The following is a 55,587-nucleotide window of genomic DNA, read 5'->3' as shown; positions in this document are numbered from 1 at the left end:
GCTGTTCATATGGATACTAAGCAGCAGCGAAGCATGCTTATCTTTGACGAACTTGGCGCGATTAAGCAGATCCTGCGTCTTCCGTTTGCTGATCTTCGACGTGCCTTCCTCCGCGAGATCGTAATCGCCCTCCCGCGTCATCACGACGATTGCCCCGGCCTGCTGAAGAAAATCCCGCAGCTGCAAGGCGATCGCCAAATTAAGATCTTTCTCTACCAAACCCTGCTTGCTGACCGCGCCGCCGTCCACGCCGCCATGCCCGGCATCAATGGCAATCACTTTGCCGGATAGCGGCAGCGTCCAGTAGGTCCATGTCCGCGTCGCGGGCACCTCCTGCGTCAACAATACGACCGTGAGCATGACCGCCGCGATGCCTAACCCGATTCGCGCCGCGCCGCGGTACGAAATCCAAACCACCAACCGTTTCCGAACTCCGCGCATGCAAAAAGCCACCCCTATCTCCATCCGATGATCGTGCAGGAGGCTGTCCTGCGTTCTTTATCATCTTATGGGACGAGGCGGCCACTTATGCGGACATCCTGTTTAAATTAAACCGGTTGGCTGGACATGCCTTCGATCAGAATTTGAGCCACTTCCGGACGCGAGAACTCCGGCGGCGGGCAAATGCCGTCACGCAGCAAGGCGCGAACCTTCGTGCCGGAAAGCGTCAGATGATCCTCTTTGCCGTGCGGGCAAGTTTTGCTGGAAGCCATGTTGCCGCATTTGGTGCAAAAGAAACTATGTTCGAAGAACAACGGCGTAATGCCGAGATCTTCGGCCGGGAAGGAACGAAGCAGATCCTGCGCCTCGTATGTTCCGTAGTAATCGCCTACGCCCGCATGGTCGCGGCCGACGATGAAATGCGTACAGCCGTAATTTTTGCGAACCATCGCATGGAAAATCGCTTCCCGCGGTCCTGCGTAGCGCATTGCTGCCGGGAACACGCCAAGGAACGTGCGGTCCGCCGGATAGTAATTCTCGAGCAGCGCGATATAGCTCTTCATCCGGACATTCGCAGGTACGTCGTCGGATTTCGTTTCGCCGACGAGCGGGTTCAGGAATAGCGCATCAACGACCTCCATGGCGCATTTCTGAATATATTCATGCGCGCGATGAACGGGATTCCGGGTTTGGAACCCTACGATGGTCTTCCACCCCTTCTCCGTGAATATCCGTCTCGTTTCCGCCGGGTCAAAGTAAAATTCAGTGAATTTCTCGGGCACCGGACGATTAAGCACGGTGATGGAACCGCCGATATAAGTCGCGGGACGGCTGAGCAATTTCGCAACGCCTGGATGCTCTACATCATCGGTCTTGAATACGTTGAGCGCTTCATGCTTCTGGTCGACGGCATAGATACTCTCGATCTCGATCACGGCATAGATAACGCCGTCTTCGCCGATAAGCGCAGCACGTTTACCCGCGGACAATTCGGAGGCTTTCGTTTCTTCCACAGCCAATGTAATCGGAATGCTCCATACCGTTCCATCCGCAAGACGCATGCGTTCGACGACCGAGCGATAGTCCGCTTCGTTCAAAAATCCGGTAAGCGGCGAAAATGCTCCCACGGCGATCAAGTCCAAATCCGAAATGGTCCATGTATTGACGATGATGGACGAAAGCTTTGCCGCTTCGGAGAGCAGCGCGTCGCGCTCGGCTCCAGTCGCGACTCGGTTGATGAGTACGCCGCCATGCGGCTCAATGCTGCTCATTGTATGCAAGTGCCTCCTAAGGTTTTATCGCGTTGCTACCAGGTTATGCTTATTTATGCAATCCGCACTCCGTCTTCTCTTGACCCGCCCAACGTCCTGCACGCGGGTCCTCGCCCGGCATGACTTGACGCGTGCAGTATTCGCAACCGATGCTTGGATAGTTGTTGTCATGCAATGGGTTGTAATAGACATTGTTCGCGCGAATATAGTTCCAGACATCTTCGGTCGTCCAATCCGCGATCGGGTTGAACTTTACCAAGCCGAATTTCGTGTCGTATTCAATCTTCTTCGAGTTCGCGCGCGTTGGCGCCTGATCGCGGCGAATTCCCGTAATCCATGCTTCGTACTTGGATAGGATTTGCGTCAACGGCTGCACTTTCCGAATATTGCAGCATTCGTTCGCGTTGGACTTCCACAACTCTTCGCCAAATTGTGCCGCTTGCTCCTCCGGCGTAATGGCTGGTTTCACTTCTACGAATTCAAGACCGTAGATTTCGGCCATTTTATCGCGTGTCTCGTACGTTTCTTTAAAGTGAAAATCCGTATCCAGGTAGAAAATGTCGGTCTTCGGACTGATTTTTTGCAGCATATCGACAAGCACGACATCTTCCGCGCCAAAGCTGCATGCGAACGTGATATTCGGGAATGTTTCAACCGCGTATTTCAAAATCTCTTGCGGCGTCGCACTCTCCAGTTCTTCCGCTTGCTTGGTAATAAGCGCTTCTTTCTCAAAAAGGTTCATGGATGAGTCCCTCCGTTTGCAAATTCCAAGTAAATTGATCTACATTAAATTATACGTCCATTGGTCATAATGTTCAATGACTGAAATACGCAAAAATGATGAAAAAAATGCCTCCACTGCTAAGCAGCGAGGCATTTTGTCGGTATAGATTAACGTTTCGAGAATTGTGGCGCACGACGTGCAGCTTTGAGGCCGTATTTTTTACGTTCTTTCATACGTGGGTCACGCGTCAGGAACCCGGCGCGTTTCAAAGCTGGACGGAATTCCGGGTCTGCTTTCAGCAGCGCACGGGAAATACCGTGACGAATTGCACCTGCTTGGCCGGAGATACCGCCGCCATGTGCAATTACCAGGATGTCGTATTTGCTTGCCGTTTCAGTCAGCGCAAGCGGTTGTTTCACGATCAGCTTCAACGTTTCCAAGCCGAAGTATTCATTCAGGTCGCGCTTGTTAATAATGATTCGTCCTTCACCCGGCACGAGACGTACACGTGCTACAGAGTGTTTACGACGACCCGTTCCATAGTATTGAACTTGTGCCATGAAACTGTCCTCCCTCTATTTACCCGCGAAGTTCGTAAACTTCTGGATTTTGTGCTTGATGTGGATGTTCTGCGCCGGCATAAACCTTCAGCTTCATCTTCATTTTGTCGCCCAGACGATTCTTAGGCAACATGCCGTAGATCGCTTGCTCCAAAACTTGGTCCGGTTTGTTCTTGATCATGTCTTGAGCAGGGGTTACTTTCAAACCGCCCGAGTACATGGAGTGACGGTAGTACATTTTGTTTTGCAGCTTTTTGCCCGTCAGGTGAATTTTCTCTGCGTTGATGATCACGACGAAGTCGCCAGTGTCAACGTGCGGAGTAAATTGTGGTTTGTGTTTGCCGCGGATAATGCTTGCCGCTTCGCTCGCAAGACGGCCGAGCGTTTTGCCTTCTGCGTCAATGACGTACCATTTGCGTTCAACTTCATTTGGCTTAGCCATATAGGTAGTGCGCATGGATGATCCTCCTTCTTCATTCAAACGATCGATTCATTTATACCATTAGTTGCCGTTTCATCGGCTTCAATTACATTCGTAAGCGTTGCTGTAAGTGGCCATTCTTAGCCGGGGCTGTGGGAGAGCCACTAAGAAAGCACAAGTTATATTCTACTACATTGGCCTAGCAAGTGCAAGCTCTTTCTTAAATGGTCAAGCCTCGCCGGAATGGGTGAATCCGGGCTACTCCTCGTACTCTACGTCCCAAAGCATCAAGCCATGCGCCATTGCCGTAGGACCTGCCGCCGACCTGTCCCGAGCCTCGAGGATTCGTTTGAAATCGGCTGCGCTAAGCTTGCCTTCCCCTACCCACAGCAATGTCCCCACGATGATCCTTACCATGTTGTACAAGAACCCGTCCCCGGTGAGAAAAATATCCAGTTTGCCTTCGCTTTCCTCTATTCGTGCATCCAGAACGGTCCGCACATGCGTCGTTTTCGTGGAACGCTTCGAAGCAAAGGACGTAAAGTCGTGTTTCCCTTTCACGCAGGCGATTGCTTCCTTCATTTCCTCGAGAAGCAGCGGAATCGGATAATGTAAACGATACTTTCGTTCGAACACGTTACCGAACTTGCTCGTATCGATTCCATAACGATAGGTTTTGCGTTTGGCAAAGTAAGAGGCATGAAAATGCGGGGGCACCTCGTCCGCCTGCAGAATGACGATATCATCCGGCAGCCTGGAGTTGAGCGCAAGCACCCAACGATCAACCGGTATAGGGGAAGAGGTTTTGAAATTAATCACCTGGCGTCTGGCATGGACACCGGCATCGGTTCGACCGGAAGCCGTCATGTCTACGTGTTCGCCCGTTAGTACGCGAATGGCTTGCAGGAGCACATCCTGAACGGTATTGCCGATCGGCTGCGTCTGAAAGCCATAATACGTTGTTCCGTCATAACTGATCGCCATGCGAATATTGCGCACGCCGCTCCCCTCCACAGAAGCCGTCTCGGGCAACAAAAAAAGGTGGCCGCAAGGTCCACCCTTCGTTTGCTACGCGCGATCCACCAGTTCCAAATAAACCATAGGCGCCGCGTCACCGCGACGAGGACCCAGCTTCAAAATACGCGTATAGCCGCCCGGACGCTCCGAATAACGGGTAGCAAGCTCGGAGAACAATTTTTGAATTGCATCCTGTTCACCTGCTGCAATGGACTCACGGCGAACAAAAGCTGCCACTTGACGACGTGCATGCAGATCACCGCGTTTCGCAAGCGTGATCAGCTTTTCGGCGATAGGACGAAGTTCTTTCGCTTTCGCTTCCGTCGTTTGAATACGCTCATACAAGAACAAGTCTGTGACCAGATCGCGGAACAATGCTTTCCGGGAGCTAGCGTCACGGCTCAGTTTTGAATATGCCATCGAAATTCCCCTCCTTAAACCAGTCTTACGACCATAGTCTGTGCTGCTCTCTATTCCTCCATGCGAAGGCCAAGACCGAGTTCTTCCAGCTTCTCTTGAACTTCTTCCAAAGACTTGCGTCCGAGGTTGCGGACCTTCATCATGTCTTCTTCGGTTTTCGTGATCAGCTCTTGAACGGTATTGATTCCCGCACGTTTCAGACAGTTGTAAGAACGTACCGACAGATCGAGTTCTTCGATCGTCATCTCCAGTACTTTCTCTTTCTTGTCTTCTTCTTTTTCAACCATGATCTCAGCATCTTTCGCTTCGTCCGTCAGACCGACGAACAGATCCAGATGCTCAGTCAAAATTTTGGCGCCGAGGCTGACAGCCTCTTCCGGACGAATGCTTCCATCGGTCCAAACTTCAAGTGTGAGTTTATCGTAGTTCGTCACTTGACCAACACGAGTGTTCTCAACCGTGTAGTTAACACGGGTAATCGGTGTGTAGATCGAATCCACGGGAATTACGCCGATCGGCTGATCTTCCCGTTTGTTGCGATCCGCTTGCACATAACCGCGTCCGCGATTAGCAAATACCCGCATGTGGAGCCGTGCACCGGAGGCCAGCGTCGCGATATGAAGATCTGGGCTTAAAATCTCGACATCGCTGTCTGCGCGAATATCGCCAGCCGTAACGTTGCCATCACCTTCCGCGTCAATCTCCAATACCTTCTCTTCGTCGGAATGGATTTTCAGCGAAAGGCCTTTGAGGTTCAGGATGATTTCAGTTACGTCTTCCATCACACCTGGAACCGTAGAGAACTCGTGAAGTACACCGTCGATTTGAACTGAAGTTACAGCTGCGCCGGGCAGCGACGACAACAGGATCCTCCGAAGGGAGTTCCCGAGCGTCGCTCCATACCCGCGTTCAAGCGGTTCAACAACGAAACGTCCGTATGTGCCATCCTCGTTCAATTCTACGGATTCGATTTTCGGCTTTTCGATCTCAATCACTAATAGTACCCTCCCTCAAAACGTCGCTCCGTTACCATTATCGCGTATGCAGTCAAATCATGTAGTATGGCAAACCTTCACAACCATTATTCACAAGTTGCAGTAATTTGATACCACAAATTTTGGAACTATACGCGACGACGTTTTGGCGGACGGCATCCGTTATGCGGAACCGGCGTTACGTCTTTAATGAGGTTAACTTCAAGGCCTGCTGCTTGCAGCGAGCGGATTGCCGCTTCGCGGCCAGCGCCTGGACCTTTAACCATGACTTCGACTGTTTTCATGCCGTGTTCCATAGCCGCTTTCGCTGCGGATTCAGCAGCCATTTGAGCAGCGTAAGGCGTGCTCTTACGGGAACCTTTAAATCCGAGGTTACCCGAGCTTGCCCAAGAAATCGCATTGCCGTGCGGATCGGTAATCGTAACGATCGTATTATTAAACGTCGAGCGGATATGAGCCACGCCAGAGTCAATATTTTTACGGTCACGACGTTTCGTACGAACCACTTTCTTTGGTTTTGCCATTTCGGTTATCCCCCCTTATTATTTCTTCTTGTTCGCTACAGTCCGACGAGGACCTTTACGCGTACGAGCATTTGTTTTGGTCCGTTGACCACGAACCGGAAGACCGCGACGGTGACGAACACCGCGATAGCAGCCGATCTCGATCAGACGCTTGATGTTAAGCGAAATTTCGCGGCGCAGGTCGCCTTCCACTTTAACCGTTTTGTCGATCGTTTCGCGCAATTGGCTAACTTCGTCTTCCGTCAAATCGCGAACACGGGTATTTTCGCTAATACCGGTCGTGCTCAAGATTTTGTTAGCAGTCGTTCTGCCAATACCGAAGATGTACGTCAGCGCGATGACAACGCGTTTATCACGCGGTAAGTCTACACCAGCAATACGTGCCATGTACCATTATCCCTCCTTTATCCTTGTTTTTGTTTGTGTTTCGGATTTTCACAAATAACCATGACATTGCCTTTGCGGCGAATGACTTTACATTTTTCGCAAATCGGCTTGACCGAAGGTCTAACCTTCATTGTGATTACCTCCCGAATTCTTTCGTCGGCAGACCGCTGACGGCCTACTTCCGATAGGTAATGCGTCCTCTGGACAAATCGTAAGGCGACAACTGAATGACTACTTTATCTCCCGTCAGAATGCGGATGAAATGCATTCTAAGCTTACCCGAAACATGGGCGAGAATCTGATGTCCGTTCTCCAGTTCCACCTTGAACATAGCGTTAGGTAGTGGTTCGATGACCGTACCTTCGACTTCAATGACGTCTTCTTTGGCCATAGTCATTCTCCTTTCCCTTGCACTGCCTTCTGAATGGCATAACGCAGTTTCGCGTTGGTTACACGGCCGGTTTCCCGCATGCTGTCAATCACTTCATGACTGACTACCGGCTGCATCTCGAGATGCAGAATGTTTTTCTTCTTCGATTGATCGAAGCGACGTTTGTCTCCGTCGGCCACAAGTACGAAACGTTCGTCCAGCAGCTGAACGATCACGGCGTATGAGCCTTCGTCTTTTCCCCGCAGCACTTTTACGACTCGGCCAATCTCCGGTTTATTCTCCAAGCGTTCTCAACCTGCCTGCTCCCTGGTTCGGGTTAAAATTTCACAGCCATCCGCCGTTACAGCCACCGTATGCTCGAAGTGAGCGCACCATGATTGATCTTCGGTGACGACTGTCCAATTGTCCGCCAGTGTGCGTACGTACCGCTCTCCGATGTTAACCATCGGTTCGATCGCCAGCACCATCCCCGGTTTCAGGCGAGGTCCGCGGTCAGGCATGCCGTAGTTCGGAATTTGCGGTTCCTCATGGAGCTCGGATCCGATCCCATGACCGCAATAATCGCGAACGACGGAAAACCCGGCAGCTTCGATTGCTTGTTGGATCGCATGCGAGATAGTAAACAAGCGAACATCCGGCTTCACGAGTGCGAGTCCCGCATAAAGCGACTGTTCTGTAATGTCGAGCAGCCGTTGCGCCTCTTCACTAATACGGCCGACGCCGTAGGTCCACGCCGAATCGCCGTGATACCCTTTATACTGCGCGCCGATATCAATACTGATGATGTCGCCATCATTCAGTTTGCGCGAGCCCGGAATGCCATGTACCAGCTCATTGTTCACAGAAGCGCAAATGCTGGCAGGAAATTGATTGTACCCTTTAAAAGAAGGTGTTGCGTCCTGGCTGCGAATGTACGTTTCAGCGATTTCGTCCAATTCCTTGGTGGTCACGCCCGGCCGAACCGCTTCTTTAAGCAAGCGATGCGTATCCGCTACAATTCGTCCAGCTTCTCTCATATACTGCAATTCCGCTTCGGACTTGCATACGATCATTCCGCAGTTCCCCGCAAGCAGTTCACGATGTTCGCCGTTACTTCGTCGATCTCTTTCTCGCCGTCCACTTCGCGCAAAACCGCTTTGCTTGCGTAGTAATCAAGCAATGGAGCCGTTTTGGAGATGTATTCGTCAAGACGCGTGCCTACTTTCGCTTCCGTATCGTCTGACCGCTGGTACAGCTCGCCGCCGCATTTATCACAAACGCCTTCCTGCTTCGGCGGGTTGAACATGACGTGGTACGTGGAGCCGCACGTTTTACAAATGCGACGACCGGTCAGACGCGCAAGCAGCAAACCGCGGTCAACCTTCAAGTTAACGACGTGATCGATACTGCGTCCCATTTCTGCCAACATTACGTCCAGTGCTTCTGCCTGCTGCAGCGTGCGCGGAAATCCATCCAACAAGAAGCCTTCGTTGCAATCTTCGAGCTGCAGGCGTTCGCGAACGATGCCGTTCGTGATTTCATCCGGTACCAAGAGACCTTGATCCACGAATTCTTTCGCCTTTTGCCCGAGCGGAGTGCCTTGCTTCATTGCTAGACGGAAAGCATCGCCGGTCGAGATGTGCGGAATGTTGAATGTCTCCACGATCCGTTCTGCCTGCGTGCCTTTTCCGGCTCCTGGAGGGCCCATGAATAAGATGTTCATTAGCGTGTTCCTCGCTTTAAACATAATAGGCTCGGCCGGGTTCCGCCACCTTGCAAGATGCCCGGAATCCCGCTTGCGAACCTAGTGTTATTTATTGATAAACCCTTTGTAGTGGCGTTTGATCAGTTGCGTCTCGATTTGCTTCATCGTATCCAGCGCAACGCCGATTACGATCAAGAGCGAGGTGCCGCCCAGCTTCACGTCACGAGGCAAATCCGCGAGCGTTCCGAAGAACACCGGCAGAATCGAGATGACCGACAAGAAGATCGCCCCGCTCAATGTGATCCGTGACATGACGCGCGTAATGTAAGAAGAAGTCGGTTTGCCTGGACGTACGCCCGGGATATATCCGCCGTTTTTCTTCATTTGATCGGCCATCTGCACCGGATTGATTTGCACGAACGTGTAGAAGAACGTAAACGCAATAATCAAGATTACGTACAACACCATGCCAAGCGGCTTGTCGTAGTACATATGCGTTTGAACCCATTGGGCCCACGGACGGGTCGACCAGAAATTCGCGATCGTAACCGGGAACATCAGAAGCGATACCGCGAAGATGACCGGAATAACGCCTGCGCCGTTTACTTTCAACGGAATATGAGTCGATTGACCACCGTACATTTTCCGGCCAACCACGCGTTTCGCGTATTGCACCGGGATTTTGCGAATCCCTTGTTGGACGAAGATAACGCCCACGATGATCGCCATGATTGCAATAATGATTGCAACCACTTTAACGATTCCCAAGAAAAGCGCGTCGCCCGCATCCACGAACTCTTGCGAGTAGATGGAACGAGCATGTGCCGGAAGTCGTGCTACGATACCGGCAAAGATCAGGACAGAGATCCCGTTACCGATGCCTCTCTCCGTAATTTGCTCACCGAGCCACATGAGGAAGGCTGTTCCTGCCGTCAGGATAATCGCGATCACAATGTAATCCGTAACGGTTGCGCCAGGAATCATATCGTACTGATACTGCCGGTTAAATCCGATTGCGGTACCAAAGCCTTGGACAAGTCCAAGAATGATTGTTCCGTAACGGGTGATTTGTGCAAGTTTACGTTTTCCGTTCTCGCCTTCCTTCGCCCATTCGGCGAATTTGGGGATAACGTCCATCGACAGCAGCTGCACGATGATGGATGCGGTGATGTAAGGCATGATCCCGATCGCGAAGATCGAGAACTGGAACAACGCCCCACCCGAAAACGTATTTAACAAACCAAACAATTCAGAACCGGCCTGGTCCGTCTGTGTGAATACATCCTTATTGACGCCCGGTACCGGAATAAAGGAACCGATACGGTAAACCAACAAGATGAACAGTGTGAACAGGATCCGTTTGCGAAGGTCTTCCACTTTCCAAATGTTAGACACGGTCTTGAACAATTAGATCACCTCGGTTTTACCGCCGGCAGCCTGGATTTTCTCTACCGCAGATTGAGAGAACTTGCTTGCTTTTACCGTAAGTTGAACCGTGATTTCGCCGTTACCCAAGACTTTGATGCCGCTTTGCGGGTTTTTAACGATACCTTGCTCCATCAGCAGTTCAGGCGTTACTTCAGTGCCGGCTGCGAAGCTGTTCAACTCATCGATGTTCACAATCGCATACTCTTTACGGAACGGGTTGTTGAAGCCGCGTTTAGGCAAGCGACGGTACAAAGGGTTTTGACCGCCCTCGAATCCTGGGCGAACACCGCCGCCGGAACGAGCATTTTGACCTTTGTGACCGCGACCCGATGTTTTACCGTTGCCGCTACCGATACCACGGCCAACGCGGAAACCCTCTTTACGAGAGCCCGGTGCTGGTTTGAGATCATGCAATTTCATCGTCGTTGCACCTCCTTAAAGTTTTGCATTGCTTTCTGCCCGAGCCTGCTAGATCAGCAAAACTCTTCAGGAAAGCATTCTTATTCCTGTCTCGCCCTGATTGGCGATTATGCTTGTACTTCTTCAACTTTTACCAAGTGGCTGACACTATTGACCATGCCGCGGATAGCCGGGCTGTCGTTGTGGACAACCGATTGACGAATTTTGCGAAGACCAAGCGTAGCAACTGTCGCACGCTGCGACTCGTTGCGACCGATCAGGCTGCGAACGAGGGTGATTTGCAATTTTGCCATCGTATTCTCCTCCTTAGCCCAAAAGCTCTTTCACGGTTTTTCCACGAAGTTTAGCAACGTCCTCGGCACGTTTCAGACGGGAAAGTCCTTCAAGTGTCGCGTTAACCATATTCATGGAGTTCGAAGAACCAAGCGATTTGGTCAGAATGTCGCCTACGCCCGCAAGTTCGAGTACTGCACGAACCGGGCCGCCTGCGATAACTCCAGTACCTTCGGATGCTGGTTTCAACAATACACGGCCAGCGCCGAAATGTCCAAGTACTTGGTGTGGAATGGTCGTTTTTACGAGTGGAACATGAATCAGGTTTTTCTTGGCGTCTTCGATACCTTTGCGAATCGCATCAGGTACTTCGCCAGCTTTACCGATTCCTGCGCCAACGTATCCTTTACCGTCGCCTACAACTACCAGCGCGCTGAAGCTAAAACGGCGTCCGCCTTTTACTACTTTCGCTACGCGGTTGATTTGAACTACCTTCTCGGTGAGTTCCAACGAGTTTGGATCAATACGCAAGTCGATTTACCTCCTTCATAAGTATTATCGATTAAAACTCAAGGCCTGCTTCGCGAGCTGCATCAGCCAGTGCTTGAATTCTTCCGTGGTACAAATATCCGCCGCGATCAAATACGATTTGGTCTACGCCTTTCGCTTTCGCGCGAGCTGCGATGACTTCGCCGATTTTACGAGCTGCTTCAATGTTGCCGCCATTGCTGATTTGTTCTGCGAATTCTTTGTCGACCGTGGATGCCGATACGACCGTCACGCCTTGAACATCATCGATCAGTTGAGCGTAGATGTGTTTGGAGGAACGGAATACAGAGAGACGCGGACGCTGCGTAGTTCCGTTGATTCTCTTGCGAACACGCAGGTGACGTTTGTGACGTGCTTTGTTTTTATCGCCTTTTGTAATCATTCGTAGTACACTCCTTTCTGCTGTCTTAATGATGCTATACGATTAAGCTGCCCTAGACGGCTGCTTATTTTTTCTTACCGGCTTTACCTTCTTTACGAAGGATGCGCTCGCCTTCATACTTAATCCCTTTGCCTTTGTACGGCTCAGGCTCGCGTACGGAACGAATCTTCGCAGCAGTTTCACCGACGAGTTCTTTGTCGATGCCTCTTACGATGATTTTCGTATTCGAAGGAACTTCGAATTCGATGCCGCCCGCAGGCGTGATTTCAACTGGATGCGAGTAACCAACGTTAAGCACGATTTTCTCGCCAGTTTTATTTGCACGGTAACCAACGCCTACAAGCTCCAGGTTTTTTACAAAACCTTCGGTTACACCGCTAACCATGTTAGCGATGACGCTGCGAGTTGTACCGTGAAGAGAACGATGCAGTTTATTGTCAGAAGGACGTTCGATCGTGATGACACTGTCCGCTACTACCACTTTCATGTCTTTGTGGATTGGGCGGCTCAGGGTACCTTTCGGTCCTTTAACTGTGATGACGCTGTTGTCCAAGTCGATGTTTACACCACCGGGAACTTGGATCGGTTTACGGCCAATACGAGACATTGTTACACCTCCAATCTGTGACGGTTAATTACCAAACGTAGCAGACAACTTCGCCGCCGGATTTCTGTTGGCGAGCTTCTTTATCAGTCATAATGCCTTGGGACGTGGAGATGATCGCCATTCCCAGGCCGCCAAGCACGCGAGGCACTTCAGTGCTTTTCGTGTATACGCGCAGACCCGGTTTGCTGATGCGTTTCAGCCCCGTGATGACACGCTCTTGGTTCGGGCCGTATTTCAAGAAAATACGGATAATCCCTTGTTTGTTATCTTCGATATACTCAGCATCACGAATGAAGCCCTCGCGTTTCAAAATTTCAGCGATTTGCTTCTTCACTTTCGAAGCAGGCATTTCTACCGTCTCGTGACGCACAACGTTTGCGTTGCGAATGCGTGTAAGCATATCTGCGATCGGATCAGACATAACCATTGTGTAAACCTCCTTCCCGAACTAGGCTGATTACCAGCTTGCTTTTTTAACGCCAGGAATCTGGCCTTTGTATGCTAATTCACGGAAACAAATCCGGCAAATTTTAAACTTTTGCAAAACCGAATGCGGACGGCCGCAACGTTCACAGCGTGTGTAAGCCTGCACTTTGAATTTAGGAGCACGTTGCTGCTTAACCTTCATCGAAGTTTTTGCCACTTGGTATTACACCTCCTGTGGATTACTTCGTAAACGGCATGCCCAATTGGGTCAGCAGTTCACGAGCTTCTTCGTCCGATTTTGCCGTCGTGACGATGACGACGTCCATACCGCGAACTTTATCTACTTTATCGTATTCGATCTCTGGGAAGATCAATTGCTCTTTCAAGCCGAGTGTGTAGTTGCCGCGGCCGTCGAACGCTTTGTTCGAGACACCGCGGAAGTCGCGTACGCGAGGGAGAGTGACATTGAACAGTTTATCCAGGAAGTAGTACATGCGCTCGCCGCGCAGCGTTACTTTAACCCCGATTGGCATATTCTCGCGAAGCTTGAAACCGGCAATCGATTTCTTCGAGCGAGTTACAACAGGTTTTTGACCCGAAATCAGACGCATGTCTTCAACGGCGGCATCCAGTACTTTGGAGTTCGAAACCGCTTCGCCGACACCCATGTTGATGACGACTTTCTCGATCTTAGGCACTTGCATAACCGTTGTATAGTTGAATTTCTGCATCAAACCAGGTGTGATTTCATTCAGAAAACGATCTTTCATTCTTGCTGCCATGTAACGTGAACCTCCTTTCCTTCTCGGTCAATTAATCGATAACTTCGCCGGATTTTTTAGCGACCCGGACTTTTTTGCCGTTATCCAGTACTTTGTATCCGATACGAGTTACTTTACCGCTCTTCGGATCGATGTGCATAACGTTGGATACGTGAATCGCCGCTTCTTGCTCGATAATACCGCCTTGCGGATTAGCTTGCGAAGGACGCGTATGTTTCTTCACCATATTGACGCCTTCGATAAGAACGCGGTTTTGACGCGGATACGCAGCAATGACGCGGCCTTTTTTGCCTTTGTCTTTGCCCGTGATGACCATAACCGTGTCGTCTTTCTTCACGTGCAATTTATTGTTGTGGGACTCCAACACTTTTTTCAACCGTGGCATGAGTTACACCTCCTGCGTGCTTGCGCCGAACGCGCAAAGTCTTTATTAGATAACTTCCGGAGCAAGCGATACGATTTTCATGAAGTCGCGGTCGCGAAGTTCGCGAGCTACTGGTCCGAAAATACGTGTGCCGCGCGGGCTCTTGTCTTCCTTAACGATAACAGCAGCGTTTTCGTCAAATGCAATGTAAGATCCGTCTTTACGGCGAACAGCGCGTTTCGTACGAACGATTACCGCTTTGACTACATCACCTTTTTTGACAACGCCACCGGGTGTTGCTTGTTTGACGGAACAAACGATCAAATCACCGATATGGCCAACACGACGTCCAGTACCACCGAGCACACGGATGCACATCAGTTCTTTCGCGCCGGAGTTGTCAGCGACAGCCAAACGTGTAAATGGTTGAATCATTTCAACGTCCTCCTTTCGGGAAAATGCTTACCGGGAAGCATTCTTACAGAATAACAGCAGCTTCAACGATTTCGACCAGGCGGAACCGTTTGTCTTTCGATAACGGGCGAGTTTCCATGACTTTGACGATATCGCCGATCTTAGCTTGGTTATTCTCGTCATGCGCCTTGAATTTTTTCGTGTATTTAATCCGTTTATGGTACAAATCGTGTTTTTTGTACGTTTCAATCGAAACTACGATTGTTTTGTCCATCTTGTCGCTCACGACTTTACCGATTTGAACTTTGCGGGCATTACGTTCGCTCATGTTCATCCTCCTTCCACACATTCGTTATTCGTCACGGACAATCACAGACTAGCTGCTGATTCCGAGTTCTCTTTCACGAAGAACGGTTTTGGCACGAGCTATGTCCTTGCGCACATCGCGGATACGAGTTGGGTTTTCCAATTGGCCGGTAGCCAATTGAAAACGAAGGTTGAATAGCTCTTCTTTGAAGCCAGCGACTCTTTGTTCGAGTTCAACAGAGGTAAGGTTGCGGAATTCATTAGCTTTCATTTGCTTCACCACCCACTTCTTCGCGTTTCACGAACTTCGTTTTAACTGGCAGTTTGTGTGCTGCAAGACGCATTGCTTCACGTGCGATCTCTTCGGATACGCCAGCAAGCTCGAACATGATTTTGCCCGGTTTTACGACTGCAACCCATTTCTCAACGTTACCTTTACCGCTACCCATCCGAACTTCAAGAGGCTTTTGCGTGATTGGCTTCGCCGGGAAGATCTTGATCCATACTTTACCGCCACGTTTGATGTAACGAGTCATCGCGATACGCGCTGCTTCGATCTGACGGTTGGTGACCCATGCAGGTTCAAGCGCTTGAAGACCGAATTCGCCGAAGGCTACATCCGTGCCGCCTTTAGCGCGACCTTTCATATGACCACGTTGTTGTTTACGGTGTTTGACGCGTTTTGGGACCAACATGATTAGTTGCCTCCTTCCTGTGGAGCTTTCTTCTTAGTCGGAAGGATTTCGCCGCGATAGATCCATACTTTTACGCCGATACGGCCATAAGTCGTATGTGCTTCCGCCGTTCCATAATCAATGTCTGCACGCAGCGTATGAAGTGGAACCGTACCTTCGCTATAACCTTCCTGACGAGCAATCTCAGCGCCGCCCAAACGACCGCTAACGGCAGTTTTGATACCTTTTGCGCCAGCACGGATTGTACGTTGGATCGATTGTTTCATTGCACGACGGAACGAAATCCGACGCTCAAGTTGTTGTGCGATACTTTCAGCAACGAGAATGGCATCAAGTTCCGGATTTTTGATCTCGGAGATGTTGATGTGCACTTTTTTGCCTTTTGCGATTTTGGAAAGTTCGGAACGCAGGTTCTCAACCTCGGATCCGCCTTTACCAATAACCATACCAGGCTTTGCTGTATGGATTGTAACGTTGACGCGGTTGGCCGCACGTTCGATTTCGAACTTGGAAACAGCCGCATCTTTCAATTTGTTTTTGAGGTGCTCACGGATTTTGACGTCTTCCATAAGCAAGTCGCCGAAGTCTTTGCCAGCGTACCATTTGGATTCCCAATCACGGATAACGCCGATACGAAGACCGACCGGGTTTACTTTTTGTCCCACACGTTGTCCCTCCTTATTTTTCGGATACCACCAATGTGATGTGGCTGGTTCTTTTGTTAATCCGACTAGCACGACCCATTGCTCGCGGACGGAAACGTTTCATGGTTGGACCTTGGTTAACGAACACTTGCGAAATGACAAGCTTGTTCACGTCCAATTGGAAGTTGTGCTCCGCGTTTGCGATAGCAGAGTTCAGCAGCTTCTCAACGATTGGGGAAGCCGACTTTGGCGTATGACGCAGGATTGCGATCGCCTCGCCAACTTGCTTACCGCGAATCAAATCCACAACCAATTGCGCTTTGCGAGGAGCAATGCGGATATGGTTAGCGAATGCTTTTGCTTCTGGCATGGATGAACCTCCTTTCGATCATTAATCCTTGCTATTCGAACGATTAACGACGACCCGTTTTCTTGTCATCGTTTCCGTGACCTTTGTAAGAACGCGTTGGCGCGAACTCTCCGAGTTTGTGTCCAACCATATCTTCCGTCACATAAACCGGTACATGCTTGCGACCGTCATAAACAGCGAAAGTGTGTCCGATGAATTGCGGGAAAATTGTCGAACGACGCGACCAAGTCTTAACAACGGTTTTCTTGTTGGACTCGTTCAATACCTCAACTTTTTTCAGCAGGTAACCGTCGATAAACGGACCTTTCTTCAAACTGCGACCCATGGATGATCCTCCCTTCACGCTAGCGTTACGCGACGCTGCGCGTCACGCAGATGACGCCAAGGCGCCTATTATTTCGTACGACGACGCACGATGTACTGGCTCGATGCTTTTTTCTTTTTGCGTGTTTTGAAGCCCAGTGTCGGCTTGCCCCATGGAGACATCGGGGATTTACGTCCGATTGGCGCACGTCCTTCACCACCACCGTGTGGGTGATCGTTCGGGTTCATGACGACACCGCGCACTTCAGGGCGCTTGCCCATCCAACGGGAACGGCCGGCTTTACCGATTTTCACGAGCTCGTGATCTTCGTTGCCAACGGAACCGATTGTTGCACGGCAAGTTTTCAGAATACGACGAACTTCGCCAGAGGTCAAGCGAATCGTAACGTAATGTTCTTCTTTACCAAGAAGTTGAGCGTCTGTTCCAGCAGCGCGAACCAATTGTCCGCCTTTGCCAGGCTTCAGCTCGATGTTGTGGATAACCGTACCGACTGGAATGTTCTCAAGCGGCAAAGCATTGCCGATCTTGATGTCCGATCCTGGTCCGGATACGATCTTATCCCCAACCTTAAGACCTTTAGGAGCGATGATGTAGGCTTTCTCGCCGTCCACATAGTGGATAAGCGCGATATTGGACGTACGGTTCGGATCGTATTCGATCGTTGCGACGTTGCCAACAATACCGTCCTTGTTACGTTTGAAGTCGATAATCCGGTATTTACGTTTATGGCCGCCACCATGATGACGAACCGTAATTTTACCTTGATTGTTACGACCGGCTTTTTTGAAAAGCGGCGCAAGAAGCGATTTCTCCGGTGTGCTTGCTGTGATCTCTTCGAATGTCGAGACGGACATCGCACGACGTGCAGGAGAAGTCGGTTTATACTTCTTAATTGGCACTTCGATTCCCTCCTTACCGATATCTTGTTAATCACGTAAGCCGTATGGCCACTACGTTAATTAAACCGATTCAAAAAATTCAAGCTCGTTGCTGTCAGCGCTCAGTTGAACGATCGCTTTTTTCCATTCGGACGTATATCCGCTATGTTTACCGTAACGCTTCGGTTTCGCCGGCATGCGCAGCGTGTTCACGCTCGTTACTTTAACTTTAAAAATTTGTTGAATCGCGAGTTTGATCTCGGTTTTGTTCGCACGAAGATCAACTTCGAAAACATAGCGTTTGTTCGCCATGAAATCGCTCGTTTGTTCCGTGATGATCGGGCGCTTGATAATATCGCGTGGATTTTTCATTACGCAAGCACCTCCTGTACTTTTTCGACCGCTTCTTTAGTAATGATCAGCTGGTCGTATTTCATAACGTCGAGAACATTGATGCCATCAGCTGCAACAAACTTCACGTTCGGAAGGTTGCGCGCGGACAGTGCAACGTTATCTTCGTAATTCGCCGTAACGATCAGTGCTTTACGAGCCACTTTCAGGTTGCTGAGGATCGCCGCGAACTCTTTCGTCTTCGGTTGCGCAAGCGCCAATTGATCAAGAACGATGATGTCGTTGTCGATCACCTTCGAAGACAATGCGGATTTAATTGCCAAGCGACGAACTTTTCTAGGAAGTTTGAAGCTGTAGCTGCGAGGGGTCGGTCCAAAAACCGTACCGCCGCCAACCCATTGCGGGGCGCGAATGGAGCCTTGACGCGCGCGTCCTGTACCTTTTTGTTTCCAAGGTTTACGACCGCCGCCGCGTACTTCGGAGCGTCCTTTTGTCTTGTGCGTGCCTCTGCGTTCAGAAGCTTGCTGAAGCAATACTGCGCTATGCAGGACGTGAACGTTCGGTTCAATTCCGAAAACCGCTTCGGACAATTCAACCTCGCCGACTTGCGAGCCGTTCACGCTATAAAGTGCTACTTTCGGCATTTCATGTTCCTCCTTTCTTGAACGATTATTTCTTCACCGTGGATTTAACTTTTACAAAGCTGTTCTTAGGACCCGGAATAGAACCTTTAACCAGCAATACGTTACGTTCAACGTCAACGCGTACGATTTCAAGGTTCTGAATCGTAACGGTTTCGCTTCCCATGTGACCCGGAAGGTGTTTGCCTTTCGGTACGCGGTTCGCTTGGATGGAACCCATCGAACCTGGTCCGCGGTGGTAACGCGAGCCGTGCGCCATTGGGCCGCGGCTTTGGTTCCAACGTTGAATCGTACCCGTGAAACCTTTACCTTTGGATGTAGCAGTTACGTCAACGAATTCGCCAGCAGTGAATAGGTCGGCCTTGATTTCTTGGCCAACTTCATATTCCCCGTCATTAATGCCGCGGAATTCACGAATGTAGCGCTTAGGAGCCGTTTCGGCTTTTTTCGCGTGGCCGACTTCCGGCCTGTTTGCTCTGTTTGCTTTCTTATCAGAGAAACCTACTTGAATGGATACGTATCCATCGTTCTCTTGGTCTTTCTTTTGCAAAACAACACAAGGACCTGCTTCGATAACCGTTACTGGCACTACGTTACCATCGGCAGTGAACACTTGCGTCATTCCAAGTTTTTTACCTAAGATACCTTTCATGTTGACACCTCATTTCCTTTCCATGTTGAGAATATTACAGTTTAATTTCGATATCTACACCGGATGGCAGGTCAAGACGCATCAATGCATCAACCGTTTGCGGCGTTGGGTTAACAATGTCGATCAAGCGTTTGTGTGTACGCATTTCGAATTGTTCCCTAGAATCCTTGTACTTGTGTACCGCACGCAGAATGGTGATGATTTGCTTCTCGGTCGGAAGCGGAATCGGCCCAGACACGCCTGCACCGGAACGTTTCGCAGTTTCAACAATCTTCTCTGCGGATTGATCCAGAATTCTATGATCGTATGCTTTCAAGCGAATACGAATCTTTTGCTTAGCCATATAAGTCCCTCCTTCTATCGCCCAATTTAGTATCGGACATACTCCGCAAGAAAACCCGACACGCCCCTCATGGCAAAGGAGCCGTGTGTGTCGGCAACCTCTCGCATCATCGCAACGTCACAGACCAACTTCACTATTATATCTAAACCGCTGGGCGAATGCAACAAAAACCTTGTCATTACAGACATTTTCTGAATGCCCCTATTTTCGACAATCGGTATCCATGCAAACATGCATATTTGCTCCACTATCTGTGTTGCCCAATTCGCCGATCTAGACACTCTTTTCTCATTATTAATGAAGAAACGCTTTCACGGCAAACCTCAAATTATAGAAAAAACCCTCACCGAGGTGAGGGTTTTTTACCGCAGCTTATGCTGCAGGGTGATTATTTTTGGATGGATGCTACCGCGCCTGCACCAACCGTACGGCCACCTTCGCGGATAGCGAAGCGAGTACCGTCTTCCAGTGCGATTGGAGCGATCAGCTCAACCGTTACTGTGATGTTATCGCCAGGCATAACCATTTCCGTACCTTCTGGCAGGGAGATGATACCCGTTACGTCAGTTGTGCGGAAGTAGAACTGTGGACGGTAACCCGTGAAAAAAGGTTTGTGACGTCCGCCCTCTTCTTTAGTCAGGACGTAAATTTGAGCCGTGAAGTTCGTGTGTGGTTTAACGGAACCTGGCTTTGCCAGAACTTGACCACGCTCGATGTCTTTACGGTCAACACCGCGAAGCAATGCGCCGATGTTGTCGCCAGCTTGTGCGGAGTCGAGCAATTTACGGAACATCTCAACGCCCGTTACAACGCATTTGCGAGTTTCTTCAGCGATACCAATGATTTCGATCTCGTCAGATACTTTAACTACGCCACGTTCAACGCGTCCTGTAGCAACCGTACCACGACCTGTGATTGTGAACACGTCCTCGACTGGCATAAGGAACGGCTTGTCAGTATCACGTTGTGGAGTTGGGATGTAAGTGTCGACTTGTTCGAACAGCTCGACGATTTTGTCGGCCCAAGGACCGTCTGGATTTTGCAGCGCTTCACGAGCTGCGCCACGGATGATTGGCGTGTCGTCGCCTGGGAATTCGTATTCGCTGAGCAGGTCGCGAACTTCCATCTCAACGAGTTCAAGCAACTCTTCGTCTTCAACCATGTCGCATTTGTTCAGGAATACGACGATGTAAGGTACGCCTACTTGGCGGGAAAGCAGGATGTGCTCACGCGTTTGCGGCATTGGGCCGTCAGCTGCGGATACAACCAGGATTGCGCCGTCCATTTGAGCTGCACCCGTGATCATGTTTTTAACATAGTCGGCATGGCCTGGGCAGTCAACGTGTGCGTAGTGACGGTTAGGCGTTTCATACTCAACGTGAGCCGTGGAGATCGTGATACCGCGCTCGCGCTCTTCCGGCGCTTTGTCGATTTGGTCGAACGCTACTGCAGCTCCACCATATCTTTTGGAAAGTACAGTTGTGATAGCAGCAGTCAGCGTCGTTTTACCATGGTCGACGTGACCGATTGTGCCGATATTTACGTGCGGTTTATTACGTTCAAATTTAGCCTTAGCCATTGAACTCTTCCTCCTTCATATTGAGAAGATTATGTGATCGGCCGAATGGGAGCCGTTAGGTCTTCCATCATCCGGCCAACGTGCAACTTATGAGCAACAAGTTGTTCAAAGGGCTGTTATTGTGCAGCGCCTTTGGATTTGGAGACGATCTCTTCCGAAATCGAACGCGGTACTTCTTCATAGTGCGAAAGCTCCATGGAGAACACGCCGCGTCCTTGCGTACCGGAACGAAGTGTCGTGGAGTAACCGAACATTTCAGCCAGAGGCACCTTAGCACGAACGATCAACGCGCCGTGACGCGTATCCGAACCTTCGATGCGACCGCGGCGGGAGCTCAGCATGCCCATAACGTCGCCCATGTACTCTTCAGGAACGGTTACTTCTACTTTCATGATAGGCTCAAGCAGAATCGGACTACATTTCTCTTTCGCTGCTTTAAGCGCCATCGATCCGGCAATTTTAAACGCCATCTCCGAGGAGTCAACGTCATGATAGGAACCGTCTACTACAACTGCTTTGATATCAACAACCGGGAAGCCGGCAATGACGCCGTTCTTCATCGATTCTTCGATACCTGCTTGAATTGGAGCAATGAACTCACGCGGAATGGAGCCGCCCACGGTTTTGTTTTCAAAAATAAAACCGGATCCTGGCTCAAGCGGGGAGAATTCAACCCAACAATGTCCGAATTGGCCGCGTCCGCCGGATTGACGAACGAACTTGCCTTCGACCTTCGCAGCCGTTTTGAACGTTTCGCGATAAGCGACTTGCGGCTTACCAACGTTTGTTTCGACTTTGAATTCGCGAAGCATACGGTCAACAAGGATTTCAAGGTGAAGCTCGCCCATACCTGCGATGATCGTTTGGCCGGTCTCTTCGTCCGTGTGAGCACGGAACGTAGGATCTTCCTCGGACAGCTTTTGAAGAGCGATACCCATTTTATCTTGGTCAGCTTTCGTCTTAGGTTCAACCGCGAGCTGGATAACCGGCTCTGGGAAGTTCATCGACTCAAGGATAACCGGGTTCTTCTCGTCGCAAAGCGTATCGCCGGTCGTTGTATCTTTCAAGCCTACTGCAGCCGCGATGTCACCGGAGTAAACTTCGCTGATTTCTTGACGGCTGTTTGCATGCATTTGAAGGATACGGCCGACCCGTTCGCGTTTGCCTTTCGTTGCATTCACTACGTACGAACCGGAGCTAAGAACGCCGGAGTATACGCGGAAGAACGTCAGTTTACCTACGTACGGATCAGTCATGATTTTGAACGCCAGTGCTGCGAAAGGCTGGTCATCGGCAGACTTACGAATCGTTTCCGTACCATCTTCAAGGTGACCCTTGATGTCTGGAACGTCAATCGGTGAAGGCAAGTAGTCGACAACTGCATCAAGCATCAGCTGAACGCCTTTGTTACGATACGAAGAACCCACGATAACCGGGAAGATCTTAACATCGCAAACACCTTTGCGAAGCACAGATTTCAACTCGTCAACGCTGATTTCTTCGCCTTCGAGATATTTCATTGTAAGCTCTTCATCAAGCTCAGCAACTTTCTCGATCAGCTCCAAGCGAAGTTCTTCCACTTGTTCTTTGTATTCTGCAGGGATTTCAATTTGCTCCGGATCTTTTCCCAGATCGTCTTTGTACTTATAACCAACGCGTTCAATCAAGTCGATTACGCCTACAAAGTCATTCTCTGCGCCGATCGGCAATTGAATTGCAACCGCATTTGCATTGAGACGCAAGCGCATATCTCTAACTACGTTAAGGAAGTCCGCGCCGATAATATCCATTTTGTTGACGTATGCGATCCGCGGTACGCCGTAACGGTCAGCTTGACGCCAAACCGTCTCGGATTGCGGCTCAACGCCCTCTTTCGCACTGAAAACACCAACGGCCCCGTCCAATACGCGCAGGGAACGTTCAACTTCTACCGTGAAGTCAACGTGACCCGGGGTGTCGATGATATTGATGCGGTGACCATTCCATTGAGCAGTCGTTGCGGCGGACGTAATCGTGATTCCGCGCTCCTGTTCCTGCTCCATCCAGTCCATCGTCGCTGCACCTTCGTGCACCTCGCCGATTTTGTGGGTACGGCCTGTGTAGAACAGGATCCGCTCCGTCGTGGTAGTTTTACCTGCGTCAATATGCGCCATGATCCCGATATTACGCGTATTTTTCAAGGAGAACTCTCTTGCCATGATCCAGTCTCCTTTCGATTATGCGGATACTACCAACGATAGTGAGCGAACGCTTTATTCGCTTCAGCCATTTTGTGTGTATCTTCGCGTTTTTTAACGGATGAACCTGTGTTGTTCGAAGCATCGATGATTTCGGCAGCCAGACGCTCCTCCATCGTTTTCTCTCCGCGGTTGCGCGAATAGTTCACGAGCCAACGGAGACCAAGCGCTGTACGGCGCTCAGGCTTAACTTCGATCGGCACTTGATAGTTCGAGCCGCCGACACGGCGTGCTTTTACTTCAAGTACTGGCATGATGTTCTTAATTGCTACTTCAAAAACTTCCATCGGATCTTTGCCTGTACGTTCGTTGATAAGCTTGAACGCATCATACAAAATCGTAGCTGCTACACCGCGTTTGCCGTCGACCATGATTCGGTTGATCAAACGAGTAACGAGTTTGCTGCTGTACATCGGATCCGGCAAAACGTCGCGTTTTGTTACAGGACCTTTACGTGGCATGTGGAAGTCCCCCTTTCTTCTAGTTTTTCATTTTTGAACGAGAATAACCGTCACCGGCTAAGCTTAACTTATTTTTTAACTTTAGGACGTTTTGTTCCGTATTTGGAACGAGCTTGTTTACGGTTGTTGACGCCTGCAGTATCAAGCGCGCCGCGAACGATATGGTAACGAACACCCGGAAGATCTTTTACCCGGCCGCCGCGCACCAATACTACGCTGTGCTCTTGCAGGTTGTGGCCAATACCGCCGATGTATGCCGTAACCTCTACGCGGTTCGTCAAACGTACACGTGCGTATTTCCGCAATGCGGAGTTCGGTTTTTTCGGTGTCATCGTGCCTACACGTGTGCAGACCCCGCGTTTTTGTGGCGAGCTCAGGTTTGTTTCTTCACGTTTCAGTGCGTTGAATCCTCTTTGCAAGGCTGGCGATTTCGATTTAACGACTTTCGCTTCACGGCCTTTGCGGACCAGCTGATTAATTGTTGGCATGTTGCATCCCCCTTCCTCACTTAGTAAAGCATTCAAGACATATTGGCTTATTAAGCCCACAGATCCAGGCGGTTCATAAAGAAACAAACGAAAGTTTCTACTTCCCCTTTCGGTTCGGTAAAAACGGTATGTTCTTATTCGATTTCCGGTATAACCGCTGCCATCGCCGCTCCAACTTCAATGCCGCAGGTTTCCCCGAGGCTCTTCATTGTCTCCGACCACGTAATCGGCACTCCTGCCATCTCGCATAGCCGAACAATATTGTTCTTCAGCCGCGGATCTGCATCTTGCGCAACATAGACGAGATTGGTTTTGCGTAGCTCCACCATTTTCATCGTCTGTTTACTACCTATAACGAATCGCATAATAACCTTCCTTCCAAGTCAATCAAAACTGACAAGTGCAGAGGTTGCGCGATTAGGCACACTACGACATATTAGCATCTCGGCTTGGGCCATGTCAAGCTCTGACGAATCATAGTTACATGAAAATTAAGTAAACGATCCGCCGCATAACGGAACGAAGAGCGAAGAGACACTCCATCGGAGATGCCTTTTTCGCTCTTCCCCCTTATGCTAAGCCGTTAGCTATTAAGACTCGACCGTTACCGTTTCCGCTTCGTGCTGTTGTTCTTCGATCGGATCATCGTCCATTCCCGCTACATGAACGCTTCTATAACGCTGCATGCCGGTTCCGGCTGGAATGAGCTTGCCAATGATGACATTCTCTTTCAAGCCAAGCAATTGGTCGACTTTTCCTTTGATTGCGGCGTCAGTCAAGACACGCGTCGTTTCTTGGAACGATGCAGCGGACAAGAAGGAATCCGTCTCCAGCGAAGCCTTCGTAATACCAAGCAGGACCGGCTTCGCGACTGCCGGCTCTTTGCCGGACAGGATCGCATCGCGGTTTGCTGCTTCGTACTCGTGGATATCCACGAACGCGCCAGGAAGCAGCATCGTATCGCCAGCTTCAATGATGCGGATCTTCCGAAGCATCTGCTTCACCATAACCTCGATGTGCTTATCGTTGATTTCTACCCCTTGGTTACGGTAAACGCGCTGAACTTCTTGCAGAATATAGTTCTGCACGCCGCGGATGCCTTTAATGCGGAGCATATCTTTAGGGTCGATGGAGCCGTCCGTCAGCTCATCGCCGGCTTCGATTTGCTTGCCTTTGGCTACACGGATACGTGAACCGAAAGTGACGGCATATGTCTTAGATTCGGCTTCGCCCTGCACCTCGATCTCGCGGCGATCCTTCGTCTCGCGGATGTCTTTGATAACCCCGTCGATTTCGGAAATGATCGCTTGACCTTTCGGATTACGCGCCTCGAAAAGCTCTTGAATACGCGGCAAACCTTGCGTGATATCGTCTCCAGCTACACCGCCGGTATGGAATGTGCGCATTGTGAGCTGCGTTCCCGGTTCACCGATGGATTGTGCCGCAATGATACCGACCGCTTCGCCGATCTCCACGAATTTACCCGTTGCCAGGTTGCGTCCGTAACAGATTTTACATACGCCATGTCGAGCGCGGCAGCTCAGTACGGAGCGGATTTGAAGACTCTCGACGCCGGCAGCGATTACTTCCTCTGCTTTGTTCGAGTCGATCAATTGGTTACGGTGAAGGATGACTTCCCCGTTTTTCGGATTGCGAACCGTCTCAAAGGAGTAGCGGCCTTCAATACGATCGTAAAGGTCTTCGATAACCTCTTTACCGTCTTGAATTCTGCTGACTCTGAAGCCTTTGTCCGTTCCGCAGTCGTCTTCGCGCACGATAACGTCCTGTGCGACATCGACGAGACGACGGGTCAGGTAACCCGAGTCAGCGGTACGTAGAGCCGTATCGGCAAGACCTTTACGCGCACCGTGCGTCGAGATAAAGTACTCGAGGACGGTCAGGCCTTCACGGAAGTTCGATTTAATCGGCAACTCGATAATACGACCCGACGGGTTGGCCATCAGACCCCGCATGCCGCCAAGCTGCGTGATTTGCGATTTGTTACCCCGCGCTTTGGAATCCACCATGAGCATGATGGAATTGTAGCGATCCATCGATTTCATGAGGATATCCGTGATCTGATCTTTCGTTTTGCTCCAGATCTCGATAACGCGGTCATAACGTTCTTCATTCGTAATCAAACCGCGACGGTATTGATTCGAAACGACTTTGACTTTGTCTTCGGATTCTCTCAGGATGTCCTGTTTCTCCGTCGGCACGATAACGTCGGAAACGGCTACCGTGATACCCGCGCGCGTGGAATACGTGAATCCAAGTTGTTTAATATGGTCAAGCATGATGGAAGTACGCGTCGTGTGATATTGACGGAAACATTCCGCAATGATTAGACCAAGGTACTCTTTGCCCACGCCGCCGATTTGAGCAATGCCATTCATGAACTCGATCAGGTCTGCACCCTTCTCATGAACGAAATACTTATCCGGCGTCCCTTGAAGCAGATTCACTTTGGTCGGTTCGTTAATGAACGGGAAGTCGGCCGGGAAGATCTCATTGAAGATCACTTTACCGACAGTCGTGGAAATCAACGCTTTTTGCTGCGCGTCCGTGAAGGACGTCTTCTTCAGCACTTTAACCGGGATAAAGATCCGCGCATGCAGCGATACGATACCGCGTTGATACGCCGAGATCGCTTCGTTGACCGTCGCGAAAACAGAACCGTTGCCTTTGCCTTCTTTGTTATCCATCGTCAAGTAGAAGCTTCCTAGGACCATATCCTGCGAAGGCGTAACGACCGGCTTGCCGTCTTTCGGGTTCAAGATGTTACCCGATGCAAGCATCAGCAAACGCGCTTCTGCTTGTGCTTCGGCGGAAAGCGGTACGTGAACGGCCATTTGGTCACCGTCGAAATCCGCGTTATAAGCGGTACATACGAGCGGATGAAGCTTGATGGCGCGGCCTTCGACCAAGATCGGTTCGAATGCTTGAATACCGAGTCTGTGGAGCGTAGGGGCACGGTTCAGAAGAACCGGGTGCTCCTTGATGACTTCTTCAAGAACGTCCCAAACCTCAGGGCTTACGCGCTCGACTTTGCGTTTAGCGCTCTTGATGTTATGAGCCAGGTTTTTGTTGACCAGCTCTTTCATGACGAACGGCTTGAAGAGCTCAAGCGCCATTTCTTTCGGCAACCCGCATTGGAACATTTTCAAGCTAGGACCGACAACGATAACCGAACGACCGGAATAGTCGACCCGTTTACCGAGCAAGTTCTGACGGAAACGTCCTTGTTTCCCTTTCAGCATATGGCTGAGCGATTTAAGCGGACGATTGCCCGGGCCCGTTACAGGGCGGCCGCGGCGACCGTTATCGATCAGCGCGTCAACCGCTTCTTGCAGCATCCGCTTCTCGTTCTGCACGATGATATCCGGCGCGCCGAGATCGAGCAGACGCTTCAGGCGGTTGTTACGGTTGATTACGCGACGATACAAGTCGTTCAAGTCGGATGTCGCGAAACGGCCGCCATCCAGCTGAACCATCGGGCGAAGCTCCGGCGGGATAACCGGAAGCACGTCGAGAATCATCCATTCCGGCATGTTGCCGGAGTTGCGGAACGCTTCAATGACTTCAAGGCGTTTGATCGCGCGGTTGCGGCGTTGGCCTTGCGCCGTGCGAAGATCTTCCTTCAGCGTCTCGAGCTCGCGTTCGACGTCGATGTCTTGAAGCAGCTTCTTTACGGCTTCCGCGCCCATGCCCGCTTGGAATCCGTAGCCGTATTTCTCGCGGTAACTGCGGTATTCCTTCTCGGACAATAGCTGTTTCTTCTCAAGCGGCGTATCACCGGGATCGGTTACGACATAAGATGCGAAATAAATGATCTCTTCCAGCGAACGAGGCGACATGTCGAGCGCCAGACCCATACGGCTCGGAATCCCTTTAAAGTACCAAATATGCGATACAGGAGCTGCAAGCTCGATGTGTCCCATCCGTTCGCGGCGAACCTTCGCGCGCGTGACTTCAACGCCGCAGCGGTCGCAAACGACGCCTTTATAGCGCACGCGTTTGTATTTGCCGCAATGGCATTCCCAGTCCTTCGTCGGTCCGAAGATCTTCTCGCAGAAGAGACCTTCTTTCTCCGGCTTGAGCGTTCTGTAGTTAATCGTTTCCGGTTTCTTTACTTCTCCGCGGGACCACGATCGGATTTTATCCGGAGATGCCAATCCAATCTTCATATACTCGAAGTTGTTCACGTCCAACAAGGAGCAACCCTCCTTCGTCATGGTTCACTTTGTTCTTGCTGCTCGAATGCCGTACGGCCGGATCATGCCCGCGAAGGCATTCCCCGGCTTGATTCGCCCGTGAAGACGAATCGGCATCGTTTATCCAAAGGCAGTGGAAGCTGTTACTCCACGCCGACTTCCGCACCCTCAAGGTTGAGGTTGAGCTTATCGTTCGCCCCATCTTCATCGTCGTCGATTTCTTTCATCTCGATCTCTTCTTCGTTCTCGCTCAGGATTTTGACATCCATGCCCAAGCTTTGAAGTTCTTTGATCAAGACTTTAAACGACTCCGGAACGCCCGGTTCCGGAACGTTCTCGCCCTTCACGATGGACTCATACGTCTTGACGCGGCCGACGACATCATCGGATTTGACGGTCAAGATCTCTTGCAGCGTATAAGCGGCACCGTAGGCTTCGAGCGCCCAAACTTCCATCTCCCCGAAGCGTTGACCGCCGAACTGAGCTTTACCGCCCAGAGGCTGTTGCGTAACGAGCGAGTAAGGACCCGTGGAACGGGCATGGATTTTATCGTCGACCATGTGCGCCAGTTTGATCATGTACATGACGCCTACGGTAACTTCGCGCTCGAACGGCTCGCCGGAGCGACCGTCGTAGAGGATCGTTTTACCGTTGCGCTGCATGCCGGCTTCTTCCATGGAATCAAATACGTCATACTCGCGCGCTCCGTCGAATACCGGCGTAGCGGCGTGAATGCCAAGGCGTTTGCAAGCCATGCCCAGATGGACTTCCAGCACTTGGCCGATGTTCATCCGGGAAGGTACGCCCAGCGGGTTGAGCACGACCTCGACCGGCGTGCCGTCCGGCAGGAACGGCATATCTTCCTCAGGAAGGATACGCGCGATAACCCCTTTGTTACCATGACGGCCAGCCATTTTGTCGCCTTCGGAAATCTTACGTTTCTGAGCGATATAGGCACGAACCAACTGATTTACGCCAGGAGGCAGCTCGTCGCCGTTCTCGCGGGTAAATACCTTCACGTCTACCACGATGCCGTCGGTTCCGTGAGGAACGCGCAAGCTCGTATCGCGAACCTCGCGCGCCTTCTCGCCGAAGATCGCGTGAAGCAAACGTTCTTCCGCCGTCAGTTCCGTAACCCCTTTAGGCGTTACTTTACCGACGAGAATGTCGCCCGCGCTGATCTCGGCGCCGACGCGGATAATACCGCGTTCGTCTAGATTGCGAAGCGCTTCTTCGCCGACGTTCGGAATGTCGCGCGTGATTTCTTCCGGTCCGAGCTTCGTATCGCGCGCTTCGGACTCGTATTCCTCGATATGAATCGACGTATAGACGTCTTCTTTAACGAGTTTCTCGCTGAGCAGGATAGCATCCTCGTAGTTGTAGCCTTCCCACGTCATGAACGCGACGACGACGTTACGCCCAAGCGCCAATTCGCCCATTTCGGTGGAAGGACCGTCCGCAAGGATGTCGCCTTTTTTCACGATATCGCCTTTATGGCAAATCGGACGCTGGTTGATGCACGTTCCTTGGTTGGAGCGCATAAACTTATGCAGCTTGTGCTTGATCAAGTCGCCGGTAACCTGCTTGCCGTCGACCATCTCCACGCGGCGGACCCAAATTTCATTGGCGGATACGCGTTCGACGATACCGTCGTGTTTGGACACGATACACACGCCGGAATCTTTGGCGGACTTGTGCTCCATGCCGGTACCGACTAGAGGCGACTTCGGAATGAGAAGCGGAACGGCTTGCCGCTGCATGTTGGAACCCATGAGCGCGCGGTTGGAGTCATCGTTCTCAAGGAACGGAATGAGCGCCGTAGCCACGGACACGACCTGTTTCGGCGAGACATCCATGTAGTCCACACGTTCGGTCGGCATGGTCAAAATATTGTCCGCTTGCTTGTTGTAACGAACGATTACGGCATCTTCGACGAATTTGCCCTCTTCGTCCAACTTCGCATTCGCTTGCGCGATTACGTAGTTATCTTCTTCATCGGCGGTCAAATACGCGATTTGTTCCGTAACGACGCCGACTTTCGGGTCAACCCAGCGGTAAGGCGCTTCGATGAATCCATACTCGTTAATCCGAGCGAAGGTCGACAAGGAGTTGATCAACCCGATGTTCGGACCTTCCGGCGTCTCGATCGGACACATCCGGCCATAGTGGGAGTTATGAACGTCACGAACCTCGAAGCCCGCGCGTTCACGCGTCAAACCGCCAGGTCCCAATGCGGACAAGCGTCGTTTGTGCGTCAACTCGGCAAGCGGGTTCGTCTGATCCATGAATTGCGACAATTGGGAAGAACCGAAGAACTCTTTGATCGACGCGATAACCGGGCGAATGTTGATAAGCGCCTGCGGCGTGATCGCGTTGGCATCCTGGATGGACATCCGCTCGCGAACGACGCGCTCCATACGGGACAAACCGATACGGAATTGGTTCTGCAGCAGTTCGCCAACCGAACGCAAACGACGGTTGCCCAGATGGTCGATATCGTCCGTGCTTCCAACGCCGTGAAGCAAGTCGATGAAGTAATTGATGGAAGCAATGATGTCCGCAGGCGTGATATGCTTGACGGCTTTGTCGATGATTCCATTCGCAATGACCTTAATGACTTTGCTCTCGTCGAGCGGCGAGAATACGCTGACCGTTTGAAGAGGTATACTATCCGCATCAAGTACCCCATTGGCAACATGGTACGTTTTAAAGCCCACGTTGTTCTCCAAATAAGGAATCAGATCATCCAGCAGGCGACGGTCGATCATTTGACCTGCTTCCGCCAAGATTTCCCCCGTGCTCGGGTCGATCAAGGTTTCGGCCAACCGCTGATTGAACAACCGGTTCTTGATGTGCAGCTTCTTGTTGATTTTATAGCGGCCAACGTTGGCCAGGTCGTAACGCTTCGGATCGAAGAATCGCGCGACAAGAAGGCTCTTGGCATTATCCAACGTCGGCGGTTCGCCCGGACGAAGTCTTTCGTAAATTTCGATAAGCGCCTTTTCGGTAGAATCGGTGTTATCTTTATCGAGCGTGTTCCGGATATACTCGTCATGTCCCAGCAAATCCAAAATTTCGGCATCCGTGCCAAAGCCAAGCGCACGAAGCAGGACCGTAACCGGTATCTTACGCGTGCGGTCGATACGGACATAAATAATGTCCTTCGCATCGGTTTCGAGCTCCAGCCATGCGCCGCGGTTCGGAATCACCGTCGCCGTATAATTTCTTTTGCCGTTTTTGTCCACTTTCGTGCTAAAGTAAACGCTAGGCGAACGAACCAATTGGCTGACGATGACGCGTTCCGCGCCGTTGATGATGAACGTGCCCGTTTCCGTCATCAGCGGGAAATCGCCCATGAACACTTCTTGCTCTTTCACTTCGCCGGTTTCCTTGTTAATGAGCCGAACTTTAACACGCAGCGGTGCTGCATACGTCACGTCGCGTTCCTTCGACTCATCGACAGAATACTTAGGCTCGCCAAGTGAATAGTCGATGAACTCAAGCATCAAGTTACCCGTAAAATCCTGAATCGGCGAGATGTCTTGGAAAAGCTCAAGCAAGTCCTTCTCCAAAAACTTCTCGTACGACTTTTGTTGGATTTCAATCAGGTTCGGAACTTCGAGCACCTCGCGGATGCGGGCATAGCTTCTACGCGTGCGACGCCCATACTGAACAAGTTGTCCTGCCAACTTAACCTCACCCCTCATGTCTGCTTCACAGAAAGTGAACAATGACCTTGTATACACAAACATTGCTGTAACCAGAATGTGCAGCAGGCAAATTCTGATTCAAATAAAGAAAAGCCCTTATCGAAAATTCGAAAAAAGAGCATGCTTCTGTCAGTCAATCTTCTACGCGCACAACCCGTAAAAGTCTCATATCAAGTAATTTTGACCCAAAACGTAAACATTATACGTCAAACTCGCTACTTTTATACACCCAAAATAGCGCTTGACATTTTAGTCGACTAAAGAGATTGCACCCATTTTAATGCTGACATTTTATAATGATACCATATCAGGCAAGTCGAGTCAACAAATGATTCCGTTTCCCTATTGCTCTTTCCTGGCCCTGAAGATACGGTACCCTTTTTCTTTCGTTACCTCTTCCACATTACCGAAGATTGATTCCAACTTCGCTTCCGCGGACGGTGCCCCCTGCTTCTTCTGAATGACGACCCACATGGATCCCCCCGGCTTCAGCAGTCCGGCTCCTTCTTCGAAAATCCGGTGGACAACCTCTTTCCCTGCCCGGATCGGCGGGTTCGTAATGATCGTATCGAACGCATGATCACGCACGCTTTCGTAAACGTTGCTTTGCAAGACCACCGTATTCGTAATGCCATTAAGGTGGACGTTCTCCCGAGCAAGCGCAACCGCGCGCTCATTGATATCGATCATTGTTACAAGACCGGCCGGCGCGAGTTTTGCCACCGTTATGCCGATAGGCCCATAGCCGCAACCGACATCCAACGTACGTCCGTTTTCGTCAATTTCAAGCGCATCGATGAGCACGCGGCTTCCAAAATCGATACCCGTTTTCGAAAATACGCCTGCATCGGTCATGAAACGCAGTTTGCAGCCGCGCAGCACCGTTTCTACTACCTGACGATCGTGCTTGGTTCCGGGCGATTGCGTATAGTAGTGGTCCGCCATATCATCCCTCCTGATTCCGCCGGCAAGTCAACTCATAAGGAAACCCCTTGAAGCGAACGCTTCAAGGGGTTTGCCGCCGATGAGCGGGTTATTACTTCACTTCTACGGAAGCGCCAGCTGCTTCGAGTTTTTCTTTAACAGCTTCAGCATCCTCTTTGGATACTTTTTCTTTAATGGCTTTAGGAGCGCCGTCAACAAGGTCTTTCGCTTCTTTCAGGCCAAGACCTGTGATTTCGCGAACGACTTTGATAACGTTGATTTTGGAAGCGCCAGCGTTGTTAAGGATAACGTCGAATTCGGATTGCTCTTCAACGACAGCTGCTGCTGCTCCGCCGCCCATTGCTACAGGTGCTGCAGCAGTTACGCCGAATTCTTCTTCGATTGCTTTAACCAGGTCGTTCAATTCAAGAACGTTCATGCCTTTGATGGCTTCCAAGATTTGCTCTTTACTCATGAGATAAACCTCCAATAATTTGTTTTAGTGTGGTCGTGCCTGTTATCCGGCGAGCCGGGATCGTAGATGACTTGACCGAAGGTCTCGTCAAAGCAATTAATGATGAATCCTGTGTCGACTGTAGGTCGCGACAAACCAATCATCCTTGGACGAATGCTGTGTCGACCATAGGTTTCAACAAGCCAATCATCCTTAAGCTTCTTGTTTTTCAGCGACAGCTTTAACCGCAAGGGCGAAGTTGCGCATAGGTGCTTGGAGCACGCTGAGGAGCATGGAGAGCAAACCTTCGCGCGAAGGCAGATCTGCCAGCGCTTTGATTTGATCCGCGTTAAATACTTGACCTTCTACAACGCCGCCTTTCAATTTCAAAGCGTCGTTCTTCTTGGCGAAGTCAGCCAGTATTTTGGCTGGAGCAACTGCGTCTTCTTTGCTGAAAGCCACGGCCGTAGGGCCGGCCAGAATAGCATCCAAGTCAGTCAGTTCCGCGTTTGCAGTCGCACGGCGAACGAGCGAGTTTTTCAAAACTTGAAACTCGACGTTTGCTTCGCGCAATTGTTTACGCAGTTCCGTTACTTGCGCAACGTTAAGACCGCGGTAATCGGCTACGACCGTGCTGGAGCTCTCGCGGAGTTTCGCCGTGATTTCTGCAACAGCCTGCTCTTTACCTTGAATAATTTTTGCGTTTGCCAAAATGTACACCTCCCGTTATGTTGTCAACATCCCGATTGTTGCAGCGGATTCCTTCCCCCGCGATGCATGAGAAAGGCCCCCGCAGACAGTGCGAAGGCCATGATGGTCCGTTACTCGCCCTACTCAAAAGAAGGGCGCACAAACACGTTTATCATAACACCTCGGTAGGAAATTAAGCCGGTGGCCGGCACCTACTGTCTTCGGTATGCATATTCGATTCTAAATTCCCGTTCGTTCTCTTAGCGGAACGAAGCGGCGTTCAAACGAGCGCCAGGTCCCATCGTGGAGGAAACGGAAATGCCTTTCAGGTAAACCCCTTTAGCCGCAGCCGGTTTCGCGCGGTTCAGTGCGTCGATCAGCGTTTTCAAGTTCTCGTTCAGCTTTTCGGAGTCGAACGAAACTTTGCCGATTGGCGCATGGATTTGACCTGCTCTGTCAAGACGGTATTCAATCTTACCAGCCTTGATTTCTTGGACGGCCTTCGTAACGTCGAACGTTACCGTACCTGCTTTAGGATTAGGCATTAAGCCCTTACCGCCGAGGATACGCCCGAGTTTACCCACTTCGGCCATCATGTCCGGAGTCGCAACGCAAACGTCGAACTCGAACCAGCCTTGTTGGATTTTAGCGATTACATCAGCATCGCCGACATAATCCGCGCCAGCCGCTTCTGCTTCTTTGGCTTTGTCGCCTTTCGCAAAAACGAGAACGCGTTTGGTTTTACCAGTTCCGTGCGGGAGTACAACGACGCCACGAACGGCTTGGTCTTGTTTCTTAGGATCTACGCCCAGACGCACCGCAACTTCAACGGTTTCGTCGAACTTTGCACTAGCGGCTTTCTTCACGAGTTCGATCGCTTCGGCCGACTCGTATGTTGCTTCAACATCAATCAGCTTCGTAGCTTCTTGATATTTTTTACCGTGTTTAGCCATTAGAATTCTCCTCCTTATGTGGTAATAACGGAAATTCCTCCAACTGTTCCTGGAGACCCTCCCACCCGACAAAAAACGCATTGTTCCGTCGGTCAGACAACGTACTCTAGCGTGTCTAATGCAGATGACGATCGAAGATTAGTCCTCGATGACAACGCCCATGCTGCGTGCAGTACCTTCGACCATGCGCATAGCTGCCTCGACGGAAGCCGCGTTAAGGTCTGGCATTTTTTGTTCGGCGATCTCGCGAACGACAGAACGTTTAACCGTTGCGACTTTCTTCTTGTTCGGCTCGCCGGATCCTTTAGCGATCTTAGCAGCGACGCGAAGCAGTACGGCAGCCGGCGGCGTTTTCGTTTCGAAAGTGAACGAACGGTCCTCGAATACCGTAATTACAACCGGAATGATAAGACCCGCTTGATCGGCCGTACGAGCGTTGAACTCTTTACAGAACGCCATGATGTTAACCCCTGCTTGACCAAGCGCTGGACCGATCGGCGGAGCCGGATTCGCTTTACCCGCTGGAACTTGCAGTTTTACCAACTTGATGACTTTCTTTGCCATGATGACACCTCCTTGCCGTAGTAATCACATGTTCTCAGTAGAAACAGGCTTATTATACCTTCTCCACTTGGCCGTAATCCAGCTCAACCGGAGTTTCCCTGCCGAACATGTTGACGTGAACCTTCAGCTTGCTTTTGTCGAGCAGAATTTCTTCTACCGTTCCGACAAAGTTAGCGAACGGCCCGACTTTAACACGTACCGTTTCCTTCAAATCGAATTCGATTTTAGGTTTCGGTTCTTCCATGCCCATGTGTTTCAAAATTTGTTCCACTTCATCAGGCAACAGCGGAGTTGGTTTTGAACCAGAGCCAGTTGAACCGACAAACCCGGTAACGCCCGGAGTGTTGCGAACGACATACCAAGAATCGTCGGTTTGAATCATCTCGACGAGGACATATCCGGGGTAAACTTTACGCATGACGGTTTTTTTCTTACCGTCCTTGTCTACCACTTCTTCCTCCATCGGGACGAGCACGCGGAAGATCTTGTCTTCCATGCCCATGGATTCAACGCGTTTCTCGAGGTTCGCCTTCACTTTGTTCTCATAACCCGAATACGTGTGGACTACATACCATCTTTTTTCCATCATTTCCATAACAAGCCACCCTTGGCCCCTTCTTAAACAATCAGTTCGACCAATGCGGAAATTCCGATGTCAAGTACCCAAAAGTAAATTGTCACAGCTATAATCGTGAAGAACACAACGAGGGAATAGCTTGTCAATTCCTTGCGGCTTGGCCAGCGGACTTTCTTTAATTCCGCGAAGCTGTCGGTGAAGAAGGAAAACGTCGACCCGAAGCTTTGCTTCAGCTTAGCTAAAAATGCCACGTCCACACCTCCAAATTGACCTATCTTGTTTCGCGATGAGGAGTATGCTCGTTACAATACTTGCAAAACTTCTTCATCTCAATACGGTCAGGGTGATTCCGTTTGTTCTTGCTGGAAGCATAGTTTCTTTGTTTGCAGTTTGTGCAAGCCAACGTAATAATTACCCGCATTGTTGACACCTCCCAAACTAAGCATCGATAAAGTTTAAAGCACTGTATGTGAAACTAGCCTGATTGACCCATAATAAAAAAAGACCTATTTAGGGCTACCAAAACACTTTATCACAAGCAATAGGGAGTGTCAATGCAAATCCGTTCCGAAGTACCTCTCTATTAGCCCGTAAAATGTATGTCGCGGTACAAGGCAACAACGCAAAGCAGGCGAAAATTTCCTCTTCGTCCGTATCAGTATCGTCACCCGGCGGCTGTTTCAAACGCCAAGTAATCCTTTCCATAAAAAAAGAGCCTTGCTCGGCTCTTATCAGACGGGTATTAAATTCCGATGTCGCGGACTTCCAAATAACGTTCCAGCTTTCGTTTCACGCGTTGCAACGCATTATCGATCGACTTCACGTGGCGGTCCAAATCGACGGCGATCTCCTGATAAGACTTGCCGTCCAGATAAAGCATCAGCACCTTGCGTTCCAAATCGCTGAGTATCTCGGACATCTTATCCTCAAGGCCGACGAATTCTTCTTGATTAATAATTAATTCTTCCGGATCGGACACTCGCGTTCCGCAAATGACGTCCAGCAACGTCCGGTCGGAGTCCTCGTCATAAATAGGCTTGTCCAGCGAAACGTAAGAGTTCAACGGAATATGCTTCTGCCGCGTGGCCGTCTTGATGGCCGTGATGATCTGCCGCGTAATGCAAAGCTCGGCAAACGCTTTGAAGGAAGCAAGCTTATCGCCTTTGAAATCTCGTATCGCCTTATAGAGTCCGATCATGCCCTCTTGGACTATATCCTCGCGGTCGGCCCCGATGAGAAAATAGGAACGCGCTTTAGCCCGGACAAAGTTCTTGTACCTATTGATCAAATACTCCAACGCTTCGCCGTCGCCTTCGCGAACCATTTCGACAACGTCTTCGTCCGTTTTGCAGTCAAAGTCCAGCGTTTTCCATTCTCTGAGGTCGATGCTCACGAACAATCCCTCCGGCTCGAAAGGCGTAAATGCCTTTAACTTCAGCAGCGCAATAATTAACCGGCCCGCAATGTAGTAATAACAGATCGTGTACGCCAAGTTCGTATCGGTACGATCTAGCAGCAATCCCCGTTCAGAAACATAGACTCAGTATACATTACGTAACCTTTAACCGTCAATGACGATCATGCCTCGACACTGCTAATTATCTAGCAAAAATGGGATTTTGCACCTGGAAAAAGGGCATCTGCGTCATCTAATTTCACCCGAAGATTACGCCGAATTAACATTGTCATTCTCCTCTGCGCCACTTTTCCAGTTTCAGCCGAACATCCATGCTCAAGTTGCCGTCCAGCTCGTTTCGCGCTTTATTCTTTTGATCGACTTTCTGCTCGATGGCTTTGCGGTTCTGCTTGATTTCGATGAGGAGCTCGCGGGCCGAGATACGGAGCGCGCCTTTGCCGAACGCCACATGCTGCTCCACCAAGTCGGACGTGGCGACATGAATGTTCCGGCTGCGCATGGCCATCTCCGAAGCAAGGCGCTCGATGCACGAATCCGCGGTTTCCTTCTCCTTCGTGTATACGACCGTTAGCCGATGCTGCTTGAACGTGGAACCGACGCCCGGAACCTGATGCGCGTCGAACACGACGATGACCGTCATCCCGGTAAAGCCTTGATAGTCCGCAAGCATCTCGAGCAGCCGGTCCCGCGCGTCTTCCAGGTCCTTATCCCGCAGAGCCGCCAACTCCGGCCAAGCTCCGATCATGTTATACCCATCGACGAGTAGAACGTCATCACGCCGTTTCACGGTTACTTGCCAAGACGCTGCCGCAATACTTCATACATCAGCACGCCGGCAGCGACGGACGCATTCAACGAATTCAACTGTCCGTGCATGGGAAGCTTGATCAGAAAATCGCATTTCTCGCGGATCAGCCTTCCGATTCCCTTGGCTTCGTTGCCGATGACGATGGCAAGCGGCATATCGAATTTCATGCCGGAAGCGAACACGTCCCGCTCCGCGCCGACATCCGCGCCCGCAACCCAGACGCCCGCTTCCTTGAGCTTGTCGATCGTTTGCGCCATATTCGTTATCCGCGCAACCGGCACGTATTCGACCGCGCCCGCCGAAGTCTTGCTTACCGTTGCCGTCAAGGAAGCAGACCGGCGCTTCGGAATGACGACGCCGTGCACGCCCGTGCACTCCGCCGTCCGGAGAATCGAGCCCAGGTTGTGCGGATCCTCGATCTCGTCGAGCAGCAGAAAGAACGGCATCTCGCCGCTTTCCTTCGCGCGCGCCAGCAGCTCCTCCACTTCGAAATAACGGTAAGCCGCAGCCTGTGCGACGACTCCTTGGTGAGCGGCGCCGTCCACCATTTGATCCAGCTTGCGCTTATCGACAATCTGCACGACAAGCCCTGCTTTCTTGGCTTCCAGCATAATCGGCTGGGCGTTCTTCTGCGCTTGCTCCGCCACCCAAATCTTGTTGATCTCGCGTCCGGAACGCAGTGCCTCCATCACGGGGTGTTTGCCCGCGATCCATTCCTGCGATTCTTCTTCATGCTCGCGCATCTTGATTCTCCTTCGTCTTGCCGTGGTCTTCCGCTTCGATGGCATCGCCGATCGCGATCGCCATCAGCTCGCGCAGACGCCCGACCTGCTTTCCGTAGTAAAGGTACCCGACGAGGCACTCCAATGCCGTCGCCTGTTGATAGTGAGCGGGATCCGCATTTTTCGGCACGGTGCCGGACTTCGCGTTGCGTCCCCGCCGCACGATGTCCGCTTCCTCTTCCGTCAGATGAGGCCGCCATTTCTCCAAGATGAGGAACTGCGCTTTGGCCGACACGAACTGCGTCGCCTGCCTGTGCAGGTGATGCGGCTTATGATTGGGCAGCGAAATGAGATATTGCCGTACGAACACCTCGTATACCGCATCGCCGATGTAAGCGAGCACGATGGGATTCATAAGGTTGACGGGTTTCGTCGGCTCGTGAAACCAGAGGTTCAGGTCTTCCGGATGCCCGTCGGTCATTTGCGTTTCCAACGAATGCCTTGCGGCGTATCTTCCAGAATAATGCCTTGATCGTTCAACAGGTCGCGAATCTCGTCGGCCCGTTTCCAATTCTTGCTGGCTCGCGCTTCCGTCCGTTCCAAGATCAGTGCGTCGATCTCGTCGTCCAGCAGCTCTTCCTCGGCCGGCAATAGTCCGAATACGCGATCGAACGACTCGAACGCTTCAAGCAACAACCGCAGCGCTTCCGGGGAGACAACCGAACGCTGCAGATGCAGATTCGTCTCGCTCACCAGCTCGAATACCGCGGTGATGGCATCGGGCGTATTGAAGTCATCGTCCATTTTGGCATTGAACTGTGCTTTGATGTCCGCGACACGCGCTTGCAGCGCAGCCAGTTCTTCTCCCGGCGCGCTGACCGCGGCCGCCATCCGGTGCTTGATGTTCGACACGGAATTGGCGATGCGCTCGATGCTGTTCTCCGCCTGCGCGATCGTTTCGTCGCTGAAATTAAGCGGACTGCGGTAATGCGCCGACAGCATGAAATAGCGAATGACCGCCGGTTTGATCCGCGTCAGCATATCCTGCACCGTGACCCCGTTGCCGAGCGACTTGGACATTTTCTCGTTATTGATGTTGATATAGCCGTTATGCATCCAGTAATTGGCGAGCGGCTTGCCCGTCACCGATTCCGACTGCGCGATTTCGCACTCGTGATGCGGGAATTGCAGGTCATGCCCGCCGCCGTGGATATCGAGCGTATCGCCCAAGTATTTACGCGCCATCGCCGAGCATTCGATATGCCAGCCCGGACGGCCTTGGCCCCAGGGGCTCGCCCAGTTGATCTCGCCGGGCTTCGCCGCTTTCCAGAGCACGAAATCCTGGCCGTTCTCTTTGCGCTCGTCCACGCCGATCCGGATGCCGAGCTGCAGCTCCTCCAAATTCTGATGCGACAGCTTGCCGTAATCCGGAAACGTGCTCGTACGGAAGAAAACGTCGCCGCCGTTCTCGTAGGCATGCCCGTGCGCAACCAGTTCTTCGATCAACGCGATGATCTCCGGAATGTTCTCCGTCACCCGCGGGTTGATCGTCGCTTTATGAATGCCGAGGCCTTCGATGTTCTCGTAGAAAGCCGCTATGAAGCGCTCGGCCACTTCCGGTACCGTCGTTCCGAGCTGCTCTGCTTTGCGGATCAATTTGTCGTCGACGTCGGTAAAGTTAACCACGTAATTCACGTCGTAATCGAGCGATTCCAAATAACGGCGAACAACGTCGAAGAATATTGCGGGACGCGCATTGCCGATATGAATGTAGTCATAGACCGTCGGTCCGCAAACGTACATGTTTACTTTACCCGGCACGAGGGACTTGAAATCTTCCTTCTCGCGGGTCAACGTATTATAAATGCGCAGGGTCATGATCTTGTTTCTCCTCCCGCCACAGGCTGTTTATGTTTCTCGTGTCTTTCTTGCTTATCCTGTCTTTCTTGCTTATCCTGTCGTTCCATCTCCAATTCCGCCCGCAGTTCCGCCACTTCCTTCTGCATGGCGCGCAGCATCTCGATAACGGGATCGGGGAGCTGCGTGTGGTCGAGTCGATCGGCGACCCGGGCGCCGTTGCGCTTGACGATCCGCCCCGGGATGCCGACGACCGTGCTGTTGGCCGGAACCTCCCGAAGCACGACGGAATTCGCGCCGATATTCACATTGTCTCCAACCTTGAACGAGCCTAGAACCTTGGCGCCGGATGCAAGGACGACATTATTGCCGATCGTCGGATGCCGCTTGCCCTTTTCTTTCCCCGTGCCGCCCAGCGTGACGCCTTGATAGATGATGACGTTGTCGCCGATTTCGCAGGTTTCGCCGATGACGATGCCCATCCCGTGATCGATGAACAAGCGTTCGCCGATTCGCGCCCCGGGATGAATCTCGATGCCGGTGAAAAACCGGCTCGTCTGCGAAATGATCCGCGCGAGCGTGAACCACTTGCGCTTGAACAAGGCGTGCGCGATCCGGTGCGCCCAGATGGCATGCAGCCCCGAATAGGTGAATACGACCTCGAACATGTTACGGGCGGCGGGGTCGTTCTCAAGCACAGCTTGGATGTCGGATTTCATATTGCGCAGCATGGTCAAGCCCCCTCTCTCTACCGAACCAAGATGACAATCTTTGCCCCGAATCTGAAAGCGAAATAAAAAGCCCCCGCAGCCTATTGAGGCTGCAGAGGCGTATTCACGCGGTTCCACTCTGCTTCGCAGCGCCTGCATGGGCAAGCGCGAACGTTCTTATTCGCCCGTAACGAGGACGATATCGTCATCACCCACCCTGCGCGCGGCAGTTCGGAGATGCGGCTCCCAGGCGCAATGTTTATCTCCGGAAATCGGCGACTTCCACCCGATCGAACTTTAACCATGCATGCACGGCTCCATTCGAAAGGTCGCCATCTCTGAAATTCCCGTTTGAAATAAACGATCCTGTTCGTTGCCTTATGGATGTAAACGAAGCTGATCGAGTTAAAGATAATTACCTCAAGTATAGCCCACAGTCCTAGAACTGACAAGTGGCCTCCGCCCGGACATTGTCCGTATCCGCCGATTAACCCAAGCGGGCCAGCAGACGTTCCTGCACCTTCGCTTGTCCGAGCAGGACGATGGTCGCATTCAAATCGGGACCGTGCGTCTGGCCCGTCAAGGCGGCGCGTATCGGCATGAACAATTGCTTGCCCTTGAAGCCGGTCGCCTGCTGCACGGATTTGATCGCCGCTTTGATCCCGTCGACGTTCAATTGCTCCATGGCCTTGACCTGGTCCAGGAACGCCGCAAGCACGACCGGAACCTGTTCTTCCGCAAGCACGGCTATCGCTTCTTCCTCGTCTGCGGGGTTTGCCAGGAAAAACAGTTCCGTCAGCGGCACGATCTCCGAAGCGGACCGGAGCTTATCTTGGTACAGTGCCACGAGATCGTTGACCCAGCCGCGCTGGCTCTCGGACAACACGCCCGTCACCCGTCCAGCCGTCTCCAAATGCGGAAGACAGAGTTCCACGACCCGGGAAAGCTCGGTCTTCTTCAGATATTCATTGTTCATCCAAGCCAGCTTGTTCGTATCGAATACGGCCGGGCTCTTGCTCAGGCGGTTGGCCGTGAACGCGGCGACCAGCTCTTCGCGCGTGAAGATCTCCTGCTCGCCCTCCGGCGACCAGCCCAACAACGCGATGAAATTAAACATCGCTTCCGGCAAATACCCAAGCTTGTCGTACTGCTCGATGAACTGAATGATCGATTCGTCGCGTTTGCTCAGCTTCTTGCGGGTCTCGTTCACGATCAGCGTCATGTGACCGAAAACCGGCGGCTCCCAGCCCAACGCTTCGTAAATCATCAGCTGGCGCGGCGTATTGGAAATATGGTCTTCCCCGCGGAGCACATGGCTGATCGCCATCAAATGGTCATCCAGCGCCACGGCGAAATTGTAAGTCGGAATGCCGTCCTTCTTCACGATGACGAAATCGCCGATGCCATCGGATTCAAAGCTGATCTGCCCTTTGACCAGGTCGTCGAACGTATACGTTTTGTTCTCGGGCACGCGGAAACGGATGCTCGGTATGCGGCCATCCGCTTCGAACGCGGCCCGCTCCTCCGCCGTCAAATTGCGGTGCTTGCCGGAATAGCGGGGCATCTCGCCGCGGGTCGTCTGCTCTTCCCGCTCCTGCTCCAGCTCTTCCTCCGTGCAATAGCATTTATAAGCAAGGCCGCGATCAAGCAGCTCCTGCCAGTATTCGCGGTAAATATCCAGCCGTTCCGTTTGGCGATACGGACCGTAGCCTCCGCCGATATCCACGCTCTCGTCCCACGTAATGCCGAGCCATTTCAAATACGTCAGTTGACTCTCCTCGCCGCCCGCGACGTTCCGCTTGACGTCGGTGTCTTCGATCCGGATAATGAATTTTCCGCCGAGGTTGCGGGCGAACAAATAATTGAATAAGGCCGTTCTGGCGTTGCCGATATGCAAATGCCCCGTCGGCGAGGGCGCATAACGCACTCTGATTTGATCGGACATGACCTGTCGATCCCTCCCGTCATCTATCGTATTGGTGAATCATAGCATAACCTTCACGAGGCAGACAACCGCCTGCGCGGCAATCCCTTCACCCCGCCCCGTGAAGCCGAGCTGCTCCGTCGTCGTCGCTTTCACGTTCACTTGCGTGCGCTCTTCCGCTTCGAGCGCGCCTGCGATAACGTCAACCATCTGTGGGATATACGGCGCCATCTTCGGCCGTTGCGCGATGATCGTCGCATCCACGTTGCCGAGTTTATAGCCCCGTTCCTTGATCAGCCCCCAGATATGCTCCAGAAGCTTCAGGCTATCCGCGTCCTTGAAGGCCGGATCCGTATCCGGAAAATGCTTCCCGATATCACCGAGGCCCAGCGCCCCCAGCACTGCGTCGCTGATCGCATGCAGCAGCACGTCCGCATCGGAATGGCCGAGCAATCCCCGTTCGTATGGAATCGTAACGCCCCCAATGATGCATGGTCGCCCTTCCACCAGCTGATGCACGTCAAAACCTTGTCCCACTCGAATCATGTGTCCGCTCTTCTCCCCCGCTCGCCGCTTGCCAGCAGAAATTCCGCGTATGGCAAATCATCCGGCGTCGTTATTTTGATATTCGTGTAATCCCCTTCGGCAACCGATACCGATACCCCGAGCCGCTCGACCGCCATCGCGTCGTCGGTTCCCACGAAACGGTCGTCCGCCGCCTGCCGAAGTCCTCGTTCCAGCAGAGAACGGCGAAAAGCTTGCGGCGTTTGAATCGCCCACAAGCTTCGCCGTTCAGGGGTCGCGGTAATGACGCCGCCTTCGTTCACCTGCTTAATCGTATCTTTCACGGGAACAGCCAGCACGGCGGCGCCCGTCATTGCCGCTTTCGCCATGCAGGCTCGAACCGCCCGATGAGTCGCGAACGGCCGTACGCCGTCATGCACCATCACCCAATCGACGTCTCCGCTTAAGACTTCCAGCCCCAGCTGCACGGAATGCTGACGCTCGCTGCCGCCCGCGGCGACCGATTTCACTTTATGAAGTCCATACTGGGGAATCCATGCCTCGCAGCGCCCCACGTCCTGCTGACCGACGACCACGCAAACTTCCGCGATCTCGTCCATGGTTTCGAACGTCTCCAAGGTGTGAACGAGAATAGGCTTGTCCCGCAGCAGCAAGTACTGCTTGCTCTCCGCCGTCCCCATCCGGGTTCCGCGTCCTGCCGCCACGACGACGACGCCCCATTTTGCAACTGCCTCTGCCAATGCCATCAACCGCCCCGACGCAGACTTCGATCATCCCTTCGGCCAAAACGAGCGCCGGCAGGGAAAATCATCCGTGTACTATCATACCGCGTTACTGCGCTTTTTCCAACAGCTTCGGCTTGGCGAAAATCATTCTTCCCGCGGATGTCTGCAGCACGCTCGTCACCAGGACTTCCATCGTGGTACCGATGTAGTCGCGGCCGCCTTCCACGACGATCATCGTGCCGTCGTCCAGGTAAGCGACGCCTTGACCGTGTTCCTTGCCGTCCTTAATGACCTGCACGACGATTTCTTCGCCCGGCAGCACGACCGGCTTCACCGCATTGGCGAGATCATTGATGTTCAGGACGGACACGCCCTGAAGCTCGCAGACCTTGTTCAGGTTGAAATCGTTCGTGACGACCTTGCCATGCAGCACTTTGGCCAGCTTTACGAGCTTGCTGTCCACTTCGCCGTCTTCCATGTCGCCTTCGTAGATCAGCACTTTGACGTCCAGCTCTTTCTGGATCTTGTTGAGGATGTCTAGCCCCCTGCGGCCGCGGTTGCGTTTGAGGAGATCCGACGAGTCCGCGATATGCTGCAGCTCCTCCAGCACGAATTCCGGAATGACAAGCGTCCCCTCGATAAACCCGGTCTTGCAAATATCCGCGATCCGGCCGTCGATGATCACGCTGGTATCCAGAATCTTGTGCTCCTCGTACGTGCTCTCTTCGTCCTGCTGCCGGACCGACTTCGCGCTCCGTTCGGTAAAAGCCGCGATGCGTTCCGCCAGTTCCTCGCGTTTGTTCAAACCGATTCGCATGCCCGCATAGCCGAAGAAAACGGTCAACGCAACGGGAATCATCATCCATGCGCCGCTAAGCCCGGACAGAGCCGGATACAAAAGTGCCGAAAGCGCCAATCCGCCAAGCAGCCCGGCTCCGCCGGAAAACAGTTCCGCCGTCGGTACGGCCGACACCCGTTCCGCGCCTTGCCGCATCCATTTCTCCAATGGAGCCGCCAATACCGATGCCAATACGAGCCCGCATATCGCGCCGATAACCACGCTGTAATAGCTTCCCGAATGCTGCATAATTCCGCTCGCAGGCGCCGCCCAGCTTAAGCCGCTGTTAACGGAGCCGAATAGTTGTGCTCCCATAACGCCGCCAAATACCAATCCCATCCCTTGAATCATTCGTTTCATCATATAAATCCACCTCCATTACAATTATGTTCCAATTATTGTCACGTTAATCGCCTGGAGGGCGGGAATGCATTAGAAATTATTAACTTCGGCGATTATCGGGACAAATCGTTCAAATCCGTTTTGAAATGATCCGCATTGGGGCTTATAATAGTACCAAAGCAACCCATTCCCGAAATGAGGTGGAACCGATGAATGCACCAACGTTGGAGCAATTCCAGCAGCAAGTGTCCGAACTGCTGCTGCGTCATCGCAGCTTGTTGGACGTCATGTCCAAATACGGACAGTCCGGCGCTTCCGTGAACCGCGCGGTCGCCAAATCCGTCACTGAATGCGGATGCATCGAATTGAATGCCCGCAAGCAGCAGTATGAAGACGATTTCAATTTAGAGAAGGCTAAGACGAAGCTTCATCACCACATCAACGGCGAACTATGCGAGCATTGCAAGGAAGCCATTCAGAACGAGCTGGGACGCAACCTTTTCTATATGTCGGCCATGGCGAATCTGCTCGACATCAAGCTCGACGATGTTATCGAACGCGAATCGGATAAGTGCAGCACGCTTGGACTGTTTAATTTAACGTAATGAACGAACCGTCGGCATTGGGATCGGAACCAGGAATATAACAAAGACCGCCCGGCCTCTCGATTAGGAGAGATCGGGCGGTCTTTATCTTATTGCGCGAATCAAGCGCTGTGTTCGCTGTGAACCGCCGGTTCTTCTTGAAGCTGGTTTTCCAAACGGCGTTTGCGTTTTTTATTCGGGAGGCGCCGATCAACGTTTTTTTTTAAGCCATAGAGCGCGTAAAGCACCAACGGCACGAAAATAATTTTGGATAAGTGGTGCGGGAACAAGATGCCGAGGGCAACCGCGACGACGACGATAATCGGAACGACCCAGATCGCGTTCTTCGGAATGCCAAGCTTCTTGAAGTTGGGATAACGGATCGTGCTGACCATCAGGAACGAAAGGACGAGCGTGCTGATCATCAACACGGAGATCGTAATGTCCTTGTGGAATAACGCCAACGTAGCCAAAACGCCGCCCGCCGCAGGGATCGGAAGGCCGATGAAATAACCCGGCATGCTGGAAATGACGTTGAACCTCGCCAACCGCAGCGCTCCGCAAATCGGAAATAGCGCGGTGATGATCCATGCCGGTGCCGGATTCAATTCTTGGAACGCGACGCTGTACATAATGAACGCCGGCGCCACGCCGAAGGAAATGACATCCGATAAAGAATCCAATTCTTTGCCAAATTCGCTTTGCGCGTTAAGTGCCCGCGCTACCCGTCCATCGACGCCGTCCATGAGCATGGCGATGATAACCATCATCGCGGCCAGCTCCGGCTTGGCGTTATCGGGAAAGATCAGAATAACGGCAATTATGCCTAAAAACAAATTCGCCACCGTAAAAAGACTCGGTATCGACTTCGTGATCATTTGCTCCACCTCATCTTTACTATGCCCCAAAACTGCAAAAATACAGTAATGGAGGGCAAACTTGAGAAAAAACTTCTATTCTGAAGTTTCGCTAACGACAAAGGTGTGAATTGTAAGTTGTACCCAGCTTCTGTCTGCATTCCCTCATTGTATGGGATTTAAATTTGTCTGTCAATGAACATCTGCTCTTGGATCCGCTTCAAGCCTTCCTTGATCGTTCGGGCGCGCACCTCGCCGATGCCGTCCACGGAATCCAATTCCTCGATCGTCGCCATCAGAACATGGGGCAACGTGCCGAACCGTTCGACCAGGTTATTGATGATTCCGGCAGGGAGTCTCGGAATCCGGCTGAGCAGCCGGTAACCGCGAGGCGCCACCATTTCCTCGGAAACCGCGTTGAAACCGCCATACCCCAACAGCTTTAGGATTTGCGGCAGATCGAGCAGTTCCTCGGAGCTGAGCTTGCGGATATTCGTGCGAGTCTCCTTTACCCGATCCTCGGAAGGATCCTTCGCGTAATCCTTCAGCAGGAACCAGGCTTCCTCCTCCACGCCGCCGACCAGTTCATCCATCTGCATACTGATCAGCCGGCCTTCCGTTCCGAGCTCGTTGACGTAGCGTTTGATTTCCATTTTGACGCGAATGACCATTTCCACCCGCTTGATGACGTGCGCCACTTCCTGCAACGTGACCATCTCCTCGAACTCCAGCGCGGACAGGTTCGTGAAGGACTGGCCGAGTACCACTTTGTATTTCTCCAGCGTCTGTATGGCTTGGTTGGCTTTGGTCAGAATGACGCCCATTTCCTTTAACGCATATCGGAATTGCCCTTGGTACAACGTGATGATATTCCGCCGCTGCGAGATGGATACGACCAGCTTTCCCGTTTGCTTAGCCACGCGTTCCGCCGTCCGATGCCGAATCCCGGTCTCGATGGATGAGATCGAGCTGTCCGGGATGAGTTGCGTGTTCGCGTACAAGATCCGTTTGCGGTCCTCGCTCAGTATGATGGCGCCGTCCATTTTGGCCAGCTCGTATAAATAGTTCGGGGAAAAATCGCAGTTGATGGAAAATCCGCCATCGACCACCTCCATCACTTCCGGACTGTAGCCGACAACGATGAGCGCCCCCGTCTTCGCCCGCAGCACGTTATCGAGCCCTTCGCGAAACGCCATCCCGGGCGCGACCATCTGGAGGAGCTGATTGACCATTTCTGCTTGGTTCGACTCTTTCATCATCTTCCCCCCTTTATCCGAATGCCGCGGACAGCGCTTCTGCTACCGTCTCGACGCCAATGATCTCGATCCCCTTAGGCGGGGTCCAGCCCTTCAAGCTCTTCTTGGGCATGATGACGCGCTTGAAGCCCAGCTTCTGTGCTTCCTTCACCCGTTGTTCCGCACGTGAAACCGCCCTTACTTCGCCCGTTAACCCGATTTCGCCGAAAAACACGTCGAACGGTCTTGTCGGCGCATCGCGAAAGCTCGATGCAATGCATACCGCTGCCGCCAAATCGACCGCCGGCTCATCAAGCCGGATCCCGCCCGCCACGTTCAGGTAGGCATCCTGCGTCTGCAGGAACATGCCCATCCGTTTCTCCAGCACAGCGACGATCAGCGTCATCCGGTTGTGGTCAATGCCTGTCGCCATCCGCCGAGGCGAGGGAAAATTCGTCGTTGCTACGAGGGCTTGCATCTCGACAAGGACAGGTCTTGTGCCCTCCATGCTGGCCACGACGGTCGATCCCGACACGCCCATCGGCCGCTCGGACAAGAACAGCTCGGACGGATTGCTTACTTCCCGCAGTCCTTCTTCCACCATTTCGAAGATGCCGATTTCGTTCGTGGAGCCGAACCGGTTCTTCACCGCCCGTAATAACCGATAGGTATGATGACGCTCGCCTTCGAAATACAGCACGCAATCCACCATATGCTCGAGCATCCGCGGGCCCGCGATGGCGCCTTCCTTGGTGACATGCCCGACCAGCACGGTCGCGATGCCTTTGATCTTGGCGACCCGCATGAAATGCGCCGTGCATTCACGAACTTGCGAGACGCTCCCCGGCGCCGACTGCACTTGCGGATCGTACACCGTCTGAATGGAATCGATGACGAGAAAATCGGGATTGACCGATTCGATCGCGTCATTGATTTGCTCCATGTTCGTTTCGCACAGCACGTATAGCGTTTCGGACAACGCTCCGAGGCGGTCGGCGCGCAGCCGCGTCTGCCGGACGGACTCCTCTCCGGAAATGTAAAGCACCGTCAGCTGCTTGGAAGCCAGCGCATGCGACGTTTGCAGCAGCAGCGTCGATTTGCCGATACCCGGGTCTCCCCCGACCAAAATGAGCGAACCCGGAACGACGCCGCCCCCGAGCACGCGGTTGAGTTCTTGATTGGTTGTCTCAATCCGCTTCTCCTGACCACTTTCTATATGTATGATAGGTCGCGGCTTTTCTTTCGTCTGAATGATCGATGAGCCCATGCCTTGCGTTTTGACGACCGTTTCCTTCTCTTCCACCATCGTATTCCACTGTCCGCATCCGGGACATTTCCCCATCCATTTGGGCGATTCGTTGCCGCATTCGGTGCATGCGAACTTGGTTTTAAGTTTTGCCATGAGCGGCTCCTTATGCAAAAGACGTATCTTTAAAAGTTTACCATTTCTATCGATGCGATTAAACCTTAATTTACGCTAAAAAATACCCTCCATCCCCTGCCTTGAAGCAGAAAGATGAAGGGTATTCGCGACTAAAGTTATTTCGTTGCCGTTTCTTCCGCCGCAGGCGCGCCGTCGGCGTGTGTCACCGTCAGCTCGCCATCCTTCTCATCGATGATGAGGGTATGGCCCTTGGCGATCTTGCCGAGCAGCAGATCCTCGGAGAGACGATCCTCGATATGCTTCTGGATCGCTCTGCGCAGCGGACGCGCGCCATACTGCGGATCGTAGCCTTCCTTCGCCAGAAACGCTTTCGCGGAATCCGTGAGCGTGAAATCGACTTCCTGCTCGCGCAGCCGTTTGCGAAGCTCCTCGGACATCAACGTTACGATTTGCGCGATATGCTCTTGATCCAGCGAATGGAACACGATCGTTTCGTCGATCCGGTTCAGGAACTCCGGACGGAAGCTCTTCTTCAGCTCCGCCAGCACTTTATCCTTCATGATGTTAAAGTCGCGGCCCGCATCCTGCGCGGCCGTGAAGCCAAGCGAGGAATTGCGTTTTATTTGATCGGCGCCGACGTTGGACGTCATGATGATCAACGTGTTGCGGAAGTCGACGACACGGCCCTTGGAGTCCGTCAGGCGGCCGTCTTCCAGCACTTGAAGCAGGATATTGAATACTTCCGGATGTGCTTTCTCGATTTCATCGAGCAGCACGACCGAATAAGGTTTGCGGCGAACTTTCTCCGTCAGCTGGCCGCCTTCTTCATAACCGACATAGCCTGGAGGCGCTCCGACGAGTCTGGATGTGGAGTGTTTCTCCATGTATTCCGACATGTCGATGCGAATCACCGCGTTCTCGTCGCCGAACATCGCTTCGGCAAGCGCGCGGGCGAGCTCCGTTTTACCGACCCCGGTCGGGCCGAGGAAGATAAACGAGCCCATCGGACGCTTCGGATCCTTCAACCCTGCGCGCGCTCTGCGGATTGCGCGGGAGACCGCTTTGACCGCTTCGCTTTGACCGATGACGCGGTCATGCAGGATGTCTTCCATATGCAACAGGCGCTGCGTCTCTTCCTCGGCCAGCTTCGATACCGGAATGCCGGTCCAGCTTGCGACCACTTGCGCGATATCTTCAGGCGTTACTTCGGAATCGGTACGGCCTTGTTTTTCTTTCCATTGGTTCTTCGTCACGTCGAGCTCTTCGCGGATCTTCTGTTCCGTGTCGCGGAGCGCGGCCGCTTTCTCGAACTCCTGGCTTTGAACGGCGGAGTCTTTTTCCTTGCGGATATCCTCCAGACGGTTTTCCAGCTGTTTGAGGTTAGGCGGAACCGTGTACGATTTCAATCTTACTTTGGAACTCGCCTCGTCGATAAGGTCGATCGCCTTGTCCGGGAGGAAGCGGTCCGTAATATAACGGTCCGACAGTTTTACGGCTTGCTCGATGGCTTCGTCCGTAATTTTCACCCGGTGATGCGCTTCATAGCGATCGCGAAGTCCATGCAGGATTTGAATCGCTTCTTCCGGCGACGGTTGATCAACCGTGATCGGTTGGAAACGACGCTCAAGCGCGGCGTCCTTCTCGATATATTTGCGGTATTCATCCAGCGTCGTTGCGCCGATGCACTGCAGCTCGCCGCGGGCAAGCGCCGGCTTCAGAATGTTCGACGCATCGATTGCGCCTTCAGCGCCGCCGGCACCGATCAGCGTATGAAGCTCATCGATGAACAACACGATGTTTCCCGCTTGACGAATTTCGTCCATGATTTTTTTGAGACGGTCTTCGAACTCGCCCCGATACTTCGTTCCGGCTACGACGGAGCCCATATCGAGCGTCATGACGCGTTTATCTCGGAGCGTTTCCGGAATTTCGCCGGCGATAATCTTTTGGGCAAGTCCTTCCGCGATGGCCGTCTTACCGACCCCTGGCTCCCCGATCAAGACCGGATTGTTTTTCGTTCTGCGGCTGAGCACTTGAATCACGCGCTCGATCTCTTTGCTCCGGCCGATGACCGGATCCAGATTGCCGTCTTTGGCATATGCCGTCAGATCGCGCGCAAGTCCATCAAGCGTTGGCGTGCTGACGTTAGCCGGCGCACCGTGATTGCTGGATACCGCTTCGCTGCTGCCGAGCAGCTGCAGCACTTGCTGGCGAGCCTTGTTCAGGCTGATGCCCAAGTTATTGAGCACGCGCGCCGCGACGCCTTCGCCTTCACGGATAAGACCGAGCAGGATATGCTCCGTGCCGACATACGTATGGCCCAGCTTGCGCGCCTCGTCCATCGAAAGCTCGATGACCTTCTTCGCGCGCGGCGTGTACGCGATATTGGTAGGTTGTTCTTGACCGCGTCCGATAAGGGTTTCCACTTCGTCTTGAATTTTCTCAAGGCTAAGTCCGAGCCCAATCAAAGCCTTCGCCGCGATTCCTTCCCCTTCACGGTTAAGACCGAGCAAGATATGCTCCGTGCCGATATTATTATGACCGAGACGAACCGCTTCTTCCTGCGCTAATGCGAGCACTTTCTGAGCCCGTTCGGTAAATCTCCCAAACATCATGTTCACACACCCCCATGATCGGATTCGCTATGCAACTGTTTGCGTATAAGTTCCGCGCGCCGGATATCCCGCAATTCAGGCGACATTTTTTCATGAAACACCTGTTGCAGGAAACCGGGCTGCGTTAATACCATCATTTCGTTCATCGCTTGCGGCGTTACGTCGCTGATCAACCCTAAATCGATCCCCAATCGAACATCGGACAAGCGTTGCGCCGCTTCTTTGGAGTCCATGATCATCGCATGGGACAGGATTCCGTAAGACCGCTGTACGCGATCCTCCAACCTTATCCTGGAATCCTCCAACAACCGCAGCCGCGCCGCGCGTTCGTGCTCGATGATTTGACGGGCAACATTGTGCAAATTCTCGATGATTTCCCCTTCGGACTGGCCGAGCGTAATCTGATTCGAGATTTGAAACAAATTGCCTGTCGCTTCGCTGCCTTCGCCGTATATGCCCCGAACCGCCAGCCCCACCTGCGTGATCGCCGACAGAATCCGGTTGATTTGCTGGGTCAGTACCAACCCCGGCAAATGCATCATGACCGACGAGCGGATCCCCGTGCCGACATTCGTCGGGCAGCTGGTTAAGTACCCTCTGCGTTCATCGAACGCATAATCGGTGACATCTTCAAAAATATCGTCAATGCGGCTCGCAAGCCCCCAAGCTTCCTTGATTTGAAAACCGGGATATAGGCATTGGATCCGCAAATGATCCTCTTCGTTCACCATAATGCTGACTGCTTCGTTCTCGCTCAGCATGACCGCTCCGCTGCGTGATTCATTGGCCAAATTCGGACTGATCAAATGCTTCTCCACGAGCACTCTGCGTTCAAGCTCGCTGAGCTGCGCCAACTCGATCGTCTCGAAAGAACCGTAATCCTGCAGCTTCCCGGTTTCCGCAACCGCAATGAGTTGTTGCATCACGTCATGCGCCTGCTGCTTCGTAGCCAGCATCGGAAACGGATGTCCCGTCAAATTACGGGCGATGCGAATCCGGCTGCTGATCACCACATCAGCATCAGGGCCGCTGCCTCTCATCCAGTCGCTCAGCGCTTCTTCGACATAAGACCGCTTCGACACTCTGATTCACCTTCCTAACCGTGCCTTTCGTCGACATCGGCTATATTGCGCTCCAGCTCGCGAATACGGTCCCTGATTTGGGCCGCATTCTCGAAATCCTCCTCTTCGATCCGCGTTTGCATATCCCGTCTAAGCGTTTCGATCTCGCGCTTGACTTGAATCTGCTCGCCGGCTCGCTTCGGAATTTTACCGACATGCGTCGTATTGCCGTGTACCCGTTTGAGAATCGGGTCAAGTTTGTTGCCAAACTTGGCATAGCAGCTACTGCAGCCGAACCGGCCCATTTTACTGAATTGCGTATACGTCAGCCCGCAGTTGTCGCAGCGGATCGGCTGAGCTTGAACGCCGAGAGCGTTCATCGCGCCCGCCTGCTCGAAATCCAGCAAGCCCGACAATAGGCTGTGGATGGAGAATCCGTTCGCCGTGCCGGGAATGCCTTCTCCCCGTTCACGCGCACAAGCTTCGCAAATATGAAACTCCGTTTTCTCCCCGTTCACGATCTTCGTAAAATGAAGCGTAGCCGGCTTCTTCTCGCATTCCTGACAAAGCATCCGCACTATCCCCTCCTCTTGCAAGGCTGCGCAGCCTACTTCATGAGCAGCGTGACGAGCATTGCCCGAAGCAGCCGTGCACGAATTTCGTCGCGCAGCGGGAGCTTCACAGCCAAGGAATCCCGGGAGACCGCCGCTCGAAGCAGGTTCGCTTCTCGCCGGGAGATCAGTTTCCCTTCCTCCAGCTGATAAATAACCCCTTCCGCCGTATCTTGGTCTACCTGTTCGCCGATTGTCTGGCCCAGGTGCTCCTGAAGGGCGGATAGCGTTGGCAGTTCCACGCGTTGGATGCGGATATATCCGCCGCCGCCTCGCTTGCTTTCCACGAAATAGCCTTTCTCCAGCGTGAAGCGGGTACTGATGACGTAATTGATTTGAGATGGCACGCAAGAAAAACGGTCCGCCAAATCATTGCGCTGCAGCTCCACTGCGCCGCCGGGGCTTTCCTTTAGCATATGCTTGAGGTACTGCTCGATGAGATCGGAAATGTTGCGCATTTCGCCAACCTCCCTAAAATGCCCAAACCACTCATTCAGCCAAGAAATCAAAATTTTTAGTCAAATTGACTTTGACTTTCTTTGACCTTGATTTTATTATACGCAATTTTCCCAAAAGGTCAAGCGGCCATCTGAATCGTTTTATCCCTTACCTTACTAGCTTGGGCGGATCGTGCCTATTTATACGCCTTGATGCGCGTATCCACAACATTCCGTGCAGCCTTATGCATACCACTATATGATTAACCATTCAAAAACGATTGCTAAACAACAAAAAACCGACTGCAGATCTGCAGTCGGTTCATCGTGCTTGGCAACGTCCTACTCTCCCAGGACCCTGCGGTCCAAGTACCATCGGCGCTGGAGGGCTTAACGGTC

Annotated in this window: 70 protein-coding genes and 1 other annotated feature (1 of these 71 only partly in view); of the genes, 1 reads left to right on the top strand and 69 read right to left on the bottom strand. The window is 52.2% G+C overall.

The genetic code is table 11. The features are described from left to right. The 62 genes from cwlD to AC50YL_RS35220 form a co-directional block, all read right to left on the bottom strand. Positions 1 to 441, bottom strand: partial view of an N-acetylmuramoyl-L-alanine amidase CwlD gene (cwlD, locus tag AC50YL_RS35525; RefSeq protein ID WP_494838097.1) — the 5' portion only. It extends 354 nt beyond the left edge of the window; the window shows 441 of its 795 coding nt (coding positions 1–441); its start codon is at positions 439 to 441; its stop codon lies off the left edge, out of view. Between the two features lie 107 nt (positions 442 to 548). Next, positions 549 to 1,712 carry a sulfate adenylyltransferase gene (gene sat, locus AC50YL_RS35520; protein WP_494838095.1) on the bottom strand — a complete coding sequence of 388 codons (1,164 nt, stop codon included), beginning with the start codon at positions 1,710 to 1,712 and terminating at the stop codon, positions 549 to 551. Between the two features lie 49 nt (positions 1,713 to 1,761). Then, positions 1,762 to 2,454, bottom strand: a complete 693-nt coding sequence (locus tag AC50YL_RS35515; protein ID WP_494838094.1) for a phosphoadenylyl-sulfate reductase — start codon at positions 2,452 to 2,454, stop codon at positions 1,762 to 1,764. Positions 2,455 to 2,603: 149 nt separating this feature from the next. Beyond that, positions 2,604 to 2,996, bottom strand: coding sequence for a 30S ribosomal protein S9 (rpsI, locus tag AC50YL_RS35510; RefSeq protein ID WP_126011507.1), 393 nt, complete (start codon positions 2,994 to 2,996; stop codon positions 2,604 to 2,606). Positions 2,997 to 3,015: 19 nt separating this feature from the next. After that, positions 3,016 to 3,453 (bottom strand): 50S ribosomal protein L13, encoded by a 438-nt coding sequence (gene rplM, locus AC50YL_RS35505; protein ID WP_161747299.1) that lies wholly within the window; start codon positions 3,451 to 3,453, stop codon positions 3,016 to 3,018. Positions 3,454 to 3,675: 222 nt separating this feature from the next. Continuing rightward, positions 3,676 to 4,416 (bottom strand): tRNA pseudouridine(38-40) synthase TruA, encoded by a 741-nt coding sequence (gene truA / locus AC50YL_RS35500; protein ID WP_494838092.1) that lies wholly within the window; start codon positions 4,414 to 4,416, stop codon positions 3,676 to 3,678. Positions 4,417 to 4,485: 69 nt separating this feature from the next. Continuing rightward, a complete protein-coding gene (gene rplQ / locus AC50YL_RS35495) occupies positions 4,486 to 4,854 on the bottom strand; it encodes a 50S ribosomal protein L17 (protein WP_161705125.1) in 369 nt (122 codons plus the stop codon). Positions 4,855 to 4,904: 50 nt separating this feature from the next. Continuing rightward, on the bottom strand, positions 4,905 to 5,849 hold the full coding sequence (locus tag AC50YL_RS35490) for a DNA-directed RNA polymerase subunit alpha (protein WP_161705123.1): 945 nt from the start codon (positions 5,847 to 5,849) through the stop codon (positions 4,905 to 4,907). A 128-nt stretch (positions 5,850 to 5,977) separates the two neighbouring features. Next, positions 5,978 to 6,373 (bottom strand): 30S ribosomal protein S11, encoded by a 396-nt coding sequence (gene rpsK, locus AC50YL_RS35485; protein ID WP_090649131.1) that lies wholly within the window; start codon positions 6,371 to 6,373, stop codon positions 5,978 to 5,980. A gap of 18 nt (positions 6,374 to 6,391) precedes the next feature. Then, complete coding sequence (gene rpsM, locus AC50YL_RS35480) at positions 6,392 to 6,760, bottom strand: 30S ribosomal protein S13 (protein WP_091225571.1); 369 nt, start codon at positions 6,758 to 6,760, stop codon at positions 6,392 to 6,394. A gap of 17 nt (positions 6,761 to 6,777) precedes the next feature. Then, the gene (rpmJ, locus tag AC50YL_RS35475) at positions 6,778 to 6,891 is read right to left on the bottom strand and encodes a 50S ribosomal protein L36 (protein WP_003333770.1); all 114 of its coding nucleotides are present in this window, start codon (positions 6,889 to 6,891) and stop codon (positions 6,778 to 6,780) included. Positions 6,892 to 6,935: 44 nt separating this feature from the next. Next, entirely contained in the window at positions 6,936 to 7,151 is a 216-nt protein-coding gene (gene infA / locus AC50YL_RS35470; protein ID WP_015847200.1) for a translation initiation factor IF-1, read from the bottom strand. Positions 7,152 to 7,153: 2 nt separating this feature from the next. Beyond that, complete coding sequence (locus AC50YL_RS35465; protein ID WP_161747297.1) at positions 7,154 to 7,435, bottom strand: KOW domain-containing RNA-binding protein; 282 nt, start codon at positions 7,433 to 7,435, stop codon at positions 7,154 to 7,156. Positions 7,436 to 7,441: 6 nt separating this feature from the next. Next, on the bottom strand, positions 7,442 to 8,203 hold the full coding sequence (gene map / locus AC50YL_RS35460; RefSeq protein ID WP_494838090.1) for a type I methionyl aminopeptidase: 762 nt from the start codon (positions 8,201 to 8,203) through the stop codon (positions 7,442 to 7,444). Next, on the bottom strand, positions 8,200 to 8,853 hold the full coding sequence (locus AC50YL_RS35455) for an adenylate kinase (RefSeq protein WP_494838089.1): 654 nt from the start codon (positions 8,851 to 8,853) through the stop codon (positions 8,200 to 8,202). The genes map and AC50YL_RS35455 overlap by 4 nt, the downstream gene beginning before the upstream one ends. Positions 8,854 to 8,940: 87 nt before the next feature. Then, entirely contained in the window at positions 8,941 to 10,242 is a 1,302-nt protein-coding gene (gene secY / locus AC50YL_RS35450) for a preprotein translocase subunit SecY (protein WP_494838087.1), read from the bottom strand. After that, positions 10,243 to 10,683, bottom strand: coding sequence for a 50S ribosomal protein L15 (rplO, locus tag AC50YL_RS35445; RefSeq protein WP_219834319.1), 441 nt, complete (start codon positions 10,681 to 10,683; stop codon positions 10,243 to 10,245). Between the two features lie 107 nt (positions 10,684 to 10,790). Then, positions 10,791 to 10,976, bottom strand: a complete 186-nt coding sequence (gene rpmD, locus AC50YL_RS35440; RefSeq protein ID WP_494838085.1) for a 50S ribosomal protein L30 — start codon at positions 10,974 to 10,976, stop codon at positions 10,791 to 10,793. A 13-nt stretch (positions 10,977 to 10,989) separates the two neighbouring features. Then, positions 10,990 to 11,487: a 30S ribosomal protein S5 gene (rpsE, locus tag AC50YL_RS35435; RefSeq protein WP_090649107.1), complete on the bottom strand. Its 498-nt coding sequence runs from the start codon at positions 11,485 to 11,487 to the stop codon at positions 10,990 to 10,992. A gap of 31 nt (positions 11,488 to 11,518) precedes the next feature. Further along, a complete protein-coding gene (gene rplR, locus AC50YL_RS35430) occupies positions 11,519 to 11,887 on the bottom strand; it encodes a 50S ribosomal protein L18 (protein ID WP_494838083.1) in 369 nt (122 codons plus the stop codon). A 64-nt stretch (positions 11,888 to 11,951) separates the two neighbouring features. Then, on the bottom strand, positions 11,952 to 12,494 hold the full coding sequence (gene rplF / locus AC50YL_RS35425) for a 50S ribosomal protein L6 (RefSeq protein WP_161747290.1): 543 nt from the start codon (positions 12,492 to 12,494) through the stop codon (positions 11,952 to 11,954). Between the two features lie 28 nt (positions 12,495 to 12,522). After that, entirely contained in the window at positions 12,523 to 12,921 is a 399-nt protein-coding gene (rpsH, locus tag AC50YL_RS35420) for a 30S ribosomal protein S8 (protein WP_161705101.1), read from the bottom strand. Between the two features lie 30 nt (positions 12,922 to 12,951). Beyond that, complete coding sequence (locus AC50YL_RS35415; RefSeq protein ID WP_090583249.1) at positions 12,952 to 13,137, bottom strand: type Z 30S ribosomal protein S14; 186 nt, start codon at positions 13,135 to 13,137, stop codon at positions 12,952 to 12,954. A gap of 22 nt (positions 13,138 to 13,159) precedes the next feature. After that, positions 13,160 to 13,702 carry a 50S ribosomal protein L5 gene (gene rplE, locus AC50YL_RS35410; protein ID WP_161747289.1) on the bottom strand — a complete coding sequence of 181 codons (543 nt, stop codon included), beginning with the start codon at positions 13,700 to 13,702 and terminating at the stop codon, positions 13,160 to 13,162. A gap of 31 nt (positions 13,703 to 13,733) precedes the next feature. Next, entirely contained in the window at positions 13,734 to 14,087 is a 354-nt protein-coding gene (gene rplX / locus AC50YL_RS35405) for a 50S ribosomal protein L24 (protein ID WP_235949619.1), read from the bottom strand. A 45-nt stretch (positions 14,088 to 14,132) separates the two neighbouring features. Then, entirely contained in the window at positions 14,133 to 14,501 is a 369-nt protein-coding gene (gene rplN / locus AC50YL_RS35400) for a 50S ribosomal protein L14 (RefSeq protein ID WP_090583243.1), read from the bottom strand. 43 nt (positions 14,502 to 14,544) lie between these two features. Then, positions 14,545 to 14,808, bottom strand: coding sequence for a 30S ribosomal protein S17 (gene rpsQ / locus AC50YL_RS35395; RefSeq protein WP_162359815.1), 264 nt, complete (start codon positions 14,806 to 14,808; stop codon positions 14,545 to 14,547). Between the two features lie 48 nt (positions 14,809 to 14,856). Continuing rightward, positions 14,857 to 15,057 (bottom strand): 50S ribosomal protein L29, encoded by a 201-nt coding sequence (gene rpmC, locus AC50YL_RS35390; protein WP_161747288.1) that lies wholly within the window; start codon positions 15,055 to 15,057, stop codon positions 14,857 to 14,859. Continuing rightward, the gene (gene rplP, locus AC50YL_RS35385) at positions 15,047 to 15,481 is read right to left on the bottom strand and encodes a 50S ribosomal protein L16 (RefSeq protein WP_161705091.1); all 435 of its coding nucleotides are present in this window, start codon (positions 15,479 to 15,481) and stop codon (positions 15,047 to 15,049) included. The genes rpmC and rplP overlap by 11 nt, the downstream gene beginning before the upstream one ends. A gap of 2 nt (positions 15,482 to 15,483) precedes the next feature. After that, positions 15,484 to 16,146, bottom strand: coding sequence for a 30S ribosomal protein S3 (gene rpsC, locus AC50YL_RS35380; protein ID WP_161747287.1), 663 nt, complete (start codon positions 16,144 to 16,146; stop codon positions 15,484 to 15,486). A gap of 13 nt (positions 16,147 to 16,159) precedes the next feature. Next, entirely contained in the window at positions 16,160 to 16,495 is a 336-nt protein-coding gene (rplV, locus tag AC50YL_RS35375; protein ID WP_494838082.1) for a 50S ribosomal protein L22, read from the bottom strand. Positions 16,496 to 16,538: 43 nt separating this feature from the next. After that, positions 16,539 to 16,820, bottom strand: a complete 282-nt coding sequence (gene rpsS / locus AC50YL_RS35370; RefSeq protein WP_161747286.1) for a 30S ribosomal protein S19 — start codon at positions 16,818 to 16,820, stop codon at positions 16,539 to 16,541. A 68-nt stretch (positions 16,821 to 16,888) separates the two neighbouring features. Then, on the bottom strand, positions 16,889 to 17,719 hold the full coding sequence (gene rplB / locus AC50YL_RS35365) for a 50S ribosomal protein L2 (protein WP_494838081.1): 831 nt from the start codon (positions 17,717 to 17,719) through the stop codon (positions 16,889 to 16,891). 60 nt (positions 17,720 to 17,779) lie between these two features. Then, positions 17,780 to 18,070, bottom strand: a complete 291-nt coding sequence (rplW, locus tag AC50YL_RS35360; RefSeq protein WP_161747284.1) for a 50S ribosomal protein L23 — start codon at positions 18,068 to 18,070, stop codon at positions 17,780 to 17,782. After that, a complete protein-coding gene (rplD, locus tag AC50YL_RS35355; protein WP_494838080.1) occupies positions 18,070 to 18,693 on the bottom strand; it encodes a 50S ribosomal protein L4 in 624 nt (207 codons plus the stop codon). The genes rplW and rplD overlap by 1 nt, the downstream gene beginning before the upstream one ends. A gap of 25 nt (positions 18,694 to 18,718) precedes the next feature. Next, complete coding sequence (gene rplC, locus AC50YL_RS35350) at positions 18,719 to 19,342, bottom strand: 50S ribosomal protein L3 (RefSeq protein WP_494838078.1); 624 nt, start codon at positions 19,340 to 19,342, stop codon at positions 18,719 to 18,721. 34 nt (positions 19,343 to 19,376) lie between these two features. Further along, entirely contained in the window at positions 19,377 to 19,685 is a 309-nt protein-coding gene (gene rpsJ / locus AC50YL_RS35345) for a 30S ribosomal protein S10 (protein ID WP_005544556.1), read from the bottom strand. A gap of 388 nt (positions 19,686 to 20,073) precedes the next feature. Beyond that, positions 20,074 to 21,264 (bottom strand): elongation factor Tu, encoded by a 1,191-nt coding sequence (gene tuf / locus AC50YL_RS35340; RefSeq protein ID WP_161747281.1) that lies wholly within the window; start codon positions 21,262 to 21,264, stop codon positions 20,074 to 20,076. Between the two features lie 116 nt (positions 21,265 to 21,380). Beyond that, positions 21,381 to 23,462 (bottom strand): elongation factor G, encoded by a 2,082-nt coding sequence (gene fusA / locus AC50YL_RS35335; protein ID WP_494838075.1) that lies wholly within the window; start codon positions 23,460 to 23,462, stop codon positions 21,381 to 21,383. A gap of 29 nt (positions 23,463 to 23,491) precedes the next feature. Continuing rightward, entirely contained in the window at positions 23,492 to 23,962 is a 471-nt protein-coding gene (rpsG, locus tag AC50YL_RS35330) for a 30S ribosomal protein S7 (protein ID WP_161705072.1), read from the bottom strand. 68 nt (positions 23,963 to 24,030) lie between these two features. Next, positions 24,031 to 24,450, bottom strand: a complete 420-nt coding sequence (rpsL, locus tag AC50YL_RS35325) for a 30S ribosomal protein S12 (RefSeq protein ID WP_090583216.1) — start codon at positions 24,448 to 24,450, stop codon at positions 24,031 to 24,033. Between the two features lie 134 nt (positions 24,451 to 24,584). Next, positions 24,585 to 24,815: a ribosomal L7Ae/L30e/S12e/Gadd45 family protein gene (locus AC50YL_RS35320; protein WP_494838073.1), complete on the bottom strand. Its 231-nt coding sequence runs from the start codon at positions 24,813 to 24,815 to the stop codon at positions 24,585 to 24,587. Between the two features lie 225 nt (positions 24,816 to 25,040). After that, positions 25,041 to 28,664, bottom strand: coding sequence for a DNA-directed RNA polymerase subunit beta' (gene rpoC / locus AC50YL_RS35315; RefSeq protein WP_494838072.1), 3,624 nt, complete (start codon positions 28,662 to 28,664; stop codon positions 25,041 to 25,043). Between the two features lie 143 nt (positions 28,665 to 28,807). Beyond that, on the bottom strand, positions 28,808 to 32,371 hold the full coding sequence (gene rpoB / locus AC50YL_RS35310) for a DNA-directed RNA polymerase subunit beta (protein ID WP_494838070.1): 3,564 nt from the start codon (positions 32,369 to 32,371) through the stop codon (positions 28,808 to 28,810). A gap of 345 nt (positions 32,372 to 32,716) precedes the next feature. Beyond that, complete coding sequence (locus tag AC50YL_RS35305) at positions 32,717 to 33,319, bottom strand: class I SAM-dependent methyltransferase (protein WP_494838069.1); 603 nt, start codon at positions 33,317 to 33,319, stop codon at positions 32,717 to 32,719. Between the two features lie 91 nt (positions 33,320 to 33,410). Beyond that, positions 33,411 to 33,773 carry a 50S ribosomal protein L7/L12 gene (gene rplL / locus AC50YL_RS35300; RefSeq protein WP_161747275.1) on the bottom strand — a complete coding sequence of 121 codons (363 nt, stop codon included), beginning with the start codon at positions 33,771 to 33,773 and terminating at the stop codon, positions 33,411 to 33,413. A 192-nt stretch (positions 33,774 to 33,965) separates the two neighbouring features. Next, the gene (rplJ, locus tag AC50YL_RS35295) at positions 33,966 to 34,463 is read right to left on the bottom strand and encodes a 50S ribosomal protein L10 (RefSeq protein ID WP_161747274.1); all 498 of its coding nucleotides are present in this window, start codon (positions 34,461 to 34,463) and stop codon (positions 33,966 to 33,968) included. A 60-nt stretch (positions 34,464 to 34,523) separates the two neighbouring features. Further along, positions 34,524 to 34,685 (bottom strand) — a sequence feature (ribosomal protein L10 leader region). A 17-nt stretch (positions 34,686 to 34,702) separates the two neighbouring features. Next, entirely contained in the window at positions 34,703 to 35,395 is a 693-nt protein-coding gene (gene rplA / locus AC50YL_RS35290) for a 50S ribosomal protein L1 (protein WP_494838067.1), read from the bottom strand. A gap of 138 nt (positions 35,396 to 35,533) precedes the next feature. Further along, positions 35,534 to 35,959, bottom strand: coding sequence for a 50S ribosomal protein L11 (gene rplK, locus AC50YL_RS35285; protein WP_090583195.1), 426 nt, complete (start codon positions 35,957 to 35,959; stop codon positions 35,534 to 35,536). Positions 35,960 to 36,011: 52 nt separating this feature from the next. Continuing rightward, complete coding sequence (gene nusG / locus AC50YL_RS35280) at positions 36,012 to 36,545, bottom strand: transcription termination/antitermination protein NusG (protein WP_161747308.1); 534 nt, start codon at positions 36,543 to 36,545, stop codon at positions 36,012 to 36,014. 32 nt (positions 36,546 to 36,577) lie between these two features. Continuing rightward, positions 36,578 to 36,787 carry a preprotein translocase subunit SecE gene (gene secE, locus AC50YL_RS35275; protein ID WP_090649027.1) on the bottom strand — a complete coding sequence of 70 codons (210 nt, stop codon included), beginning with the start codon at positions 36,785 to 36,787 and terminating at the stop codon, positions 36,578 to 36,580. Between the two features lie 20 nt (positions 36,788 to 36,807). Continuing rightward, positions 36,808 to 36,957: a 50S ribosomal protein L33 gene (gene rpmG, locus AC50YL_RS35270; RefSeq protein ID WP_090583192.1), complete on the bottom strand. Its 150-nt coding sequence runs from the start codon at positions 36,955 to 36,957 to the stop codon at positions 36,808 to 36,810. 321 nt (positions 36,958 to 37,278) lie between these two features. Next, positions 37,279 to 37,929 (bottom strand): RNA polymerase sporulation sigma factor SigH, encoded by a 651-nt coding sequence (gene sigH / locus AC50YL_RS35265; protein WP_161747272.1) that lies wholly within the window; start codon positions 37,927 to 37,929, stop codon positions 37,279 to 37,281. A gap of 292 nt (positions 37,930 to 38,221) precedes the next feature. Then, a complete protein-coding gene (locus AC50YL_RS35260; protein ID WP_494838065.1) occupies positions 38,222 to 38,740 on the bottom strand; it encodes an NYN domain-containing protein in 519 nt (172 codons plus the stop codon). A 2-nt stretch (positions 38,741 to 38,742) separates the two neighbouring features. Continuing rightward, positions 38,743 to 39,504 carry a 23S rRNA (guanosine(2251)-2'-O)-methyltransferase RlmB gene (gene rlmB, locus AC50YL_RS35255; RefSeq protein ID WP_494838064.1) on the bottom strand — a complete coding sequence of 254 codons (762 nt, stop codon included), beginning with the start codon at positions 39,502 to 39,504 and terminating at the stop codon, positions 38,743 to 38,745. Then, positions 39,491 to 39,964, bottom strand: coding sequence for a Mini-ribonuclease 3 (locus AC50YL_RS35250; RefSeq protein WP_494838109.1), 474 nt, complete (start codon positions 39,962 to 39,964; stop codon positions 39,491 to 39,493). Before AC50YL_RS35250 ends, rlmB begins: the two co-directional genes overlap by 14 nt. Beyond that, positions 39,961 to 41,361 (bottom strand): cysteine--tRNA ligase, encoded by a 1,401-nt coding sequence (gene cysS / locus AC50YL_RS35245; protein ID WP_494838063.1) that lies wholly within the window; start codon positions 41,359 to 41,361, stop codon positions 39,961 to 39,963. Before cysS ends, AC50YL_RS35250 begins: the two co-directional genes overlap by 4 nt. Further along, complete coding sequence (gene cysE, locus AC50YL_RS35240) at positions 41,358 to 42,071, bottom strand: serine O-acetyltransferase (RefSeq protein WP_494838061.1); 714 nt, start codon at positions 42,069 to 42,071, stop codon at positions 41,358 to 41,360. Before cysE ends, cysS begins: the two co-directional genes overlap by 4 nt. 466 nt (positions 42,072 to 42,537) lie before the next feature. Further along, the gene (gene gltX, locus AC50YL_RS35235; RefSeq protein ID WP_494838059.1) at positions 42,538 to 43,995 is read right to left on the bottom strand and encodes a glutamate--tRNA ligase; all 1,458 of its coding nucleotides are present in this window, start codon (positions 43,993 to 43,995) and stop codon (positions 42,538 to 42,540) included. Positions 43,996 to 44,034: 39 nt separating this feature from the next. Further along, complete coding sequence (ispF, locus tag AC50YL_RS35230; RefSeq protein WP_494838057.1) at positions 44,035 to 44,520, bottom strand: 2-C-methyl-D-erythritol 2,4-cyclodiphosphate synthase; 486 nt, start codon at positions 44,518 to 44,520, stop codon at positions 44,035 to 44,037. Beyond that, the gene (gene ispD / locus AC50YL_RS35225) at positions 44,517 to 45,179 is read right to left on the bottom strand and encodes a 2-C-methyl-D-erythritol 4-phosphate cytidylyltransferase (RefSeq protein ID WP_494838107.1); all 663 of its coding nucleotides are present in this window, start codon (positions 45,177 to 45,179) and stop codon (positions 44,517 to 44,519) included. Before ispD ends, ispF begins: the two co-directional genes overlap by 4 nt. Positions 45,180 to 45,330: 151 nt before the next feature. After that, positions 45,331 to 46,425 (bottom strand): PIN/TRAM domain-containing protein, encoded by a 1,095-nt coding sequence (locus AC50YL_RS35220; RefSeq protein WP_494838055.1) that lies wholly within the window; start codon positions 46,423 to 46,425, stop codon positions 45,331 to 45,333. 188 nt (positions 46,426 to 46,613) lie between these two features. Here AC50YL_RS35220 and AC50YL_RS35215 point away from each other — a divergent pair, with 188 nt between their 5' ends. Then, entirely contained in the window at positions 46,614 to 47,009 is a 396-nt protein-coding gene (locus tag AC50YL_RS35215; protein WP_494838053.1) for a nucleoside triphosphate pyrophosphohydrolase family protein, read from the top strand. Between the two features lie 101 nt (positions 47,010 to 47,110). Here AC50YL_RS35215 and pssA read toward each other — a convergent pair whose 3' ends face one another. The 7 genes from pssA to AC50YL_RS35180 form a co-directional block, all read right to left on the bottom strand. After that, positions 47,111 to 47,866, bottom strand: coding sequence for a CDP-diacylglycerol--serine O-phosphatidyltransferase (pssA, locus tag AC50YL_RS35210; RefSeq protein ID WP_494838052.1), 756 nt, complete (start codon positions 47,864 to 47,866; stop codon positions 47,111 to 47,113). A gap of 158 nt (positions 47,867 to 48,024) precedes the next feature. Further along, positions 48,025 to 49,101 (bottom strand): DNA integrity scanning diadenylate cyclase DisA, encoded by a 1,077-nt coding sequence (gene disA / locus AC50YL_RS35205; protein ID WP_494838106.1) that lies wholly within the window; start codon positions 49,099 to 49,101, stop codon positions 48,025 to 48,027. Positions 49,102 to 49,114: 13 nt separating this feature from the next. Further along, a complete protein-coding gene (radA, locus tag AC50YL_RS35200; protein WP_494838050.1) occupies positions 49,115 to 50,482 on the bottom strand; it encodes a DNA repair protein RadA in 1,368 nt (455 codons plus the stop codon). 137 nt (positions 50,483 to 50,619) lie between these two features. Continuing rightward, positions 50,620 to 53,079, bottom strand: coding sequence for an ATP-dependent Clp protease ATP-binding subunit (locus tag AC50YL_RS35195; protein WP_494838048.1), 2,460 nt, complete (start codon positions 53,077 to 53,079; stop codon positions 50,620 to 50,622). 2 nt (positions 53,080 to 53,081) lie between these two features. Further along, a complete protein-coding gene (gene mcsB / locus AC50YL_RS35190) occupies positions 53,082 to 54,161 on the bottom strand; it encodes a protein-arginine kinase McsB (protein ID WP_494838047.1) in 1,080 nt (359 codons plus the stop codon). Positions 54,162 to 54,175: 14 nt separating this feature from the next. Continuing rightward, positions 54,176 to 54,712, bottom strand: coding sequence for a protein-arginine kinase activator protein McsA (gene mcsA / locus AC50YL_RS35185; RefSeq protein ID WP_494838045.1), 537 nt, complete (start codon positions 54,710 to 54,712; stop codon positions 54,176 to 54,178). A gap of 35 nt (positions 54,713 to 54,747) precedes the next feature. Further along, positions 54,748 to 55,209, bottom strand: a complete 462-nt coding sequence (locus tag AC50YL_RS35180) for a CtsR family transcriptional regulator (protein WP_161747255.1) — start codon at positions 55,207 to 55,209, stop codon at positions 54,748 to 54,750. Positions 55,210 to 55,587 lie beyond the last annotated feature (378 nt).

This window comes from Paenibacillus sp. J22P277 (genome assembly GCF_059383675.1).
Note: the sequence above shows the minus strand (reverse complement) of the source record. Positions and strands in the feature narration are given on the sequence as shown.

Bases quoted from the DNA above. Each gene is read 5' to 3' on its own strand.
- sat (WP_494838095.1), bottom strand. From the start codon at position 1,712: ATGAGCAGCATTGAGCCGCATGGCGGCGTACTCATCAACCGAGTCGCG.
- AC50YL_RS35515 (WP_494838094.1), bottom strand. From the start codon at position 2,454: ATGAACCTTTTTGAGAAAGAAGCGCTTATTACCAAGCAAGCGGAAGAA.
- rpsI (WP_126011507.1), bottom strand. From the start codon at position 2,996: ATGGCACAAGTTCAATACTATGGAACGGGTCGTCGTAAACACTCTGTA.
- rplM (WP_161747299.1), bottom strand. From the start codon at position 3,453: ATGCGCACTACCTATATGGCTAAGCCAAATGAAGTTGAACGCAAATGG.
- rplQ (WP_161705125.1), bottom strand. From the start codon at position 4,854: ATGGCATATTCAAAACTGAGCCGTGACGCTAGCTCCCGGAAAGCATTG.
- rpsK (WP_090649131.1), bottom strand. From the start codon at position 6,373: ATGGCAAAACCAAAGAAAGTGGTTCGTACGAAACGTCGTGACCGTAAA.
- rpsM (WP_091225571.1), bottom strand. From the start codon at position 6,760: ATGGCACGTATTGCTGGTGTAGACTTACCGCGTGATAAACGCGTTGTC.
- rpmJ (WP_003333770.1), bottom strand. From the start codon at position 6,891: ATGAAGGTTAGACCTTCGGTCAAGCCGATTTGCGAAAAATGTAAAGTC.
- infA (WP_015847200.1), bottom strand. From the start codon at position 7,151: ATGGCCAAAGAAGACGTCATTGAAGTCGAAGGTACGGTCATCGAACCA.
- map (WP_494838090.1), bottom strand. From the start codon at position 8,203: ATGATCGTATGCAAGTCCGAAGCGGAATTGCAGTATATGAGAGAAGCT.
- AC50YL_RS35455 (WP_494838089.1), bottom strand. From the start codon at position 8,853: ATGAACATCTTATTCATGGGCCCTCCAGGAGCCGGAAAAGGCACGCAG.
- rplO (WP_219834319.1), bottom strand. From the start codon at position 10,683: ATGAAATTGCATGATCTCAAACCAGCACCGGGCTCTCGTAAAGAGGGT.
- rpmD (WP_494838085.1), bottom strand. From the start codon at position 10,976: ATGGCAAAATTGCAAATCACCCTCGTTCGCAGCCTGATCGGTCGCAAC.
- rplR (WP_494838083.1), bottom strand. From the start codon at position 11,887: ATGATTACAAAAGGCGATAAAAACAAAGCACGTCACAAACGTCACCTG.
- rplF (WP_161747290.1), bottom strand. From the start codon at position 12,494: ATGTCTCGTATTGGCCGTAAACCGATCCAAGTTCCCGGTGGTGTAAAC.
- rpsH (WP_161705101.1), bottom strand. From the start codon at position 12,921: ATGGTTATGTCTGATCCGATCGCAGATATGCTTACACGCATTCGCAAC.
- rplE (WP_161747289.1), bottom strand. From the start codon at position 13,702: ATGGCAGCAAGAATGAAAGATCGTTTTCTGAATGAAATCACACCTGGT.
- rplX (WP_235949619.1), bottom strand. From the start codon at position 14,087: ATGCCACGGTTGAAAAAAGTGTTGGAGTCCCACAACAATAAATTGCAC.
- rplN (WP_090583243.1), bottom strand. From the start codon at position 14,501: ATGATTCAACCATTTACACGTTTGGCTGTCGCTGACAACTCCGGCGCG.
- rpsQ (WP_162359815.1), bottom strand. From the start codon at position 14,808: ATGAGCGAACGTAATGCCCGCAAAGTTCAAATCGGTAAAGTCGTGAGC.
- rpmC (WP_161747288.1), bottom strand. From the start codon at position 15,057: ATGAAAGCTAATGAATTCCGCAACCTTACCTCTGTTGAACTCGAACAA.
- rplP (WP_161705091.1), bottom strand. From the start codon at position 15,481: ATGTTGGTCCCAAAACGCGTCAAACACCGTAAACAACAACGTGGTCAT.
- rplV (WP_494838082.1), bottom strand. From the start codon at position 16,495: ATGCCAGAAGCAAAAGCATTCGCTAACCATATCCGCATTGCTCCTCGC.
- rpsS (WP_161747286.1), bottom strand. From the start codon at position 16,820: ATGGGTCGCAGTTTGAAGAAAGGTCCGTTTATCGACGGTTACCTGCTG.
- rplW (WP_161747284.1), bottom strand. From the start codon at position 18,070: ATGAAAAATCCACGCGATATTATCAAGCGCCCGATCATCACGGAACAA.
- rplD (WP_494838080.1), bottom strand. From the start codon at position 18,693: ATGCCGAAAGTAGCACTTTATAGCGTGAACGGCTCGCAAGTCGGCGAG.
- rplC (WP_494838078.1), bottom strand. From the start codon at position 19,342: ATGAAAGGTATCTTAGGTAAAAAACTTGGAATGACGCAAGTGTTCACT.
- rpsJ (WP_005544556.1), bottom strand. From the start codon at position 19,685: ATGGCTAAGCAAAAGATTCGTATTCGCTTGAAAGCATACGATCATAGA.
- tuf (WP_161747281.1), bottom strand. From the start codon at position 21,264: ATGGCTAAGGCTAAATTTGAACGTAATAAACCGCACGTAAATATCGGC.
- fusA (WP_494838075.1), bottom strand. From the start codon at position 23,462: ATGGCAAGAGAGTTCTCCTTGAAAAATACGCGTAATATCGGGATCATG.
- rpsG (WP_161705072.1), bottom strand. From the start codon at position 23,962: ATGCCACGTAAAGGTCCTGTAACAAAACGCGACGTTTTGCCGGATCCG.
- rpsL (WP_090583216.1), bottom strand. From the start codon at position 24,450: ATGCCAACAATTAATCAGCTGGTCCGCAAAGGCCGTGAAGCGAAAGTC.
- AC50YL_RS35320 (WP_494838073.1), bottom strand. From the start codon at position 24,815: ATGCGATTCGTTATAGGTAGTAAACAGACGATGAAAATGGTGGAGCTA.
- rpoB (WP_494838070.1), bottom strand. From the start codon at position 32,371: ATGAGGGGTGAGGTTAAGTTGGCAGGACAACTTGTTCAGTATGGGCGT.
- AC50YL_RS35305 (WP_494838069.1), bottom strand. From the start codon at position 33,319: ATGGCGGACCACTACTATACGCAATCGCCCGGAACCAAGCACGATCGT.
- rplL (WP_161747275.1), bottom strand. From the start codon at position 33,773: ATGAGTAAAGAGCAAATCTTGGAAGCCATCAAAGGCATGAACGTTCTT.
- rplA (WP_494838067.1), bottom strand. From the start codon at position 35,395: ATGGCTAAACACGGTAAAAAATATCAAGAAGCTACGAAGCTGATTGAT.
- rplK (WP_090583195.1), bottom strand. From the start codon at position 35,959: ATGGCAAAGAAAGTCATCAAGTTGGTAAAACTGCAAGTTCCAGCGGGT.
- nusG (WP_161747308.1), bottom strand. From the start codon at position 36,545: ATGGAAAAAAGATGGTATGTAGTCCACACGTATTCGGGTTATGAGAAC.
- rpmG (WP_090583192.1), bottom strand. From the start codon at position 36,957: ATGCGGGTAATTATTACGTTGGCTTGCACAAACTGCAAACAAAGAAAC.
- rlmB (WP_494838064.1), bottom strand. From the start codon at position 39,504: ATGCGCGAGCATGAAGAAGAATCGCAGGAATGGATCGCGGGCAAACAC.
- AC50YL_RS35250 (WP_494838109.1), bottom strand. From the start codon at position 39,964: ATGACCGACGGGCATCCGGAAGACCTGAACCTCTGGTTTCACGAGCCG.
- cysS (WP_494838063.1), bottom strand. From the start codon at position 41,361: ATGACCCTGCGCATTTATAATACGTTGACCCGCGAGAAGGAAGATTTC.
- cysE (WP_494838061.1), bottom strand. From the start codon at position 42,071: ATGCTGCGCAATATGAAATCCGACATCCAAGCTGTGCTTGAGAACGAC.
- gltX (WP_494838059.1), bottom strand. From the start codon at position 43,995: ATGTCCGATCAAATCAGAGTGCGTTATGCGCCCTCGCCGACGGGGCAT.
- ispF (WP_494838057.1), bottom strand. From the start codon at position 44,520: ATGATTCGAGTGGGACAAGGTTTTGACGTGCATCAGCTGGTGGAAGGG.
- ispD (WP_494838107.1), bottom strand. From the start codon at position 45,179: ATGGGGACGGCGGAGAGCAAGCAGTACTTGCTGCTGCGGGACAAGCCT.
- AC50YL_RS35220 (WP_494838055.1), bottom strand. From the start codon at position 46,425: ATGATGAAACGAATGATTCAAGGGATGGGATTGGTATTTGGCGGCGTT.
- AC50YL_RS35215 (WP_494838053.1), top strand. From the start codon at position 46,614: ATGAATGCACCAACGTTGGAGCAATTCCAGCAGCAAGTGTCCGAACTG.
- pssA (WP_494838052.1), bottom strand. From the start codon at position 47,866: ATGATCACGAAGTCGATACCGAGTCTTTTTACGGTGGCGAATTTGTTT.
- disA (WP_494838106.1), bottom strand. From the start codon at position 49,101: ATGAAAGAGTCGAACCAAGCAGAAATGGTCAATCAGCTCCTCCAGATG.
- radA (WP_494838050.1), bottom strand. From the start codon at position 50,482: ATGGCAAAACTTAAAACCAAGTTCGCATGCACCGAATGCGGCAACGAA.
- AC50YL_RS35195 (WP_494838048.1), bottom strand. From the start codon at position 53,079: ATGATGTTTGGGAGATTTACCGAACGGGCTCAGAAAGTGCTCGCATTA.
- mcsA (WP_494838045.1), bottom strand. From the start codon at position 54,712: ATGCTTTGTCAGGAATGCGAGAAGAAGCCGGCTACGCTTCATTTTACG.
- AC50YL_RS35180 (WP_161747255.1), bottom strand. From the start codon at position 55,209: ATGCGCAACATTTCCGATCTCATCGAGCAGTACCTCAAGCATATGCTA.